Here is a 57671-nt window from a genome sequence, read left to right on the forward strand (position 1 = left end):
GGTTGAGCTTGCGCCTGACAGACAGGTTGGAGAAGTACGGGTTCCAGCGGCGGAATAGAGTCATGGGCAGGGCATCTGAGCGGGCAAGAGCACGTGGCGATGCCAGGAGCTCGCGGTGGCGATCGCCATCCTGGCTGGCCGCGACGAAGTGTCGGGCAATGCTGTTATCGGCCGGATCGCGCGAGTATTGAGTGCGTCGCCTCTCGGGCATTCAGCCGGGCAACAAAAAGCCCCGGTGCGCAGGCACCGGGGCGTGTGGTTCATCGCAGGCCGCAGGGCGGCTTAGAACTCCTGCCAGTCGCCGTCGGCCAGTTCGGTGGCCACCGGGCGCGAAGCCGGGCGGCGCACCGCAGCCTGCGCCAGCGGCGCGCGCACGGCACGCGGTGGTGCGGCCACGACCGGGGCAGGCGCGATGTCCTGTTCGTCGAGCTTGAAAATCGACACGGCATCGGTCAGATGGCCGGCCTGTTCTTCCATGGCGCGGGCGGCGGCGGTGGCTTCTTCCACCAGCGCGGCGTTCTGCTGGGTGGTCTCGTCCATCTGCACCACGGTCTGGTTGACCTGCTCGATGCCGGCTGACTGTTCCTGCGAGGCGGCGGAGATCTCGGCCATGATGTCGGTCACGCGCTGCACCGAGGCGACGATCTCGCCCATGGTGGCGCCGGCCTTCTGCACCAGCGCGGAGCCATCGTTGACCTTGCCGACGGAGTCGTCGATCAGGCCCTTGATCTCCTTGGCCGCGCCGGCCGAACGCTGGGCCAGGGTGCGTACTTCGGAGGCGACCACCGCGAAACCGCGGCCCTGCTCACCGGCACGGGCGGCTTCCACCGCCGCGTTCAGCGCCAGGATGTTGGTCTGGAAGGCGATGCCGTCGATGACCGAGATGATCTCGGCGATCTTCTTGGACGAGGTCTGGATCGCGCTCATGGTCGTGACGACCTGGCCGACCACGTCACCGCCCTGCGAAGCGACGGTGTGGGCGCCGATGGCGAGCTGGTTGGCCTGGCGCGCGTGCTCGGCGTTCTGGCGCACGGTGGAGGTCAGTTCCTCCATCGAAGCCGCGGTTTCTTCCAGGTTGGCCGCCTGCTGCTCGGTACGGCGCGACAGGTCGCTGTTGCCGGTGGCGATCTCGCTGGCGGCCGAATTGATCTGCTGGCTGGAGTGCTTGATCCGGGTCACGATGCCGCTGAGCTGCTCGGCGGTGGCATTGGCGTCGTCCCGCATCCGGGCGAACACGCCCTGGAAGTCGCCGTGCATGCGCACCGTCAGGTCGCCCTGCGAGAGCGAGGCGAGCAGGTTGGAGACCTGTTCGATGCTGGCCGAGTTGGCGTCCAGCAGGCCGTTGAGCTGCTGGGCCAGCTGCAGGAAGAAGCCTTCCTTGCCGTCGCTGTCGATGCGGCCGGAGAGGTCGCCGGCCGCGGCCTGGGCGATCACGCGGGCCACCTCGGCTTCCACCAGGGCTTCGGGGGTACGGTCGCGCCATTCGATGACGTGGCCGACGGTCTCACCCTGCTCGTTGGCGATCGAGGAGATCACCTGGGCGAACTGGGCTTCGCCGAACTGCATCGGGCGGCGGCTGACGCCGTGCTGCTGCAGCTGGGCCAGGGTCTTGGGGTCGATCTCGCTGCCGTGTTCCAGTGCAGCGGCCGACTTGCCGATCAGCGATGCGGCGGCGTCGAAGTCCGGCAGGTCCTTGCGGATGTCGGCTTCGTACTGGCTCAGGGTCTGCTGCAGGGCGCGGTTGCTGTAAACGATGGTGTGATGCGCATCGGTCAGGTAGACGCCGGTGGAGCTGTAATCCAGGGCAGTGCGGATGCGCAGGTTCTCGCGGGCGATGGCCTGGTCGGTCTCGGTGCGCTCGCGCAGGTCGCGCTGCATGCGCTGCATGGCCTGCAGCAGGTCGCCGACTTCATCCTTGCGGCTGACGTCGATGTGGCCGTCCAGCTTGCCGCTGGCGACATCGTTGGCGACGGAGACGGCGCCGCGCATGCTGCCCACCAGCGAACGGGCGAACAGATACACCAGCACCAGGCCCAGGGCGGCGCCGCCGAGCAGGGTGATCGCAGTCAGCATGGCCGAGGCGGCGTAGGTGGATTCGGCTTCTTCGCGCGAAGCGCGCGAGAGGCGGTTGTCTTCGGCGATCAACGCTTCCAGGGCGGCCGAGGCCTTCAGATGCTTGGCGCGGGTCTCACCGACAAAGGTGTCCACGGCATCGTCGGGCAGGTCCAGCTCGAGCATTTCAGTGACGGCGTCGTAGGACGCCAGCGAATCGGTCCAATCCTTGGCGAAGGTGTCGAACAGCTTCTTCTGCTGGGGATTGTCGATCAGCGCGGGGTATTTCTTGATCGAGGCATCGATCTGGGTGCGAAGCTCCGCGGCGCGGGTCTTGGCTTCGGTCTTGACGTCATCGCTGGCGCGGATGAGGCCCTGGTAGGCGTAGTTGCGGTACTCGCCGACCATGCCACGCAGTTCACCGGCGGTGCGGATGCTGTCCATCCGGGGGCCGGCCAGTTCGGTGGTGACGTTGTTGAGTGAGTGCAGGCCACGGTAGGCCACGATGCCCTGCAGCAGCATTACCAGCAGGAGGACGCCGAAAGTCAGCATCAACTTGGGCATCAGTTTGAGGTTGTTGATCCACGGCATGGCAGGTGCGGTCTCCAGTGGCAAACGCGTCCGGCCGTCGTGGCCGGTTGCAGCGACCACGCCGGCCTGGGCCGGCGTGGCAGGGCGTACGGGGAATTACTTGATGTTGGCCAGCTTCAGGCCGGCCGGCGAGCTGACTTCGATTTCAGCGCGCGAGGCATCGCGGGCGATCTTGCCGATCACGCAGACGGTCTTGCCTTCCAGCGATTCCAGCGGGAAGCTGAACTTGTCGCGGTTGGCGCCGGCGATGCGGGCCGAGAAGGTGTGGCGCGGGAAAGCGCCGCCCATGTACAGGAAGGTCGGCTGGCCTTCAGAGCCTTCGGCATAACGGGCCTTTTCGACCTTGCCGCAGACCATGCCGTCCTTGCCGACCGAGCGCGGGGCCATTTCCGGCGGAATCATTTCACCGGACTGGGCGAATGCCGTGGAGGCGGAAGAGGCGATCACAGCGACCGAGAACAGGGCAAGCAGGGACTTCATCGGGAAGATTCTCCGGGGATATGGGCAGTTGGCCCGGCCATGGGCGATCCAGTGCAGCCGGGTTCTGAAACCAGCTATCGGCCGGTCCGGGCGGAACTGAAGCAAGTTTTTTCTTCAGTGGCCGTCACGGTATGCACCGGGCACAGTCCGCTGTTTGTTCTGTGACGGATGTCTCAGGCTGCGACGTCGTCAATGACCGGGGTCTGGCCCATGTCGGCGCTGTCGAGCAGGGTTTCGATATCCAGCAGGATGAGCATGCGATCGTCCTGGGTGCCGATGCCGGAGATGAAGCGGGTATCGACGGCGGCGCCGAATTCGGGGGTCGGGCGGATCTGATCGGCGGCCAGCGGGATGACGTCGGAGACGCTGTCGACAACGATGCCGACAACACGGTCTTCCACGTTGAGGACGATCATGACGGTGAAGGCGTCGTAGGTGGCATTTTCCAAGCGCAGTTTCAGGCGCAGGTCGATGACCGGGACGATGGTGCCGCGCAAGTTGATGACGCCTTTGATGTAATCCGGGGCATCGGGCACGCGGGTGACGGAGTCATAGCCGCGGATTTCCTGGACTTTGAGGATGTCCACGCCGTAGTGCTCGGCGCCGAGGGTGAAGCTGAGGTATTCGCCGCCGTCGCTGGCGGCGTTGCTGTTCTTGTCGTTCATCGAGGGGTCCTGGGTCGGGCGTGGCGGTCGGAAAACCGGGGGTCACGCTGGATATCGGCCTGCCCGCGGGCGACTTTAGCTCCCACCCACCCCCAACGCTGCCTTCAGCTCGGGCCCGGCCTACCCGTGCCGACCAAACCACGCATCAACCGCGCCATGCAGTTGAAGCCGCGGTCAGCTCTCCCCGTTCTTCCTTGCACTCCGCTGCCGGTCGATACGGAAGATGTAGCGCTGGATCGCGCTGTCGCCACCGCGCGGGAGGTCGTCGAACCGCATGCCGATGCGCTTCATCTCCACCCCGTTGGGCAGCTTGACCGCCAGCTGGTTGCAGACGATCAGCGAGACGTGCAGGGGGCTGCCGTCGGGCAGGTCGAGCTGGGCGGCGTAGCGTTTCTGCAGGGAGAACACGTTGCAGTCCACCGGTACCGTGACAGCCAGGCCGCCGCCGCTGATGTCCACCACGCGCAGCTGCAGGATCTCGCTGCGGTCTTCGTTGATCGGGAACTGCAGGTGGGGGGAGTCGGTGATCGGTGTTTCCAGCCGGTACAGTTCGCGGCGCTGCAGGTGCACCAGTTCCTCGGGGAACGGGACGCGGAAGGCGACATGGCCTTCGTTGCGCACGCGTTCCAGACCGTCCAGCCGGAAGCGCACCATCACCCGGTCCAGCTGGGCGAAACACAGCAGGTGGCCGGCTTCTTCAGCGGCGCGGTTGGAGGGCTCGGACGGGCTGCCATCGAGCAGCAGCCAATCGTCGTCTTCGTCCAGTTCCAGGACGGCCGTGGGGAAGGACTGGTCGCGGCCACCCAGATGGGCGTTGATCAACGAACGCTGGTCAATCAGCGCCTGCAGCAACTGCCGGATCTGGCGGGGGTTGCGGACCAGGTACCTGTCATCCGTGCCATCGTCGTGCGTGGCATGGGATCGGTCGTGTGCGTCGAGGCTGCCTTCGGACATGGAATCTGCTGGGTTGGGCGGGTGCCGGCATGCGCACATGCCTGGGCTCTGTCCGTTTATCGGCAGTAGTTCACATTTATGTAGGGGGAATTGTGTCGGCGTGGCGTGCCATGGCGCCGGCAGAACGACGACACCCCGCCGGAGCGGGGTGTCGAAGGTCGATCGATCACGTGCCGGACGCGATCAGAACTCCTGCCACTCGGTGTCATTGGCCAGTGCCGGTTCACGGCTCATGACACGGCGCGGTGCGGCGGCGACGCTGCGCGGCTGGGGGGTGGCAACGGCGCGCGGCGCCGCCGGTGCACGGATCACGGCCGGTGCCGCGTGCGTGTGGCTGTCCAGCTTGAACAGCGCCACCGCATCGGTCAGGTGACCGGCCTGTTCTTCCATGGCACGGGCGGCGGCGGTGGCTTCCTCCACCAGCGCAGCGTTCTGCTGGGTGGTCTCGTCCATCTGCACCACGGTCTGGTTGACCTGCTCGATGCCGGCCGACTGTTCCTGCGAGGCGGCGGAGATCTCGGCCATGATGTCGGTCACGCGCTGCACCGAGGCGACGATCTCACCCATGGTGGCGCCGGCCTGGTTGACCAGCTGCGAGCCTTCGGCGACCTTGCCGACCGATTCGTCGATCAGGCCCTTGATCTCCTTGGCCGCGCCGGCCGAGCGCTGTGCCAGGGTACGCACTTCGGAGGCGACCACCGCGAAACCGCGGCCCTGCTCACCGGCACGAGCGGCTTCGACCGCCGCGTTCAGCGCCAGGATGTTGGTCTGGAAGGCGATGCCGTCGATCACGGTGATGATGTCGGCGATGCGGCGCGAGGAGGCGTCGATCTCGTGCATGGTGCTGACCACGCGGCCCACCACGTCACCGCCCTGCGAGGCGACCGAGTGCGCGCCGATGGCAAGCTGGTTGGCCTGACGGGCGTGTTCGGCGTTCTGGCGCACGGTGGAGGTCAGTTCCTCCATCGAAGCCGCGGTTTCTTCCAGATTGGCGGCCTGCTGCTCGGTACGGCGGGACAGGTCGTTGTTGCCCGAGGCGATCTCGCCGGCCGCGGTGCTGATGCTGGAGGAGGCCTGCTGGATGCGACCCACAATCTGGGTCAGCTGGGCGACGGTGGTGTTGGCATCGTCACGCATCGAGGCGAACACGCCGTGGAACTCGCCCTGCATGCGGGCGGTCAGGTCGCCGTTGGCGATGGACTGCAGCAGGTGCGAGAGCTGGGACAGGTTGCCATCGGCGACCTGCATCATCGTGTTGAGGTGCTCGATCATCACCCGGAAGTCGTGGTCGAAACGCATCGCGTCGCCGCGCTGGCTGAAATCACCGGCCGCAGCGGCCTGGGCCAGCGACTGGATCTGGGTATTGATCGCCAGCAGGCTGGCCTTGGCCGCGTCCATCGATTCGTGCAGGATCGCGCGGGTACCGGGCAGGCGGCGGGCGTTCGGCGAGAGGTCGCCGGCGGCGTACTGGTTCAGGACGTTGATCGCGTCCTTGATCGAATCCAGGTGCTCGAAAATAACCGTATTGATGCCGACGGCCAACTGGCCGTACACCCCCGGGAAATCTTCCGGGATGCGGTGGCTGATGTCCGGGCCGGCGTGCATCTCGACCATCTGCTGGGTCTGCTCGGAGAAGCGGCGCAGCATCACGGTCATGTCGCGGGTGGCGGTCAGCATCTTGCCCGCTTCATCCTTGCTCGTGGCCTGGATGTTGACCGAGAGATCGCCACGGGCGACCGACTGGATGGCATGCACGGCCTGGCCGAGCGGGCGGGTGATGGCGCGCGAGATGACCACGCCCATGACCGCGGCCAGCAGCGACAGCAGCACGATGCAGCCGATGATCGCGTAGACGCTGTTCTGGTGGGTGGCGTTGGCCGTCTCGATGCGGCTGGCCATCACCCCGTTGCTGAACTCACCCAGCTCCTTGAGGGCGGCGAACAGGGCGCGGCGTGCCGGGCGCGACTGCTCATCGGAAATCTGCTGGGCGGTGACGCCGTCGCCGGCCGCGATCGCTTCCTTGATCAGGCCATTGGCCTTGAAGTAATCCGCGGTGCGGGCAGCGACCACTTCGTACAGCTGATGCTCCTTGTCGCCGGCCGGCAGCGCGGCATAGGCGGCCAGCTCGGCGTTGACGACCTTGGCGGTATCGGCCATGCGCTTGTCGTAGTCGGCGACCGACTCCGGCTTGTCGAGCACGGTCAGCTGCGCCATTTCGTAGGTGCGGAATTCGCCGAGCTGCGCACGCACTTCGCCCAGGTGCTGGACGGAGGGGATGTCGTTGGTGCTCATCGCGCGCAGCTGGGCATTGGCCTGGCCCAGGCGGACCAGGGCGAAGCTGCCCAGGGCCAGCGTCATCAACGTGGTGAGGGTGAAGCCTACCGCCAGCTTGCGGGCGATGGGCAGGTCGTGGAACCACTTCATGATTGAAACTCCGGGCAGGGCAGTGACGCACAGCCGTGGGGTGCTGGGCGGAATCAGCGGGGTGGGAGAGAGTGGAGCGGAGGCGCGCGACGGTTGCCGTGGTCGCTACTTCGGATAGCGGCGTTGATCGACCGCAACTTGATAGTGCTGCGTCACATTTTTTTCACGTTCGCCATCACGGTTCATCGGCCGGCGATGGTTGCTGCTGCAAGGGTTTGGGCCGTTTCATCCGTACGCATGCGGACGGAATGAGGCGAGCCTGCGTGCCGCCACTGCCGATGGAGTTCACAGTTCGCCGCACGTTGATGACACGCAGCCACCCACGAACGAACGCCGCCGCTCCCGGGGGAGCGGCGGCGTCGGGCACAGCGCTATGGCAGCGGCGTTACGCGGCCTGCGGCACCTTGAGCGAACGCACCAGCCCGCCGATGTCGACGATCAGGGCGACCCGGCCATCGCCGAGGATGGTCGCGCCGGAGACTCCGCTGATACGGCGGTAGTTGTTCTCGATGTTCTTGACCACGACCTGCTGCTGGCCGACCAGTTCGTCCACTTCCAGCGCGATCTTCTGGCCGTCACCTTCGACGACGACCACCAACGGATCATCCAGGGCACGCCCGCCGTAGCCGTAGTACTCGCTGAGCGAGAGGATCGGCAGGTACTCGCCACGAACCCGCAGCACGCGGCCTTCGCCGGCCATGGTGCGTACATCGTCGGCCTGCGGCTGCAGCGCCTCGAGTACGTAGGCCAGCGGCAGGATCAGGGTTTCGCCGGCCACCGAGACGGTCATGCCGTCCAGGATCGCCAGCGTCAGCGGCAGGCGGATCAGCACGCGGGTGCCGTTGCCGGCCTGGCTTTCCAGCTGCACTTCGCCGCCCAGTGCCTGGATGTTGCGACGGACCACATCCATGCCGACGCCGCGACCGGACAGATCCGTGACGGCATCGGCGGTGGAGAAGCCCGGCTGGAAGATGAGGTCCCAGACCTGCGCGTCGGTGGGGTTGTCCGGCACGCTCAGGCCACGCTCGAGTGCCTTGGACAGGATCTTGTCGCGGTTCAAACCGCGGCCGTCATCGCTGACTTCGATCACGATGTGGCCGCCCTGGTGCGAGGCCGCCAGCGTGATCGTGCCGGTCTCGTCCTTGCCCGCCTCGCGACGCACGTCCGGCATTTCCAGGCCGTGGTCGATCGAGTTGCGGACCAGGTGCACCAGCGGATCGGCTATCTTCTCGATCAGGCCCTTGTCCAGCTCGGTGCCTTCGCCGATGGTGCGCAGGCGCACGTGCTTGCCCAGGCGCGAGGACAGGTCGCGGACCAGGCGCGGGAAGCGACGGAATACGGCGTCCACCGGCAGCATGCGCACGCCGATGACCGCTTCCTGCAGATCGCGGGTGTTGCGTTCCAGCAGGTCCAGTCCGGTCAGCAGCTGCTCGGCCTGCGCCGGGTCCAGCGCGTGCGAAACCTGCTTGAGCATGGCCTGGGTGATGACCAGTTCGCCGACCAGATTGATCAATGCGTCGACCTTGTCCACGCTGACGCGGATCGAGGTTTCGGCTTCATGTGCGGCGGCCGCCGGTGCTGCCGCGGCCGGTGCAGTCGGTGCAGCGGCGGCGGCGGGCTTGGCTTCGACCGGCGCGCTGGTGGCCAGGCTCGGCGGCGCGGCCGGACGGATGTCCAGTTCGCAGTCGTCCACGACCCAGGCGAAGGTGTCTTCGATCTTGCTGCGCGGTACCTTGCCAACCAGGCCGAGATCCCACGCCAGGTGCGCTTCGAGCGGATCCAGCTGGTCGAAGCCGGGCAGGCGGTCCAGGCGCGCGGCGACCTGCAGCGAGCCCAGGTGCTCAAGCTCGCGGATGATGCGCAGCGGGTCGTTGCCGCTCATGAACAGCGACGGTGCCGGCACAAAGCCGATCTGCCACGCCTCGGGGGTGTCATCGACCTTGGCGGCGGCGACCGGCGCCGCCGCAGTGGCCTGACCGGACAGCACCGCTTCCAGGCGCGCCTTGACCTCGGCGACCGCCTGCGGATCCGCCGCCTGGCCGTGTTCGGCTTCACGCAGCAGGGCGCGCAGCACGTCCACCGAGGCCAGCATCGCGTCGACCGCGGCCGCTTCCAGTGCCCGCTTGCCGGCGCGCAGTTCGTCCAGCAACGTTTCCAGCACGTGGGTCAGCGCGGCGATCGCATCGAAGCCGAAGGTGCCGGCGCCGCCCTTGATCGAGTGCGCGGCGCGGAACACCGAGTTGATGATCTCCGGGTCCTGCTGGCCCGATTCGAGCGCCAGCAGGCCAGCTTCCATCGCATCCAGCCCCTCGCGGCTTTCTTCGAAGAAGGTGGCGTGGAAACGTTGCAGATCCATGCTCATGGTGCGGGGTGTCCAGTTGCGAGGGGAGGGAAGGGTGAAGCGGGATCAGCCCAGGACTTTCTGGACGGTGGCGACCAGCTGTTCCGGGTTGAACGGCTTGACCAGCCAGCCGGTCGCACCGGCGGCCTTGCCTTCGGACTTCTTGTCCGCAGCCGATTCGGTGGTCAGCATCAGCATCGGCGTGAACTTGTAGTCGGGCAGCTGGCGCAGCTCACGGATCAGCGCGATGCCGTCCATGTTGGGCATGTTGACGTCGGTGACCACCGCGTTGAAGCGTTGGCCCTTGGCACGACCGAGGGCGACCGCGCCGTCTTCGGCTTCCTCGACGGAAAAGCCGGCCGAGGTGAGGGCGAAAGAGACCATCTGGCGCATCGACGCCGAATCGTCCACCACCAAGATACGTGCGCTCATGCAGCGTTCTCCACAGATTTCAGGTTGTCATGGGGTGCATCCAGGCCGAGGGCCTGGGTGACGCCGAGCAGGCGCGCGGCATCACGGAAGGTTGCGGTGCAACCGTGGAATCCGGTGGGATGCCCGGCCTTGCGGCGGGCCTCGACGAATGCGCACAGCACCTGCACCGAGGCGGTATGGATACGGCCGATCTGGCTGGCATCCAGCGTCAGATCGCCGGCCTGATCCACCAGGGGGGCCAAACGTGTTTTCAGCTCGGTGCTGGTCTCGATACCGAGATCATCACCCAGGGCCACAGTGCTCATCATTGCTCCGGACAAACGGTTCCGAGGTCTATAACGGCAATAACCCGGGAAGCTTTAGCCGTTCCGGCGGTCAGTTCAGCAGCTGGGTCGCATCCAGCAGGATCATCGGCTGCGCGCCGCCACGGGCGACGCCACGGAACAGGTCGTTGGAGATCTGGCAGATGCGGGCGGTATCCGGGGGCTCGATCTGGGAATCGGTGAGGTTGGCGACATCCTCCACGGCCGAGACGCGCAGGCCCATGGTTTCGCCATTCTCTTCCAGCACCACGATGCGGGTATTGGCGTCGTTGCCGGCCGCGCTGCTGCCCAGGTGGATGCCCAGGTCCATCACCGGCACCACCTGGCCGCGCAGATTCATGATGCCCAGCATCGCCGGGGAGGTGCCCCGCAGCGGCAGCAAGGGCACCGGCAGAACCACTTCCTGGACCTTGAGCAGCTCCAGTGCGTAGGCCTGGGCGCCGCAGCGCAGGCGCAGCCAGCGCGAGGTGCGCTCGCTGGCACGGCGGTTTTCGCGCGGGCTGGAGGCCGGGTCGCGGGCCTGGCGTTGCAGTTCCTCCCAGCTGCCGGGACGGCTCTGCGCCAACGAGGGCGTGCCGGCGCGGGCGCTGGTCGCCGCAGGCATCGGCGGCATGGCAGGCATCGGCCGGGCAACCGGTGCGCGTGCTGCTGGCGCGGCAGCGGCGGCTGCAGGGGTGGTCGACGGGACCGGCGCAGGGGCGGGCGCCACGACAGGGGTGGGTGCTGCTGCAGGCGCGCTGGCGCCGACGGCGACAGGATCGGTTTCGTAGACGACCTCGGGCGGCAGGTCGTCCCAGCTTGGGCGCGCTTCGTCCGTGGGCGCGGGCATCGCGCCGCTCAGAAGAGGATCGTTGCGGAGCTCATCGAGCAGGTCATCGAAGCCGGGTGCCGGCGCGGCCGCCTCGGCCACAGCGCCTGGTGCCTCCGCCTCGGCGGTGATGCCCGCCTCGGGAAGCGTCACGGCGCCACTCAGCAGCGGGTCGTTGCGCAGCTCATCGAGCAGGTCACTGAAGCCTGGCGGGACCGCCACTTCTTCAACCCCGGGCGCTGTCTCAGCCGCGGTCTGTTCCGCCGTCGGCGGTGCTTCGTCGTGGCTGGCTGCTTCGACCGTCGCAGCAGCGACGCTGAGCTCGTCCATCGCTTGGGCTGCGTCCGCCGTCGCGACCGCCACCGGTGTTTCCACCGGCGCAGGCATCGCGTCGCCGAGCAGCTGCTCCAGGTAATCGTCGAGGACGCCGGCGGTGTTCATGCCGCGCGCTCCATCTGCTGCGCATCGTCGGCCAGGATCCATTCCAGCGCGCGGCGGTAGGCGGCCAGGCCGCGGCCGGGGTAATCCTCCGATTGCGGCGGCACGGTCAGGCTGGCGGCATTGCAGATGCGCGTATCGACCGGAATCGCGTCTTCCCAGACGCGATGGCCGTGCTTGTCCTGCATCAGTTTGACCGTCTCGTTGCCGGCGCGGGTGCGGCGGTCGAACAGGGTCGGCAGGATCGACATCGGCAGCGGGCGGCGACGCGAGCGCTCGACCATTTCACCGGTGCGGACCATGCCATCCAGACCATGCAGGGCGAGCGGCTCGGCCTGGGTGGGGATGATCAGGCGGTCGGCAGCGGCCAGCGCGTTGATCATCAGCAGGCCCAGGGTCGGTGCGCAGTCCAGCAGGATGTAGTCGTGCTGGCCCTGGTGGCGACCGAGCGCATTCTGCAGGGCCAGGCCGAGGCCGGGTTGGTTGGCGCTGCGGCGTTCCAGCGTGGCCAGGGCGGCCTGCGCGCAGACGTAATCTAGGCCCGGGATGTCGCTGTGGTGGGCGAGGGTGGACAGCTCGGCCGGCGGTGCGGCGAACAGTTCCAGCACCCCCTGCGGCGGCGGGTCCAGCGGTACGCCGAAGGCGCGGGTCAGCGAGGAATGCGGATCCAGATCGATCAGCAGCACGCGGTGGCCCTGCGTGGCCAGGCCGCGGCCGAGCGCGAGCGTCGTGGTGGTCTTGCCCACGCCGCCTTTCTGATTGGCAACAGCCCAGATACGCATGCGGTTCACTCCTTCATTGCGGGCGGAACGGCGGCGCCAACACGGCTGCCGGCCGGCACCGGTGGCAACTGCACCGGTGCGATGGGGGTAACGGGGGTGCCGGAGGCGGGTGCCTTGGCCGCATCGGCGGCCTCGGCGTCGGCGCTGAGCCGGTCGGTGATTGGATCGATGCTCTGCGCGGTATCGGCCAGGATGATCACCATCACCCGCCGGTTGCGGTTGCGGCCTTCGGCGCTGGCATTGTCTTCGCGCGGGCGGAACTGCCCGTAGCCCACCATCGCCAGCCGTGCCGGTTGCAGGCCCTGGTCGGCGAACAGGTGCACCACGCTGGCCGCACGCCCGGCCGACAGCTCCCAGTTGGAGGGGAACAGCGAGGTGGCGATCGGGATGTTGTCGGTATGGCCTTCCACGCGCACGCCGTTGGGCGCATCACGCAGCACTTCGGCCAGCTTGGAAAGGGTGTCGCGCGCGTGCACATCCAGCGTGGCCGAGCCGGTCGGGAACAGGATGTCGCTGTTGATCTCCACTTCGATCCACAGCTCGGTGCGGCGCACGGTGATCATGCCGCGTTCGATCAGCGGCGCCAGCGTGGCGGTGAGCTTGTCGGCGATGCCGTTGAGCTGGCGCTCGGCGCGCTGGAGCTGTTCCTGGTTGCGGATCGAAACCGGCATGCGCATCTGCGAAGCCATCGCCGGCAGCAGGGTCGGGTCGTTGCTCGGTGCAGGGGCGGAGGGGCCGATCTTGGTGCCGGCCTTGATCACCGAAGGGCTGTCCCAACCACCGCCCTGGACCTGCTGGTTGCCGACCTGCACCGGGTTGATGGTGCGGGGCGCGCCACCGAAGGCGGTGGTCAGTGCGTCGGCCATGATCCGGTACTTGCCCTCGTTGAGGGAGGAGATGGCATACATCACCACGAAGAAGGCGAGCAGCAGCGTCATGAGGTCGGCGTAGGGAATCGCCCAGGCCTCATGGTTGGCATGTTCTTCGTGGTGCTTGCGGCGGGCCATGTCAGTGCAGGAACCCGGACAGGTTGGTTTCGATATTGCGCGGGTTCTCACCCTGGGCGATCGAGATCAGACCCTCGATGATCATCTCGCGGTCGCGGCTGTTGTGGTGGATCACGCTCTTGAGCTTGGCCGAGACCGGCAGGAACAGCAGGTTGGCCGAGGCGATGCCGTAGATGGTGGCGGTGAACGCCGCGGCGATGCCGTGACCGAGCTTGCTCGGGTCGGCGAGGTTCTTCATCACCGCGATCAGGCCCAGCACGGCGCCGATGATGCCCAGGGTCGGGGCGTAGATGCCCATGCCTTCGAAGACCTTGGAAGCGGCCAGGTCTTGGCTCTCCTGGCTGCTCAGCTCGATCTCCATCATGTGCCGGATGGTTTCCGGCTCCACGCCATCCACCAGCAGCTGCAGCCCCTTGCGCAGGAACGGATCGTCCTGGGCATCGACCTGGGCTTCCAGGCCCAGCAGGCCCTGGCGGCGGGCGATGTTGCTCCACTCCACGATCTGCTGGATCAGGTGGCGACGGTCGCTGCTCGGCGGCAGGATCACCCAGCGCACGATCTTGAAGGCGTGCTTGAACACGGCCGGCGAGGTGTGCAGCAGGATCGAGGCGATGGTGCCGACGATCACGATCACGAAGGCAGCCGGCGACCACAGCGACGCCAGACCGGCCCCCTTGAGGATGCTGCCGCCGACCAGTGAGGCCAACGCGAGGAATAGTCCAATGAGGCTGAGTCTGTCCATGGGTCCGTTATCGGCTTGTGTGAATGGGACTTGAGACGCCGAAGGAATCCAGTGATGCGGCGGTCACACTTTCACGCGGTCAATCGTGGTGGGTGCGCAGTCCATCCACGTCCAGGATCAATGCCATGCGGCCGTCACCGATCAGGGTCGCGCCGGCATAGCTGCGCAGGCCACGCAGGGCTTTCGGGAGCGGCTTGATCACCACTTCCTCGCGGCCGCGCACCTGGTCCACCACCAGGCCGAAGCGGGCCTCACCGGCCTGCAGCACCACGATGGTCAGCAGCGAGGACGGCATCGGCTCCACATCCAGCCAGTGGCGCAGATCGACCAAGGCCAGCGCGTGCGATTTGCGGTCCAGCACGGCGCGGCCATCGAACCAGCCCAGCGAGGTGTTGGGGGCATGCAGCACCTCCATCACGCGGGCCAGGGGCAGGGCGTAGACGTCTTCGCCGGCCTGCACCAGCAGGGTCGGCAGGATCGCCAAGGTCAGCGGCACGCGGATCATGAAGCGGCTGCCACGGCCGAGCTCGGACTGGATCTGGATCTGGCCGCTGAGCTCGCGGATGCGCGACTGGACCACGTCCATGCCCACGCCACGGCCGGAAATGTCGGTGACCTGCTGCTTGGTCGAGAAGCCGGGCAGGAACACCAGGTGCAGGCATTCCTCGCTGCTCAGGCGGGCGGCGGCCTCCGGATCGATCAACCCCTTTTCGCGCGCCTTCTGGCGCAGGCGTTCCGGGTCGATGCCGGCGCCGTCGTCCTGCACTTCAATGCTGACGTAGTCGCCTTCCTGCTGGGCCGACAGGCGTACGTGGCCGCTGCGCGGCTTGCCCTGGGCCTCGCGCAGATCCGGCATTTCCACGCCGTGATCGATGGCGTTGCGGACCAGGTGGACCAGCGGATCGGCCAGTGCTTCGACCAGGTTGCGGTCCAGCTCGGTTTCCGCGCCGATCAGTTCCAGTTCGACTTCCTTCTTCAGCGACCGCGCAACATCGCGGGCCACCTTGGGGAAGCGCGAGAACACCTTGCCGACTGGCTGCATGCGGGTACGCATCACCGCCGACTGCAGCCGTGCGGTGGCGATGTCCAGCGTGGACACGGCGCGGTCGAGTTCTTCATCGTGCAGGCGCGCACGCAGGGTCTTGAGCCGGTTGCGCGAGAGCACCAGCTCGCCGATCAGGTTGACGATCGCATCCAGGCGCTTGGTATCCACGCGCACGGTGTGTTCGGCTTCGGCGACGGGTTTGGCCGGGGCCGGCTTGGCGCTTGGCGCCGCCGGGGCGGCCACGGCGCGCGGGGCCGCAGCGGGCACGGATGCAGCGGCAATGGCCTTGGCACCGGGAACGGCGCCGCCGTGCAGCTGGTCCAGCAGCGCTTCGAACTCGTCCTCGCCGATCAGGCCATCGTCCTTTTTCGGCGCGGCAACGGCGGTCGGCGCGGCGCCGCCATGCAGCTGGTCGAGCAGCGCTTCGAACTCATCATCGGTGATCATCTCGCCGCCGCTGCCGGGGGAGGTGGCCGCCGCGGGTGCCGGCGTGGCCGGGCCGTTGACGTCGAACTGGGCGATCAGTTCCGGCGGGGCATACCCCGGCTCGGTCCCGGCCGAGACCGAATCCAGCATCGACTGCAGATAGTCCAGCGACTGCTGGGCCGCGTCGAAATGGTGGGCCTGCAGCGTGGCCTGGCCGGAGCGCGCCATGCCGAGGGTTTCCTCGGCGGCGTGGCACAGCTCGACCATCGCCTGGATGCCGAGGAAGCCGGCACCGCCCTTGAGCGTGTGGAAGCCACGGAACACGGCGTTGAGCTGGTCGGCATCCTGGGGCGCCTGCTCCAGCGACACCAGCTGTTCGCCAAGGCGGTCCAGGATTTCCTGGGCCTCGAGGATGAAGTCGGCGGCGATATCGTCTGGAACAGCACTCATGATCGTTACAGTCCCAGGTCCGAGAGCAGGTCGTCGGCGTCGTTCTGTGACACCGCATGGCGATCCAGACCGTTCACGGCCGGGCCGGCCAGGCCGTTGGTGTCGCGCTTCTTGTCGTCTTCCTGCGGCGGCAGGCCGAGCGCGCCGAAGCCCTCGTGCACGCGCCGCACGATCCCGACCACGCGGCGTATGATCTGCCCGGTCAGGTCCTGGTAGCTCTGCGTCAGCGCGATTTCCGTCAGGTTGTGGCGGATGCGGTCGAGCTGCTGGCCCTGGTCGGGCGTCAACCCGTTGGCGCGCAGCTGTTCGGTCAGCGAGCGACATTCCTCGGCCAGGTCCAGCGTGCGGTGGGTGGCCTGTTCGGTCATCGCCACCACGTGGTCCAGGCGCGCGCAGGCGTCATCCAGTTCGCCGGCTTCGCTGGGCAGGCTGGGCAGTTCACCCAGGGCCTGGCCGAGTTCGCGGGCGAGGCGGTTCAGGCCGGCCATCATCGGCTGCGTGCGCAACGCGGCGAGGGCGTCGATCTCCCGGCGCCAACCGGCTTCGTCGCCACTTTCCAGTGCGGCCAAGGCGTCCTGCAGGCGCTGCACCAGCGCGGATTTGTCGCTCAGGGTGTCCATCAGGCGCTCGCTGCCAGGCGTTCGAAGATTTTGCCGAGCTTTTCTTCCAGGGTCTGCGCGGTGAACGGTTTGATGATGTAGCCGTTCACGCCGGCCTGGGCGGCTTCGATGATCTGCTCGCGCTTGGCTTCAGCGGTCACCATCAGCACGGGCAGGGTCTTGAGCTTGGCATCGGCACGCACGGCCTTGAGCAGGTCGATGCCGGTCATGACCGGCATGTTCCAGTCGGTGACCACGAAATCGAACGGCTGGCTCTGCAACATCGCCAGCGCGGCATGCCCGTCCTCGGCTTCGGCCGTATTGGTGAAGCCCAGATCGCCCAGCAGGTTCTTGACGATACGACGCATGGTCGAAAAATCGTCGACGATCAGGATACGCATGTTCTTGTTCAAAGCACTTTCCTCGATTTCAATGGTTCTCGAGGCCGGCGTCTGCCGCCTCGAAGATCTTCAGCCGGCCCCGCAGACGCAGCACGGCCTGGCCATGGATCTGGCACACGCGCGATTCGCTGACACCCAGTACGGCGCCGATCTCTTTCAGGTTCAGTTCCTGCTCGTAGTACAGCGACAGGACCAGCTGTTCGCGCTCGGGCAGCAGGCCGATCGCGTTGCCCAGCTCGCGCCCGAACTCGCCGCGCTCCAGTACCTGCTGCGGGGTCGGGCCACCCTGGGCGACGGTATCCAGCTCGCCCTGGTCTTCGATCCGTGATTCCAGGCTCAGCACCTGGCCGCGCGAGGCGTCTTCCATCAGGCGCAGGTAGTCCGGCAGCGGCATGTCCATCGCGGCGGCCACTTCGGTGGCGCTGGCGGCACGGCCGGTGCTCTGCTCGAGGCGACGGATGGTCGCGGCGGCATCGCGTGCACGGCGGTGCACCGAGCGCGGCACCCAGTCGCCACGGCGGATCTCGTCGATCATCGAGCCGCGGATGCGGATCGAGGCATAGGTTTCAAACGAGGCGCCCTGGTCGGCGTCGTAGCTGCGCGAGGCCTCGATCAGGCCCATCATGCCGGCCTGGATCAGATCGTCCACCTCCACGCTCGCCGGCAGGCGCGCGGCCAGATGGTGGGCGATGCGCCGGACCAGGTCGGAGTGCTGGGCAATGCACTCGTTGGCTGCGGTCCGCTGGACCTCTTTGTATTGTGCTGCGCCCTTCATACCGTCACCCCGCGTTGCTTGAGGATGCGTTCCAGGAAGAATTCGACCCCGCCACGCGGCTCGGTCGGGGCCTGCCAGCGGGCGGTGCGGCGCGCGATCTCGGTCAGCGCCAGCGCGGCCGGGCTGGACGGGTAGGCCTTCACCACCGGCTGCTGGCGCTGCACCGACAGGCGCAGCCAGTCATCCTGCGGCACGCAGCCCAGGTAGTTCAGCGAGACATCGGCGAGGAACTTCTCGCAGACACGGGTCAGCTTTTCGTACAGCACGCGGCCTTCGTTCGGGTCGCGGACCATGTTGGCCACCACCTGGATGCGGTCCACCCCGCGCTCGCGCGAGAGCACCTTGATCAGTGCGTAGGCGTCGGTGATCGAGGCCGGCTCATCGCAGACCACCACCACCGTGTCCTGCGCGGCCTGGCAGAAGGTGAGCACGCCATCGGTGATGCCGGCGGCGGTATCCACGATCATGATGTCCAGCTCGCGCTCGAGCTCGGAGAACACGTTGACCAGGCCGACGTGCTCGGCCGGCTGCAGCTCGGCCATGTGGCGGCGGCCGGAGGCGGCCGGCACCACCAGCACGCCGCCGGGGCCTTCCATGATCACTTCTTCCAGCGTGCAGCGCCCGGCGACCAGGTCGGCCAGGGTCACCTTCGGCTGCAGGCCGAGGATCACGTCGATGTTGGCCAGGCCGAGATCGGCGTCCAGCAGCAGCGTGCGTTTGCCCATGTCCGCCAGCGCCACGGCCAGATTGGCCGAAACGTTCGTTTTGCCCACGCCGCCCTTGCCGCCGGTGACGGCGATGGTGCGGACCGGGCCCAGCGGCTGGCTTCGGGTAGCCGACAACGGGAAGGTCTTGGTCAGCTTGGCGTACTCACGCGACGGCATGGTTCAACTCCGGGTTGCAGGGCATATCGGCCGCGCGGCGCAAATCTTCAAGGCGAAGTACAAGATTGGCCGCACTGGCACGGTGCAGGTCTTCAGGAACGTCCTGGCCATCGGTGACCCAGGTGATCGGCAGGCGGTGGTCCACGGCCACCGACAGGGCGGTACCGAAGCGGCCGGTTTCGTCCAGCTTGCTCAGCACCACGCCCTGCGGGTTGGCGGCGCTGAAGCGGCGGACCACCTCGTCCATGTCGCCGAAACTGGTGTTGGCCGGCAGCACCAGCAGGGTGCGGATCTGCTCGGCGGCGCGCAGCCACTGCAGCTGGGCGGCCAGTGCACGGTCACGCGGGCCCAGGCCGGCGGTGTCGATCAGGACCAGCTTGTAGTCCTTCAGGCGCTCCAGCAGCTGGTTCAGATCGGTGCCGCTGCTGGCCTCATGGACCGCGATGCCGAGCTGGCGGCCGAAGCCGTACAGCTGCTCGCGGGCGCCGATGCGGCCGGTATCGGTGGTGACCAGGGCGACATCGCGGGCGGCATGCGCCTCGGCGAAACGCGAGGCCAGCTTGGCGATGGTGGTGGTCTTGCCGGCACCGGTAGGGCCGACCAGGGCGATCACGCCGCCGGCTTCGAGCGGGTCGACCGGGGCGATCGGCAGCTTCTTGGAGAGCAGGCCGAGCATCAGGCCGCGGCCACGGTGGGCTTCGGTATCCAGCGGAATCTGCATGGCCACGTCGCGGCTGATGCCGGCGTCGAAGCCGTACTCGTCCATCAGGTCCAGCGCCGCGGCGCGGACCGGCGAGCCACGCAGGCGCTCATCGGTGAAGCGGTGCATCTCGCGCTCGATGACATGGCGCATACCGGCCACTTCATGGCGCAACTGGCGGATCTCTTCGTCGTCGCGCTGGATGATCGTCAGTTCGGGCACGCTGGCCACGGCCGCTGCCGGTTCATTGGCGGCGGTGGTGACGGTCTCGGCGATCGGCAGCGGCAGGGCCGGCGGCAGGGCAGGGGCCACCACCGGGAGCGGCGCGAGCGCGGCAGCGACCGGCATCGCCGCCTCGTCCATCTCGTCCAGCGGCGGATCGATCACGAAGCGGGCGCGGTTGATCGGGGCGGGCGCGGCCACTGCTTCGACCGGGGCGGCCGGGGACGCGGCGGCGGCCTGCTCGACATTGAACGGCGCGAAGATCTGCTCCGGCAGCGACGGTTCGTTGACGGCGGGGCCGACGCTGGCGCGGGCGAGGGTGGCGGCGAAGCCGTCGCTGCCCGGCGGCGGCACGATTTCATTGGCGGTATCCAGGGTGCGACCGGTCGCGCCGACGGCGGCGCGGGCCAGCGCGGCGACCGCCGAAGTGGTCGCGGCCACCGGTTCAGGCGTGGCGACCGGCGCCTTGCGGCGGGTCACTGCGGCGATCACCGCATCGGCGGCGCTGCGCGGGCGCGGTGCCGGCGCTGGCGCGACGTCCTTGCGGGCCGCCTCCAGTGCACGCTGCACGGCGCTCTCGTCGTAGTTGGCCGCCGCCACGATTTCGACACCTTCCTCGATCCGGCGATTGGACAGGATCACTGCGTCCGGACCGTGTTCCTTGCGCACCAGGTTCATGGCCGAGCGCATATCGGAGGCGACGAAGCGTTTGATTTTCATGCTGTGGTACCGGGACTGGGGCGGCGGAGTGGTGGAAGGGAAACGCTGGTTGTCGGTGGTCTGCACGGTCAGGGAGTCCCTTTATTTCCTGCTGCGGTGAAATCGAATGAGGTGTCTGTTTTCTGTCGCGGTGCCGTCGGGTGTCCGGCTCAACTGATCGTGCCGACCAGCTTCAACCGTTTGTCCTCGGGCACCTCGCTGTAGGCGAGTACGGACAGCGAGGGGACGCTGTGGCGTACCAGCCGTGCCAGCGCGGCACGTACCGGGCCGGGCACCAGCACGACCGCCGGCTCGTTCTTCGCTTCCTGCTTGCCGACACATTCGGCCAGGCTTTGATGCAGTCGCTCGGCGAGTCCGGGTTCCAGCGCGGCGCCGTTGCCCTGAGTGGACTCCTGCAAGACGCGTTCCAGTTGCGGGTTGAGGGTGAACACCGGCAGCTCCGGCGACATCCCGGCGATCTCCTGCACGATGAAACGGCCCAGCGCATTGCGCACGGCAGCCGTCAGCACGGCCGGGTCCTGGCTGGTCGGCGCGCTTTCCACCAGCGATTCGACGATCTTGCGTAGCTGGCGGATCGGAATCCGCTCGATCAGCAGGTTCTGCAGCACCCGCACCACCGCCGAGAGCGGCAGCGACTTGGGCGTCAGATCTTCGACCAGCTTGGGCGCGCTCTTGGCCAGGTTGGCCAGCAGCTGCTGCACTTCCTCATGGCCGAGCAGTTCCGGGGCGTGCTCGCGGATCAGGTGGGACAGATGGGTGGCGACCACAGTGGCCGGGTCGACTACGGTGTAGCCCATCGATTCGGCATTGGCGCGCTGGTGCGGCTGGATCCAGGTAGCATCCAGGCCGAAGGCGGGGTCCTTGCCGGCGATGCCTTCCAGCGTGCCCAGGGCACTGCCCGGGTCCAGCGCGAGTTCGCGGTCGGGGTGGATCTCGGCGGTAGCCACCGGCACACCGTGGATCAGCAGGCGATACGCGGTCGCGGGCAGTTCCAGGTTGTCGCGGATGTGGACGGAGGGAATCAGGAAACCGATGTCGTGGGTGAGCTTGCGGCGCACGCCCTTGATGCGCGCCATCAGCTCGCCGCCCTGGTTCTTGTCCACCAGTGGAATCAACCGGTAGCCGACTTCCAGGCCAAGCGGATCGACCGGGCGCAGCTCATCCCAGGTCAGCTCGGCGGTGGGCGAGGGGGCGGCACCGGGCAGGCCGAGGGCATCGGGGCGGTGGGTGGCCGGAGCTTCGGCGGCGCGGGCCTGCGCGGTGCTCTTCTTCCAGGCCTTCCACGCGATGAAGCCGAGGATCGCGGCCAGCGTCAAGAAGGCGACGTTGGGCATGCCCGGCACCAGGCCCACCACCGCCAGAATCGCGGCGGCGATGGTCAGGGCGCGGTACTGGCCGAATACCTGGCCCATCATGGCTTGGGCCATGTCCTGCGAACGCGAGGCACGGGTGACCAGCATGGCCACTGCCGAGGACACCAGCAGTGCCGGCAGCTGGGCGACCAGGCCGTCACCGATGGAGAGCAGGGTGTAGGTCGCGGCGGCATCACCGAACGGCATGCCGTGCTGGAGTACGCCGACCGCCAGGCCGCCGACCAGGTTGATGAACAGGATCAGGATGCCGGCGATCGCATCGCCTCGGATGAACTTGCTGGCGCCGTCCATCGCACCGTAGAAGTCGGCTTCCTCGCGGACCTCCTCGCGCCGGGCCTTGGCCTCCTCACGCGTCAGCAAACCGGCGTTGAGATCGGCGTCGATCGCCATCTGCTTGCCGGGCATGGCATCGAGGATGAAGCGGGCGGTCACTTCGGAGACGCGCCCGGCGCCTTTGGTGATCACCACGAAGTTGATGATGGTCAGGATCGCGAACACCACGATGCCGACCGCGTAGTTGCCGCCGATCACGAACTCGCCGAACGAGGCGATCACCTTGCCGGCCGCCTCGTGGCCGTTCTGGCCGTTGAGCAGGATCACGCGGGTGGACGCCACGTTCAGCGCCAGCCGCAGCATGGTGGTGACCAGCAGCACGATCGGGAAAATGGTGAAGTCCAGCGGGCGCTTCACGTAGACCACCGCCAGCAGCACCATCAGCGAGATGGCGATGTTGAAGGTGAACAACGCATCGAGCACCGGCGGCGCCAACGGCACTACCACCATCGCCAGCAGGGCCAGCACGATCAGCGGGGCACCCAGCCCGTGGCGGATCATGTCCAGGGCGCGGCGCACGTTCATCCCGGCAGGCTGGGCGCTCATGGGCGGCCTCCCTTGCCGAACTCATCGATATCGATGTCCGGCGCCGCCGGCATCGGGCCGGTCCCCCAGCTGCGCAGCTGGTAGACATAGGAGAGCACCTGGGCCACGGCCGAATACAGTCTCACGGGAATTTCCTTTCCAAGTTGACCTTCCCGATACAAGGCGCGTGCCAAAGGCGGGGCGGAGACGATGGCGACCTTGTTGCCGTCGGCCACTTCGCGGATGCGCAGGGCGGTTTCATCCACGCCCAGGGCGACCACGGTGGGGGCGCCCATCTTTCCGCCCTCGTACTTCAGGGCGACCGCGTAATGGGTGGGGTTGACCACCACGACGTCGGCGGTGGGGACCGCCTCCATCATCCGGCGGTTGGACATCTGCTGCTGCAGCTGGCGGATGCGGCCCTTGACCTCCGGGCTGCCCTCGCTTTCCTTCATTTCCCGGCGCAGTTCCTCCCGGGTCATCTTCAGCTTGCGCATCCAGTTCCAGCGCTGGTACGGCGCATCGATGGCGGCCAGCAGCATCATCGCGCCGCCGGTGGCCAGCATCAGCTTCAGGGTGAAGCCCAGGCCGTGGACCATCGCCGCCTCCAGTGGCTGGTTGAGCAGGTCGCGCAGCGAGCGGATGCCATGCCAGACCACCAGCCCGGCAGCGGTGCCGACAAAGGCGATACGCAGCAGGGATTTGGTGAACTCGGCGATCGCCTCGGGTCCGTACAGGCGCTTCATGCCGGCCATCGGGCTGAGCCGCTTGAAATCGGGCATCAGCGACTTGTTCGACCAGCGCAGCCCGCCCATCACAACCGGTGACAGGAAACTGGCCAGCAGGCAGATCACCACCAGCGGCCACATGCCCAGCAGCAGGCGCAGCAGCAGTTCGCCGAAATGCCCGAACAGCGCCTGGGGATGCAGGCGCAGGCCCGGCTCGGGGCTGAGCGCGACCTGCATCCAGGTCTTGGCGTTGCGGCCGATGGTGCCGGAGAACGCCATCAGCGCCAGCACACCGGCACCGAACACGGCCGCCGTCGCCAGCTCACGCGAGCGCGGGATGTTGCCCTGTTCCCGGGCGTCGCGCAGGCGTTTTTCGGTGGGTAATTCGGTTTTTTCGCCGGCTTGTTCGTTCTCGGACATCAGGGCACGACACGGGAGGAGATACCCCGGTCCGTGCAAGAACCATTCCGTGAGCTGGAAGAGGTGTCAGGCCCGCCGCGAGGAACCGGGGGGTGCCGGGCATCCGTCGGGAGCCGATATCACCCCGCCGATGCGCCCGGACGTGCCTGGGGCGTCCAGCCCGCCGCCACTTCCACCCGCGGCCGGGGCAGGTCATGCAGTTGCATGAAGCGCTGTGCATCCACCGGGCGGCCCAGCAGATACCCCTGCAGGTAGTCGCAGCCCAGCCGCTCCAGATACGCCCGCTGGCCGGTGGTCTCCACGCCCTCGGCCACGATGTCCATGTCCAGCGCGTGTCCCAGCGCCACGATCGCCGAGACGATCACCACGTCTTCGGAGCTGTTCTCCAGGTCGCGTACGAAGGCGTGGTCGATCTTGATCTCGGTGGCCGGCAGGCGCTTGAGGTAGAGCAGGCTGGAGTAGCCGGTGCCGAAGTCGTCGATGGAGATGCCCACGCCCAGCGCCGCCATGGCCTGCAGCAGGGTCAGGCTGGCCTCGGTATCGCGCATCACCGTGTTTTCCGTGATCTCCAGGATCAGCCGGCGCGGCTCGATGCGGTGAGTCTGCAGCGCCTCGCGCACTTCCTGCAGCAGCTTGGGCGAGGCGAACTGGATCGGCGAGAGGTTCACCGAGACCGTCCAGCCGTCATGCCCGGCCTCGTGCCATACCCGCAGCTGGCGGCAGGCCTCATCCAATGCCCAGCGCCCGATCTCGTTGATCACGCCACTGCGTTCGGCCAGGCGGATGAAGCGGTCCGGCGGAATCAGGCCCTGCTGCGGGTGCCGCCAGCGGATCAAGGCTTCGGCGCCGCTGATCGATTGCCCGGCGACGCGGGTCTTGGGCTGGTAGTGCAGGAACAGCTGCTCGCTGCCGATGGCCCGGCGCAGGTCGGCCAGCAGCTGGAACTGCTGCTCGGCGCTGTCGTTCATCCAGTCGGCAAACAGCACGTAGGCGTTGCGGCCGGCCTCCTTGGCCTGGTACATCGCCGCGTCGGCGAAGGCCATCAGCTGGCGTTCGCTGGCGGCGTGGTCCGGACAGATCGCGATGCCGATACTGGCGGTCACCTGCAGGTCGTGGCGCGGCAGCAGCGGCTCGCGGCCGACGGTCTGGATGATGCGGCTGGCCAGCGTCGCCACGTCTTCGTCGTTCTCGATCGGTACCGCCAGCACGAACTCATCGCCGCCCAGGCGGGCGAGCATGTCCGCCGGCCGCAGCAGCTTGCGGGTGCGGTCGGCGACGGCGACCAGCAGGGCATCGCCGGTCTGATGGCCGTACGCATCATTGACCTGTTTGAAGCCGTCCAGGTCCATGAACATCACCGCGAAGCGGCTGCCGCGCTGCTCGGCTTCGGCCAGCGATTGCTCGATGCGCTGCTGCAGCAGGCGACGGTTCGGCAGGCGGGTCAGCGGATCGTGCAGGGCCGCCTGGGTCAATTCGGCGTGGGCATCGTCCAGCGAGGTACTCAGGTCGGTATTGCGCAGCCGCAACAGCTGCGCCTCCATGCGCTGGTCCAGCCAGGACACGATCAGCACCACCGCCAGGATCGCAAGGGTCAGGGCCAGGACCACCAGCGCCAGCCACTGCGCCTGCAGGCCGTCACCGGCGGCGGCCCCGCAGATGCTGCCGGCGGGGAAGCGGGCGGCGGCCATGCCGGTGTAATGCATGCCGACGATGGCGGTGCCCAGCACCAGCGCCGGTGCGACGCGGTCGCGCAGGCGCCGATGCGTGCTGCGCAGCCGGAAGGCGATGAACAGCGCCGTCCACGAGGCAGCCACCGCGATCAGCAGCGACAGCGCCACCCAGCCGGCGTGGTAGTCGATCCCCGGCTGCATGTGCAGCGCGGCCATGCCCAGGTAATGCATGGCGGCGATGCCGCTGCCCATCAGCACGGCACCCAATGCGAGCCGTCCGTGCGGCAGGGTGGGCTGTGAGACCAGCCACAGCGCGAAGATGGAGGAGGCCATGGCGGCCAGCAGCGAAACGGTGGTCAGGCCGAGCGCATAGCCCAGCGGGATCGGCAGCTGGAAGGCGAGCATGCCGATGAAGTGCATCGACCAGATGCCCAGCCCCATCGCGCAGCCGCCGCCCACCAGCCACAACCAGGTCGTGCGCGGCGTAGCTGCGGTGGTGACCCGGCTGGCCATATCCAGCGCGGTGAACGAGGCCAGCACGGCGACCAGAAACGAAATCACCACCAACCACGGGGTATAGCTGCCGATCAGCATGGAAGACACTCTCCCTGGTCAACATCTGAGCGATACGACAGGACACCGCGTCATCACCGCAAAGACCGGGTGAAGATTCTGTCATTGCGGTGCATGGGCATTGGCGGGCGGCGCGGGATGTCCTGCAGGCTGTCCCGGGTCAGCGACTGACGCTGTCGGCAGCATCGAACGCCGCATCGAACAGGCGCTGCACCGGCGGGCCCATTTCGCCGGCCAGCACGGTCAACAGAAACAGCCCCAGTAGCAACGCGACCGGCAGGCCGAGCTGGATCGGGTTCAGTGCGGGCGCGGCACGGGCCAGCACGCCGAAGGCCAGGTTGATGGCCAGCATCGCCACGGTCAGCGGCAGCGCCAGTGAAAGCGCGCCGCGGAACACCTGCAGCAGGAAGGTCGGGGCGATGCTCAGGAATGCCTGGGGATCCGGCAGCGAGGTGCCGATCGGCAAGGCCTTGTAGCTGTCCATCAGCAGCGAGATCAGCGCCAGATGGCCGTTGACCGTGAAGAACAGCAGGCCGAACAGCAGATAGAACCACTGCCCGATCACGCCGGAACTTCCGCCGCGCAGAGGATCGCTCATCTGCGCGAAGGCCAGGCCGGTGCCTTGGGCGACCAGCTCGCCGGCCATCGCGCCGGCCTCGAACACCAGGCGCAGCACGAAGCCGATCGACACGCCGATCGCCAGTTCGCGGGCGATGGTCAGCACCGTGGCGGCATCGAAGCCGGTCCACTCCGGTACCGGTGGCAACATCGGCGACAGCGCGATCGCCAGCGCACCGGCGAGCAGCACGCGGATCCGTGACGGCACCGCACGCGTACCGATCAGCGGCATGGCCATCAGCATCGCGCCGATGCGCAGCATGGTCCACAGGATCGTGCCGATCATGCCGAAGGCCTGCAGGCCATCGGCGGCCATCTGGGTGGCGGAATCCACGGTGGCGGGCCTCAGCCGATCAGATGTGGAATGCGCTGGAACAGCAGCGTGGTGTATTCGACCAGATGGCCGATCAGCAGGCTGCCGAGCGCGAACAGCACCACGGTCAACGCCGCGGCCTTGGCGACGAAGGCGATGGTCGGTTCGTTGAGCTGGGTCGCGGCCTGGACCACGCCGACCACCACGCCGACGATCAGCACGGTGAGCAGCAGCGGGCCGGCGACCCACAGCACGGTGATCAGGCCACCACGCAGTTCGGTCAGGGCAAGTTCGGGCGTCATGTCGGTCTCGGGTCCGTATCGATCAACAGGGCGGGGCGGTCAGACCGCATTGAAGCTGGCGGCCAACGTGCCGACCACCAAGACCCAGCCATCCACCAGCACGAACAGCAGGATCTTGAACGGGGCGGAGACCAGCATCGGCGAGAGCATCATCATGCCCATCGACATCAGCACGCTGGCCACGACCAGGTCGATGATCACGAACGGGATGAAGATCAGGAACCCGATCTCGAAGGCGGTCTTCAGTTCGCTGGTGACGAACGAGGCGACCAGGATCGGGAACGGAATCGCATCCGGGCTGGAGTAGGTGCCGTGTCCGGCCATGCCGGCGAAGGTCATCAGATCCGTTTCGCGGATCTGCGCCAGCATGAAGGCACGTAACGGCTGGGTGGTCAGGGTCCAGGCGGTCTGGAAATCGATCTCGCCGTTGAGGTACGGCGCCATGCCGCTGCCCCATGCCTTCTGCCACACCGGCAGCATCACCATCGCGGTGAGGAACAGGGCCAGGCCGAGCAGCACCTGGTTGGACGGCGTCTGGCCGGTGCCCAGCGCCTGGCGCAGCAGACCGAGCACGATGATGATGCGGGTGAAGGCCGTCAGCACCAGCAGCATCGACGGGATCAGGGTGATCGCCGTCATCAGCAGCAACGTCTGCAGCGGCAGGCTGACCGGCTGGCCGCCGATCTTGCCGACATTCACGTCCGGCAATGCAGGCACACCCGGCACGCCGGGCGCGGCCCAGGCCAGGGCCGGCAGCGCGCACAGCAGGAAAGTCAGCAACAGGGGCAGGTAACGGGTCCAGGAAGTACGGGGGCCACGCATGCTCAGGGTTCCTTGCGCAGCCGCTGTTGCAGCAGCTGGGCGAAATTCGGGAGGTGTTTGAAATCGGGAAGGCGCGCCGGGGTCGGGGCGGGCAGGGGTTCGGGCAGCTGATGCAGCGTGTTGATGCCGCCGGCGGTGACGCCCAGCAGCAGCTGGGTGCCATTCACCTCGACCACCACCACGCGCTCTTTCGCACCGACGTTGAGGCTGGCGACCACCCGCATCCCTTCGGCCGGGCGGAAGCCGCTGCCGGGCATGCGCTTGAGCAGCCAGCCCAGGCCGACGATCAACGCCAGCACGCCCAGCAGGGCCAGCACCGCACCGAACATGCCCGGTGCGGCGGCGGCATGCTGGCCGACCTTGACGGTCGAGGCGCCGGCCGCGATCAGCAGCCCGGCACTCAACGCAGTCTCCGGATCCGTTCGCTCGGGCTGACCACGTCGGTCAGGCGCACGCCGAAGCGGTCGTTGATCACCACCACCTCGCCATGGGCGATCAGGGTGCCATTGACGAACACGTCCAGCGATTCGCCGGCACCGCGCTCCAGTTCCACCACCGAGCCCTGGTTGAGCTGCAGCAGGTTGCGGATCGGCAGGCGGGCGCGGCCCACTTCCAGCGACAGTGTCACCGGCACATCCAGGATCACATCCAGGTTGAGCTCGTCGCCGACCGTGGTGTCATCGGACTGCAGCTGGGTGAACTGTGCCGGCGCCGGCTCGTTGGATTCGATATCGTTCATTGCGGGTCTTCCTGCAGTACGGGAACGCGTGGGCGGATGCCCGGGGGATGGGTGGCGGTGATCTTCACCGCGTTGAAACCGTTGGCGACGCCGAACTCGCCGGTGAACACCGGTACGTTCTCCACGCACACCGGCACCTGCTTGGGCAGCTCGATCGGCAGCACATCGCCGATCTTCAGCTTGGTCAGGTCGCGCAGGCTCATGCGCTTGGTGGCCAGCACGCTGGACAGGGTGACTTCGGCGATGTTGAGCTGTTCGCGCAGCATCACGCCCCAGCTGGCATCGCGGTCGTTGCGGTCGCTCTGGATGCCGGCGTCGAGCAGCTCGCGGATCGGCTCGAGCATCGAGTAGGGCAGGGTGACGTGGATGTCGCCGCCGCCCCCATCGAGCTCGACATGCAGGCGGCAGACCACCACGTACTCGCGCGGCGTCACGATGTTGGCGAAGTGCGGGTTGATCTCGGAGTTGATGTACTCCAGTTCCACGTCCATCACCGGCGCCCAGGCTTCCTGCAGGTCGGCGAAGGTCTGCTTGAGCAGCAGGTGGATCACGCGCATTTCGGTGGCGGTGAACTCGCGGCCCTCGATGCGGGTCGGGTAGCGGCCGTCACCGCCGAAGAAGTTGTCCACGATCGCGAACACCAGCGTCGGCTCGAACACGATCAGCCCGGTGCCACGCAGCGGCTTGAAGCGGATCAGGTTGAGGTTGGTCGGCACGTACAGCGAATGCATGTAGTCGTTGAACTTGATCAGCTCGATGCCGCGCACGGACAGCTCGGCCGAGCGCCGGATCAGGTTGAACAGGCCGATGCGCCACAGGCGCGCGAAGCGCTCGTTGACCATTTCCAGGGTCGGCATGCGGCCGCGGATGATGCGGTCCTGGCTGGCGAAATCGTACGAGCGCGCCTCGCCGGGCGTGGGCGCATCGATGTCGGTCTCCACCGCACCGGAGTCCACGCCATGCAGCAGGGCATCGATCTCGTCCTGGGAAAGCAGGTCATTCATGGTCGCCCTTACTGGGTCACGAAACTGGTGAACAGCAATTCGTCGGCACCGGGCTTGCCGGTCTCGGCCTTGAGCAGCTTCTGCACTTCTGCCAGCGAACTGGCCTGCAGGCGCTCTTTGCCGGCGCGGTCGGCGATGTCGCTCGGCTCGACCTGCGAGAACAGCATCAGCAGCTTGGCGCGGATGGCCGGCGCATGCAGCTTGATCGCCTCCATCGCGGCCGGGTCGCGGCTCATCAGCTGCACTTCGACCTGCAGGTAGCGCGGGCCGTCGAAGCTGCTGTTGAGGTTGACCACGAACGGCGGCTCCAGGCCGAAGTACTGGGCCGGGGCAGGCACGGCGGATTTGCTGGCGGCGGGCTTGGCGGCCTTGTCATCGTGCTGGGACTGGGTGAAGTACCAGACCCCGCCACCGGCGGCGCCAGCGGCGAGCACCGCGACCAGGGCGGTGACCAGGAGCGGACTGCGCGGCTTGGCGGTCTTGTCCTTGTCGGCGGATTTCTTGGTTTTATCGGCGGCTGCGGCCACGAGGGGAAGCTCCAGAGGATTGCTTCCTGCCTACATGCAAAGGCCGTGCCTGAATGCTGAAGAGAGTGTGTGTCGGGTTTCTGGCGGCGCGGCTGAGCCTGCGCCGCCGCGTGCGATCACGCGTAGGCGTCAACCAGGCCGCGCTGGCGGATCAGCTGCGAGGGCGACAGGGTGGCATCGGCCAGCGCCGGTTCTCCGTCGTCGCCGCCCATCCCGCTGCGACCCTCGCCACGCCCGCCGTCGTGCGCGGTCTGCTGCTGGCCGACATCGGCGTTGCCAAGCTGGAAGCCCTGTTCGCCGAGCAGGTCGCGCAGGCGCGGCAGGCTGCTTTCCAGTGCATGGCGCACGTCGGCGTGCGCGCTGGTGAAGGTGGCATGGACCTTGTCGCCGTCCAGCTGCAGGCGCACCTCGATCGGGCCGAGGTCGTTCGGGGTGATCTTGATATGGGCGTGGCCGATCTTCTGGTCCGCCAGCCAACCGACGCGGGCCCCGACGGCATCGTCGAAGTCATCCCCGCCAAGGTGCGGCGTCGCTGTCGGAGAGCCGGTGAACAGGCTGGCAACCACCGGCTTGGCCTCGGTCATGCCGTGCAGCGCGTGCAGCAACGGGGTTGCCGGCGCATCGGGGCCATCGGTGGTGGCCGCGCTCAAGGCGTCGGTGAAGGTCTTGAGCAGCGCCGCATCGTCCGCAGGCGCTGCCTCGGTGGGCAGGGCGGGCAGCGCGATGCTGCCGTCGGTGGCTGGGGCCGTGGTTGCCAGCGTGGGGGCGGCGCCATCAGCGGCCGGGGCCGTCGTCGCCAGGGCGGGGAGTGAGCCATTGGCGGCCGGTGCCGTGCCGGCCATGGGCGGCGCGACCGGCGCAGGCGCTGGTGCTGGCAGCCCGTTCAATGCCAGCCCGGCCAGGCCCAGCGGCGGCCACGCGGCGTCGGTGTCGTCGGTGGTTTCGGCAGCAGGTTTTTCCGCCGCGGACGCGGCCTGGGCGGTGGCATCGGCCGGCGCGGGGGTGTCCTCGGCGTTCTTGACGCCGGGTTTGGCGGGGCGCGTTGCCGCCTCCTTGTCCGGGTTTGCCGTGTTCGTTGTGGCGCTCTTGCCCGCGTCGCGGCCGCTGCCGGGTTTGCGCGGCGCGTCGGTGCGCGGTGCTTCGCTGCCGGGCTTGAGCAGTGCGTCAAAGTCCCGACGGTCACTGCCGCCGGTGCTGTCCGCGCGCGGCGTGGACGCAGTGCCACCTGCATTCTGGGCGGGTGCGGCGCCGCCGAGCAGGGCGGGGGGCATCACGGGGTGCCTCCGTTCTCGCCATCTTCGCGCTGCGCCTGACGCGAGCGGCGCGCACCAAGGTCATCCATTTCGCGCTGGTCGCGGCGGTCGGTGACCACCTTCTCCTGCGCGCGGTAACTGGCGGCGAGCTTCTCCAGCACCTGCTTGTCACGGCTGGCCAGCAGCAGGCGGGCGCGCTCGGCGTCGACCTTCTCGCGGTTGTTGTCCACGGTCTGCCGTTGCTGGGCGACCGCGCTGTCCAGGCGATCCAGGAACGCGCGGCGGTTCATCAGCTGGGCCGGGCTGGTGGCCGACATCTGCGCGCCGGCATATTCCTCGGCGTAGCGGCGCAGCTCATCCAGGCGCGATACATGCGTGTCGAGCGCACGCTGGCGCTCGGCCAGGTCGCGGGCGACCTCGTCTTCGTGGTCCTGGGCTCGTTTCAGCAAGGGGTCGAAGCGCTTGGATTGGATCATGGCTTAACTCTCTGGTTCCACCAGCCGCTTGAGGGCGGCCTGACTGTGCGGCAGGTCGGCGGCTTTGCCGACGTCCTGGCCGAGGAATTCAACAATGTCCGACCAACGCTCCAATGCCTCGTCGGTCGCCGGGTCGTTGCCGCGCTGGTAAGCGCCGATCGCGATCAGGTCGCGGTTGGACGAATACGCCGAGATCAGCCGCTTGAGCTTGCGGATGCGCAGGCGCCACGGTTCGTCGGCGATTTCCGTGACCACGCGGCTGACCGAGGATTCCACGTCGATGGCCGGGTACAGCCCGCTGTCGGCGACGCGGCGCGAGAGCAGGATGTGGCCGTCGAGAATGGCGCGTGCGGCGTCGGCGATCGGATCCTGCGGATCGTCGCCTTCGGTCAGCACGGTGTAGAACGCGGTGATCGAGCCGCGGCCCTTGGCGCCGTTGCCGGCGCGCTCCACCAGGGCAGGCAGTTTGGCGAACACCGAGGGCGGATAGCCGCGGGTGGTCGGCGGTTCACCGACGGACAGGCCGATCTCGCGCTGCGCCTGGGCGAAGCGGGTCAGCGAGTCCATCAGCAACAGGACATTCAAGCCCTGATCGCGGAACCACTCGGCGATGGCGGTCGCGCGGTAGGCACCGTGCAGGCGCGCCAGCGGCGGGCGGTCGGCCGGGCTGGCCACGACCACGGCACGGCGCAGGCCTTCTTCGCCCAGCGTGCTTTCCACGAAATCGCGGACTTCGCGACCACGTTCACCGATCAGGCCGACCACGATGACGTCGGCGGCGGTGTAGCGGGTCATCATGCCCAGCAGGGTCGATTTACCGACACCGGAGCCGGCGAACAGGCCGACACGCTGGCCGCGGCCGATCGGCAGCAGCGCGTTGATCGCGCGCACGCCGACATCCAGCGGCTGGGTGATCGGTTCGCGTGCAAGCGGGTTGATCGAGACGCCGGCCATGCCGACGGTGCCTTCGGCGCGGATCGGGCCCTTGCCATCCAGTGGCACGCCGTCGCTGTCGATCACGCGGCCGAGCAGGCCTTCGCCCACTTCCACACCGCCACGGCCGAGCGAGGGCACCACCCGTGCGTTGGGCAGCAGGCCGTGCAGTTCGGCGCTGGGCATCAGGTAGGTACGTTCACCGGCGAAGCCGACCACTTCGGCATCGACCCAGCCACCGTCGGCCACTTCAACCTTGCAGCTGGCGCCCATCGGCGCCTCGCAGCCCACTGCTTCCAGGGTCAGGCCGACCGCGCGGCGCAGCACGCCTTCGCGGATCAGGCCGCGGCCATGCGCGGTGTCCGGGCGGATGTTGTCCAGCCGCGAAGCCAGCCGCAGGTTGCGTGCGGCGGTCCAGTCGGCGGGCGGGGGCAGGGTCTCGGTGGTCATGGGGTGGTTCCGGCTTTGCGGATGACCGCATCCAGGGCGCCGCGCAGACGCGCATCGAGCGTGCCGTCGATACGCACGGCCTCGGCATGCACGCGCAGGTCGCCGCGGCTCAGGCTCAGGTCCGGGGTCAGGCGCTGGTTCGGAGCCAGGTTGAGCACCGGGGCGAGCGCGGCAATGTCGTCCGGGTGCAGGCGCACTTCCACATCGCGGCTTGCACCGCCAACGGCATCCACGGCCTCGTTGACCAGCTGCGCCAGCAGTTCCGGTTCGGCTTCATACGCGCGCCCGACCAGGTTGCCGGCCACGCGCACCGCCAGCTCGCCGAGCGCGGCGACCACTTCATTCTCCAACCGCACCAGCGGCCGGCTGAAGTTGTCCAGGATGCCTTCGATCTGCGCGATCAGGCGGCGGACTTCGGCCTGGCCCTGGGCCAGACCCTCGGCGTGGCCCTGATCGAAGCCGTCTTTCTCGGCGCTGTCGTGGATCGCCTGGATTTCTTCCAGGGTCGGCAGCTGCAGAAGCGGTTCCGGCTCGTGCTCCGGATCCGGCTCGGTGAGCTCGAACTGTTCTTCCGGCGGCGGCTCGGGCACCGCCAGCAGGTCCGGGGCAAGCCAGCGCACGGCATTGTTCACAGCATGGCCTCCGCGTTGCCGCCGATGGTGACGGTGCCTTCGTCGGCCATGCGCTTGACGATGGCCAGGATTTCGCGCTGCGCCACTTCCACATCGGACAGGCGCACCGGGCCACGGGCTTCCATGTCTTCCAGCAGGATTTCAGCGGCACGCTGGGACATGTTGCGGGTGATCTTGTCGCGCACCTTGATGTCGGCGCCGCGCAGGGCCAGACCAAGACGCTCGCCACTGACTTCGCGCAGCACCAGCTGCAGTTCGCGGTCGTCCAGATCGACCAGATCGTCGAACACGAACATCAGGTCCTGGATGCGGCCGCTCAGCGGTGCATCGATGCGCGCGATCTCGCCCAGGATCGCCTGGTCCTGGCCGCTGTCCATGAAGTTCAGGATGTTGGCTGCGCACTGCACGCCGCCGATGTTGGAAGACTTCAGGTTCTGGTTGCCGGCGAACTGGCGCTCCATGATCTCGTTGAGTTCATTGAGGGCGTTCGGCGGAATGCCATCCAGCGTGGCGATACGCAGCAGCACGTCCACGCGGGTGCGCTCGGGCAGCAGCTTGAGTGCGTCGGCGGCCTGGTCGGTTTCCAGGTGCGCCATCACGATGGCGATGATCTGCGGGTGTTCGTTGCGGACCAGATCGGCCACGGCACGCGGATCCATCCACTTCAGCGCGTCCAGGCCGGTGGTGTTGCGGCCCAGCAGGATGCGGTCGATCAGGTTGCCGGCCTTCTCGCTGCCCAGCGCCTGCACCAGCATGTTGCGGATGTAGTCGTCCGAGCCCACGCCCAGCGAGGTCTTGGAACCGAGTTCGCTGCCGAACTGGTCCATGACCCGCTCGACCTGCTCGCGGGTGATGTCGGTCATGGTCGCCATGGCGATGCCGATCTTCTGGACTTCCTTGGGCTCCATGTGGCGCAGCACTTCGGCGGCGTCCAGTTCGCCCAGCGAGAGCAGCAGCACGGCGGCGCGCTGCACGCCGGTCAGCGGGGGAGGTGCATCAATCATTGGCCACCCAGCCCTTGACCACCTGGGCCACGCGCTTGGAATCGGTCTTTACAGCTTCACGCGCCATGCGCAGTCGTTCCTCGTAAGAGTCCACCGGCAGGGCCAGGGGTTCGTGTCCGGCCGCGTGCAGGCGTTCGCTGCCGATCGCGGGCAGACCCTCGCCATCGTCGACCAGCTGCACATCGGCACTGTGGGGTTCCAGTTCGTCATCTTTCGGCTTGGTCTGGCCGGTGATCGAGCGCAGCGCCGGGCGCAGCACACCGAACACCAGGGCCAGCACCACGATCGCACCGAGCAGCAGACGCAGTGCGTCCTGCACCTGCGGCAGCTCCCACCACTTCGGCCCTTCGACCGGAGTGACCTCGCGGACGAACGGGGCATTCATCACCGAGACCGTGTCGCCACGCTCGGCATCGAAGCCGACCGCTTGCTTGACCAGTGCTTCGACGCGGGTCAGTTCGGCCGCGGAGAGGGCCTGGTCGGCCATCTTGCCGTTGGCCCCGGCGCGCGGCACGTTGTCCACCAGCACCGCCACCGAGACGCGCTTGATGCGGCCGGCCGGCTGGCGGGTGTGCTGCAGGGTGCGGTCCAGCTCGTAATTGCGGGTCGCGTTCTTGGAGGTTTCGGTCGGTGCCTGCGCGGTGGCGGGCGCGGCCGCCGGGCCGGGCGGGGTATTGCTGGCAGCCCCGGGCACGCCCTGCGGGCCGGGCACGTTGCTGCTGTTTTCGCTCATCTGCTCGCTGCGCAGCTTCTGCGGCTCGCCGTTGTAGAGCTCGCGGGCTTCCTCGATCACCGAGAAGTCCATGTCCACGCTGACTTCCGGGTTGACGCGGCCGGGGCCGGTCATCGGCTCGAGCAGCTCGCGGATGCGCTGGTTGAACGAGGTTTCCTGGCGGCGCACCTGTTCGAACTGGGCCGCATTCATGGCCGCTTCGCTGTTCGGATCGGAGACGCTGAGCATGCGCCCGCTCTGGTCGACCACGGTGACGCGCTCGGGCGCCAGGTCGGGAATGCTGGCGGCAACCATGTGCACGATCGCATCGATCTGGCCGCGTTCGAGCTGCTGGCCACCGCGCAGTTCCAGCACCACCGAGGCACTGGCCACGTCACGCTGGCGGGTGAAGGCGCTGGGCTTGGGAATGGCCAGGTGAACGCGCGAATCGCGGACGGGGCGCAGCGTATTGATGGTGCGCGAGAGCTCGGTTTCCAGCGAGTGCTGGTAGCGCGCATTCTCCATGAACTGGCTGACGCCAAAGCCCGGGTCACGCTCCATCAGCTCGAAGCCCAGACGACCGCTGTCGGTCAGGCCGGAGCCGGCCAGCTTCAGGCGGGCATCGTGCAGGTTCTTTTCCGGCACGGTGATGCCGCCGGTGGCGGGGTCCAGCTGGAAGGGAATCTGCGCCGCGCGCAGCAGGTCGGTGGCCTCGGCCGTGGCCTTCTGGTCCAGCCCGGTGTACAGCGGCACCATGCCCGGCTTCTGCGACCAGAAGAACACGAACAGGCCTGCCGCCACGGCCACGGCGATCATCGCCATCAGGCCAAGCCGACGGGTGATCTGCAGGCTTTGCAGCCGGTCGAACCACTGCCCAGCCTTTTCGGTGTTCAGCGATTCTTTGGAGAGCGACAGGGCCATGCGTTTCTATCCTTACAGCGGCATGTTCATCACGTCCTGGTAAGCCTGGACGAGACGGTTACGGACTTCCACGGTGGCGCGGAAGGCGATCTGGGACTGCTGCGAGGCGACCATGACCTTGGCCAGGTCCGCACCGGGTTCACCCAGTTCGAAGGACTTGGCCAGGGCGCCGGATTTCTGCTGTGCATCGTTGACGCCGGCGATGGCGCCCCGCAGGGTTTCGGTGAAGCTGGGGCCCTGGATCTCCTGGGGGGACACCAGGCCCTGGATGGCATTGCTGCGCGGCGCCTCCGTCAGCGGGCTGACGGCGGACTGCCCCATCTGGGTCTGGAAGGTGCGGATCTGAGAAAGGATCGAGGTGACGGAGTGCGACATCTGGAACGTTCCGAAGCAGGGGTGGGTTACACCGGGAGACGTTGCAAGTGCCGTGCCGAAACGGATGAGTGGTTCAGTTTTGTAGCGGTGGCGAGGGTTTGCGTATTCAGCCGACGTGGGCGCGTGGCCGCCGCAGGCGGGCGGTGCGGCTACGTGATCCCCGCGGCGGTCTGTTGCAGTGGCGTGCCGGAGAGTCGACGCCGGAAAACCGGCGGAGGGCGCGTGGCGATGCGTGGAGCAGAACCACAAAAAAAGCCCGGGACATGCCCGGGCTTCTGGTTTCCATGTGGTGCTCCGCTCAGCCAGCCAGTTCGGTCTGGTCGCGCTCGATGCCGTACTTGCGCAGCTTCTCCACCAGGGTGGTGCGGCGCAGGCCGAGCAGCTGGGCGGCATGGGCGACGACGCCCTGGGTGCGTTCCAGCGCTTCGTTGATCAGGTTCAACTCGATGTTGGCCATGTGGTTGCGCAGGTCCAGGCCGTCGTCGGGTAGGGCCGGGGCGCGGGCCACCGGGCCGATGCCGTTGTCCAGGGCTGGGCTGCCCTGCGCACCCGGCGTGTGGAAGGAGAAGCTGCGCAGGTCCAGGCGTTCGTCAGCCACGGCGGCCGGCACTGCAGCGGCTACCGGCGCGGCGGCAGCGAAGTCACCGCGGTAACGGGCCGGCAGGTCCTGCACGCGGACGTTGCCACTGGGGTGCAGCACCGCCAGGCGCTCGACCAGGTTGGTCAGCTCGCGCACGTTGCCCGGCCACTCGTAGGCGGCCAGGGCCTGCAGCGCTTCGCCGGTGAAACGCACTTCGCCACGCCCGGTGCGGGCCAGCTGGCCGGCGATGGTGGTGACCAGTGCGGGCAGGTCTTCACTGCGCTCGCGCAGGGCCGGCACGTCGATCGGGAACACATTGAGACGGTAGAACAGATCCTCGCGGAACTTGCCGTCGGCGATGCGCGATTCCAGGTCGCGGTGGGTCGCGGCGATCACGCGCACGTTGCAGCGGATGGTCTGGTTGCCACCGACGCGCTCGAAGCTGCGTTCCTGCAGCACGCGCAGCAGCTTGACCTGCATCGGCAGGCTCATGTCGCCGATTTCATCCAGCAGCAGGGTGCCGCCTTCGGCCATTTCGAAACGGCCCTTGCGGGCGCTCAGCGCGCCGGTGAAGGCGCCTTTTTCGTGGCCGAACAGTTCGCTTTCCAGCAGATCCGGCGGAATGGCGCCGCAGTTGATCGCCACGAACGGGCCATCGCGGCGCGGCGAGCGCTGGTGGATCGAGCGCGACACCACTTCCTTGCCGGTGCCCGATTCGCCCAGCACCAGCACGGTGGTGTCGAATGCGGCAACCTGCTCGATCATCCGGCGCAGCTGGGTGACGGCCGCGCCTTCGCCGGTCGGGCCCTGATCCTGCACGGCACCGGCCTGGTGCTCGGCATCCAGGCGCTTGAGGCTGGCGCGGCGCAGCAGGCCTTCCATCTGTGCATGGCGCAGCGGGGCCTCCAGCGGCCACACATTGGCCTCGTGCAGCCCGTACTGCTGGGCGAAGGCGGTGGTGTCGCCATCGATCAACATCACCGGCGGCGGCAGTGCGCCTTTACCGAGCCAGGCAAACAGCGCATCACTGCGCTCGGCGCTGTCCAGGCCGCCGATGATCGCGGCCATCCAGTCGTTCGGGCGGTGGCGGCTGATGTCGAAATCGCTGGCGTCGGCCACCCAGCGCGGGTTGAAGTCCATGAACTCCAGCAGGGCGACGGTGCGCTCGGCGCGGACGGCGTCGTTGTCCAGTACCAGGATGCGGGATTCGCTCATGATCCGTTCCCCTTCAGGCCTTCCAGGATCGGCATCACTTCCTGGATGTAGGACAGCTTGCTGACGAAGTTGTCGGCACCGGCGCGCAGGGCATGCTCGCGGTGTTCGGCGTCGTCGAAGTGGCTGGCGATGACGATGTAGGGCGCGTCATCCTGCGATTTGATCAGGCGGGTGGCCTGCAGGCCGCCCATTTCAGGCATGGCCAGATCCATCAGCACCACCTTCGGGCGCAGCGACTCGGAGCGTTCGATCGCTTCCAGGCCATTGGCGGCGCTGCCGATCACATCGAGCCAGTCGACCTTGCGGAAGTGGCGCATGGCGGCATTGATGAAACCTTCGTGGTCGTCGACCAGCAGGACGGTGAGCTTGTTCATGTCTTCCATTTCCTTCAGCCCACCCGGGCCAGGAGGTGCGGGGTGCTGGCATGGCTGCGGCGGCGTTCGCGCGCCGGGGCGATGTCCAGTTGTTCGCGGTATTTTGCAACGGTACGGCGGGCGATGTTCACCCCTTGGCGCGAGAGCAGGCCGGCGATGGCTTCATCGGCCAGCGGGCGTGCGGCCGGTTCGGACTCGATCAGGCGGCGCACCATGGCCTTGACGGCTTGGCCAGAGACGCTGGCACCTTCCAGGCGGACCGCGAAGAAGTGCTTCAGTTCCAGCGTGCCGCGCGGGGTCTGCAGGTACTTGCCGGTGGTGATGCGCGAGACGGTGGACTCGTGCATGGCGATCTCGTCGGCCACTTCCTTCAGGGTGAGCGGCGCCATGGCCTCTTCGCCACGGGTCAGGAAGCCCGCCTGACGTTCGATGATCACCCGCGCGGTGCGCAGCAGGGTGTCGTAGCGCATCGACAGGCCGCGGGTCAGCCAGCGCGCTTCCTGCAGCATGTCGCGCAGCGGCTGGGCGGCTTCGCTGGTCTCGGCCAGGGCCTGTTCGTACTGCGGGTTGATGCTGAGGCGGCGGCTGGTGGCCGGGTTGAGCGCGACGCGCCACTGCCCATCGGCGTGCCAGGCGACCACGTCCGGAATCACCACGCCGTTGCTGTCCGGCAGCAGGCTCTCGCCCGGGCGCGGCTGCAGCGACAGAATCAGCCGGACGGCCTCATGGATGTCGGCGACTTCGGCATCGAGCTGCCTGGCCAGGGCCGGGTAATCGTGTGCGGCCAGCGCGGTCAGGCCGTCGTCGAGCACGCGCTGGGCGAGGTGGCGGGCCGGCACGCGGCCAGGCAGGGTGCGCAGCTGCACGCTCAGGCATTCGTGCAGGTCCTGCGCGGCCAGGCCAACCGGATCGCCGTGCAGGATCTGCTGACGGACCGCTTCCACACCGGCAGCGTCCACATCGCAGCGCGCACTGGCCAGCAGGGTCAGCTGGGCAAGCGGGGCATCCAGATAGCCGGCGTCGTCGCAGTGCTCCAGCCAGAAACCGGCCACGGCCAGTTCGCGGGCGTCCAGCTCCATCGCCAGGCGCTGCAGGGCACGCAGCTGCGGATCGGAGGATTCCCCGGCTGCCACGCGCTGCATGCGGTCATCGTCACCGTCCTGCCAACCGGCACCGGCCACATCCCACATGGTGCTCTCGGGCAGTTCGTCGAAGGCGGCCACGTCCTGGGTGGTAGTGGCTTCGGCAGTCTCGACGGCCGCCGGCTCCGGGGCTTCTTCGATCTCGAGCAGCGGATTGGTCTCCAGCGCCCGGCGGATTTCCAGCTCCAGCTGCATGCCGTCGAGCTGGAGCAGCCGGATCGACTGCAGCAGTTGCGGGGTGAGGTGAAGCTGCTGACCCATCTGGGTCGACATGGAGGCTTTCAAGGTGATGTCCCGTTCGCACCGACTCCCCGGTGCGTTATGGAACACATCTTGCTTCTCTTCCCGTACGCCGGGAATCAGGGGGTTCCTGAGTCGGGTCGTCAAATCCCCGACAGCGTGTAGGGGTCTCCCCTACATCGACGCGGTATTTTGACGGGTGCGTGGCGCCGACGCCTTGTCTTTCCGTGTCCGCCCGACGCATCGGACTTCAAAAATCTGTCGCCCTCCGCGGCGGGCACGCCCTGTGTGCCGGAGAACCGGCGCGGATCACTCCAGCTCGTGCTGGTGGCGGGCGGCGAGCAGCACCAGATCATTGGCGCGGCGGCAGCCCAGCGACTCCATCATGCGGGCGCGGTGGGTCTCCACCGTCTTGACGCTGATGCCGAGGTCCGCGGCGATTTCCTTGTTGCTCTCACCCTTGCCGATCTGGCGCAGGATTTCGCGCTGGCGCGGCGAGAGGGCTGCCACGCCGACCGGCTTTTCCTTGCCCAGCATCGGGGCGAGCATCTTGGCCGAGATCTGCGGGCTCAGGAACACCTGGCCGGCATGCGCGGCGCGCAGCGCCAGTTCCAGCTCCTGCGGGGCGGCATCCTTGACCACGAAACCGACCGCGCCACGATCCAGCGCATCGCGCACGTGCACGGCATCGTCGTGCATGGTCATCATCACCACGCGCGAGCCGGGCGTACGCAGCAGGATGTCGCTCAGGGCTTCCAGGCCGGTGCGGCCGGGCAGGGACAGGTCCATCAGGACGACGTCCGGGGAATGCTGCACGCTCAATTGCAGCGCCTGCTCGGCATTGCTGGCCTCGGCGATGACCTCGACGTCGGCAAAGCCCTGCAGCAGGCGGCTGAGGCCGGCACGGACCAGGGTGTGATCATCGACGATGAGAACGCGCACAGGCTGCTAGGGGAGCGGGGAGGCCGTCACCTTAACGGAGTGAAGGCCTACCGCCAAGCCGAATGGGTCACAGTCGGGAGCGTACGGTCACCGCAAGCGTCGTGCTTCGGCGATCTGGCGGCGGTGCAGGCGGAACAGATGCCGCTCCAGGGCCATCTCCAGCGCATCGCTGAGCCCTTCAAAGCGCAGCCACAGGTAATGCGCGCCCGAGCCATTGGCGGCTTCGGCCACGATCACCACGGGCAGGTCGATGTGGTCGGGCAGCCAGTCGCAGGGCTGCAGGCGGATCACGCCCATGCTGCCCGGTGCGGCGCCACTGCGCGCGCCCTGTTCCAGGCGGATGCCGCGGCGCGACCAGCGCAGGGGGCGCAGGGGCAGGTCCTGGCTGCTCTGCCGTACCAGCCGGCCCAGCAGCACCATGACCAGGTCCAGTTTGGCCTCCAGGCGCTGCACTTGCAGCGTGGCGTCGCTGCGGTCGTCATGGCCGTCGTCGCCGCGGGCGTCTTCAACCAGCGCCACACTGCGCAGCAGGGTCTCGGCGGTGCCGGGGCGGATCACCGCGCTGCCAATCCGGAACTCCGCCGGCAGCGCCAGTTCGCAGCTCAGCGTCTCATCGAACAGCTCGCTTTCGGCCGGGTGATGGATGGCGCTGGTGCGAAGGTCGGTCATGACAGGGATTCTGCGGTCAGGTACGCCTGCGCGGCGCGAAGGGACTGGTGGCCGTTGTGGATGTGGCGGCTGGCTTCTTCGCGCTGCCGCATCATGAACAGCATGATGCGCTGCTGGCGTGCCTGCAGCGAGGACAGGCCGGGAACATCGAAGCTGGCCGACGGACCGGCCAGGTAGTCACGCTGGGCCGCGTCGAGCGCATCCAGCTGCAGCCCGGCCTCGTCGAAGTTCTCATCGTGCAGCGCATTTTCCAGCGCATCCAGACGGGCGTTGAGCGCACCCAGCGAGGTCACGGGGCGACCTGCGCGGTCTGGCGCTGCTGCTGCGGGATGGCATTCCAGGCCGAATCGATCTCGCCGAGCAGCTCGAGCGCTTCGGTCAGCGCGGCTGGATCGTTGTGCAGATTGGCCTCGGTCAACCGATGCATCACGTAGTCGTACAGCGAAGACAGGTTGCCGGCGATCTCGCCGCCGGCCTCATGGTCCAGCGAGCCGTTGAGGTGGCCGACGATGGCGCAGACCTCGCCGATCGCCTTGCCCTTGCGCGCCTGGTCGCCACGTTCCAGACAGGCCAGGGCGAGTCGAAGGCGTTCGCAGGCACCGGCCAGCAGCAGCGCCACCAGCTTGTGCGGGTCGGCATCGGTAACCGAACTCTGCACGCCGACCTTGCGGTACTGCTCGGTGAATTGACGGTTGGAACCGTACATCAATCATGTCTCCTTCATGCGGGGCCGCGAGGTTCGCGACATCGTCGGCACCGGGTGGAGCCTGCGGGGTGTCCTGCCAGTGATATCGGCCGCGGACCGGTTCAACTTGAGTCGACGGCCTTGATCGATCAGCCGCTGAGCTGGGACAGCTGCGAGGTGAGGCTGCTCATGGTCTGGCTCATCTTGCTCATCAGGGCATCGAGCGCGAGGAACTGCTTTTTGTAACGTTCGGACACGCCTTCCATGCGGACATCCAGCGCCTTGCGGCGCTTGTCGATGTCGGTCAGCGTGTTGTTGATGCTCTTGGTGCGCGAAACGAATGCGCCCTCCTTGCCGACGGTGGTGCTGACGTAGCCGTCCACCATCGCAAACAGCTTCGCCGCTGCACCGTCATCCCCGGTGAACGCCTCACGCACGGCGCCGCCCTGATTGACCAAGGCCGCGTCGAACTTGGCGGTATCCAGCACCAGGCTGCCGTCAGCGTTGGGATAGGCACGGGTCTGCAGGCCGATCTTCTTGGGATCCAGGCCGGCGGCCGAGAGGTCCTTGAGAATGCCGCCCATCATGCTGCGCAGCTGGCTGGAGGCGCCGCGCATCTGCGCATCGCCGGTCAGCGAGGAGGGCTCCTTGTTCTCGATGTCGTACTTGGTCGCGGTGTTGATCGCCGCGATGGCGCCGTTGTACGCCGTGATGAAGTCCTGCATCACCTTGCGCGCCGCGGCGACGTCGGTGGTGATGGTGACGGTGCTCTCGCCTTCCTTCTTCAGGTTCAGGGTGAGGCCGGGCACCACGTCGGTGACGGTGTTTTCGCTGCTGGTGATCGCCACGCCGTCGATGGTCAGCTTGGCGTCTGCCGCAGGTGTGCGCTCCTTCAGACTGGCGGCGAGGTCGGCCAGCTTGCTGTTGCCTGGCGCGGCAGTCAGGGTGATGGCGTTGGCTGCCCCTGACTTCTCCTGCGAGAGGGACAGAATCTGGTTATCGCCCGACGCGATGAGCGTGGCCTGGACGCCCGAGGCGCGGCCGGCTTTCTCGATCTTCGTGCGGATCGAGCTGAGCGTGTCATCGGCTTCGACGTTGATGTTCAGCGTCTTCTGCTTGTCGCCGACGCCTACGGTGAGCGTCAGGGTTCCGGCGCCGAACGTGTCTGTCTTCGGTATCGGGCTCTCCGAGATCAGCTTGTGCGCGGTGGCGAGCTTCTCTACGTTGACAAGGTGCGTGCCAGCCGCCGCGGAGTTGGTACCAGATACCGTCAAGATCTCGTCGGTACCGGATTTGCTGGCCGTGAACGTGCGTGCGTCGAACGCCGTATTGGCCTTCAGTGCTTTCAGCGCCGTGTTCAGCGTGTCGAACGCGGATTTGACCGTGCCGATCGCCGAGAGCTGCATCTTGGCCTTGGACTGCTGCAGGTTCAGTGCGTTGTCCGCCGGCTTGCGATCGGCTGCCACCAGGCTGCTGACCATGCCGGAAATATCCAGTCCTGAACCGATGCCGCCGTAACCGAAGTCCGCCACGTTGTATCTCCTGTTTGTAGCCGCTGCCGTGAAGTCGCAGGGCGATGCCATCAACGAAAGTAGCGGCCGTAGCCGCCGGGTCTTTAGAACCACGTTGATGCAGGAGTTGTGCCAGCCAAGGCAAGGGCGGGATTGGCACGCCGGTTGCAGGAGCCCTGGGGCAGGGGCGGCGGTTCGCGCCTCTGATAGGTGGTCTGTAAAAAACCCTCCTCCAATGCAGAGGAGGGGTCAGGCTACTGAAAAGCGGGGGGAGACGAAGCCACCCGGGGTGTTCAGTCAAACAAACAGCGCTGATAACAGTTCTGCCGCAGGGGCGGGCCATGGCCACGATGATGTGGCGACCGGGAGAGAGTCCGGTCCCATGGCCATGGCCCGTTCCTGCGCGTGCTTTGCGATGCCTCGGGTTGCCCGCGCCGCCGGCCGAAGCCGGCGGCGGGGACGATGCAGGCGTGGATCAGCGCAGCAGGCTGAGCACGTTCTGCGGCACCTGGTTGGCCTGGGCCAGCATGGCCGTACCGGCCTGCTGCAGGATCTGGGTGCGGGTCAGTTCTGCGGTTTCCTTGGCGAAATCCGTGTCCTTGATGCGGCTGCGCGACGCGGACAGGTTTTCGGTCGAGGTCTGCAGGTTGGCCACCACCGAGGTGAAGCGGTTCTGGATGGCGCCGAGGTCTGCGCGGGTGCTGTTGATGGACTCCAGCGCCTTGTCGACGATTTCCAGTGCCTGTTGTGCGCCTGCAACCGTCTCAATTTTCAACGTGGCGAGCGTGCTGGTGCTACTCGTGGTTGGTGCAGCCGGAAGGGTGACGCCACCGGCGGCGTCAGAGGTGACGGTAACATCTGCAGCCTTCGCGTCAGCCTTTACCGATGTCAGCGTAATCGAGCCAGGCGTCACGGTGCCATCGGCTGCAGTGGTCGGCGCTGCATGGAGGCCGGTCTCCCCGATCTTGCTATTTATCGCTGCAGTGATAGCAGCAACCGCGTTAGCAGCATTCTGCGCCTGAACAGGGGCATCGTCTGGGGCGGCCGGAGGAGTCTTGAAGTCGAACTCGACGGTGCCGATCGAGATACTACCTACCTTCAGGTTCTCAATCTTCCCACTAGCCAAGGCTGCGCCAGCGACCGTGATACTGCCTGCGTTCAAGAACGATGCGGTACCCAACGAATCAGACTTTGCGTTCACCACCTTGTCGATGGCAATGGCCTGCCCCGAATTCGCGCCTACCTGGAATAGCTGGCTGGAGAACGAGCCATCCAACAGTTTGGTGCCGTTGAACTCAGACTGCTTGGCAACGCGGTCAATCTCACTGACCAACTGCGTTACCTCTGCCTGCAGGGCCTTGCGGTCGCTGGCAGAATTGGTTGCGTTGGATGCCTGCACAGCCAGCTCGCGGACACGCTGCAGGTTGTTGCCGATTTCGCTCAGCGAACCTTCGGCGACCTGGGCGAGCGAGATGCCATCGTTGGCGTTGCGGATGGCCACATCGGTGCCGCGAATCTGGGTGCCGAAACGCTCGGAGATCGCCAGACCGGCGGCGTCGTCCTTGGCGCTGTTGATGCGCGAGCCCGACGACAGGCGCTGGATGGTGGTGGCCAGAGAGCTGCCGCTGGTGCTCAGGTTACGCTGAGCATTCAACGACATCGTATTGGTGTTGATGACTTGTGCCATGGTTATTTCCTTTGGCGATGTATCTTTGATTGGCAGAAATGCATGCGCCGAGTTACTCGGCGCACGCACCTAATACATGCATCAGCGCAGCAGGCTGAGCACGTTCTGCGGCACCTGGTTGGCCTGCGCCAGCATTGCCGTACCGGCCTGCTGGAGGATTTGGGTGCGGGTAAGTTCTGCGGTTTCCTTGGCGAAATCCGTGTCCTTGATGCGGCTACGTGACGCGGACAGGTTTTCGGTCGAGGTCTGCAGGTTGGCCACCACCGAGGTGAAACGGTTCTGGATTGCGCCGAGATCGGCACGGGTGTTGTTGATGGAGTCCAGGGCCTTATCAACCATGGACATGGCCTTCTGAGCGCCCGTGACAGTCGAGATATCAAGGTCCTGCAGGTGCTCGGCAGCCGGCGCCGGGTCCGTGGCTGTAAGCTCGAATGCATCATCGGCGCCCAGCTTCATTGCAATATCGCCGTCTGCCAGAGCAATGCCCTCTTTGATCTGCGTGACATTGATCTTGCCGTCCTTGTCGATTTCGGCAAGAACGCCGGTCTCGCCTAGCTTCGAATTGATTGCGGTTACTGCCGCCTTGTTGCGCTCAGCTTCAGTTGCGCCTGCCTTGACCTCTACGGCGTCCAGTTTGATGGTCGTATCGCCAACCTTGATCGTGCCGGAGATGGTGGTGTCTGCATCGATCGCGTCCGTACCGCCGCTGGCAATGGCGCCAGTCGCGAAAGTGGAGGAGCCGAGCTTGGCCGTCGTGGCATCGACCACCTTGTCGATGGCAATGGCCTGACCCGCGTTTGCGCCGACCTGGAACAGCTGGCTGGAGAACGAGCCGTCCAGCAGCTTGGTGCCGTTGAACTCGGACTGCTTGGCTACACGGTCGATTTCACTGACCAGCTGGGTCACTTCAGCCTGCAGCGCCTTGCGGTCGCTCGCCGAGTTGGTCGCGTTGGACGCTTGGACAGCGAGCTCGCGGACACGCTGCAGGTTGTTGCCGATTTCGGTCAGCGAACCTTCGGCGACCTGAGCAAGCGAAATGCCGTCGTTGGCATTACGGATGGCTACGTCGGTACCACGGATCTGTGTACCAAAACGCTCGGAGATCGCCAGACCGGCGGCGTCATCCTTGGCGCTGTTGATGCGCGAACCCGACGACAGGCGCTGGATGGTGGTGGCCAGGGAGCTGCCGCTGGTGCTCAGGTTACGCTGAGCATTCAACGACATCGTGTTGGTGTTGATGACTTGTGCCATGAGGAAGGGTCCTTGAGCAGTTGCACGTGAGTTGGGTTAGCCGCCCCTGACGTGCTTCAGGAGCGTCTCATGTCAGCGCTGCAGCAGGCTGAGCACGTTCTGGGGAACCTGGTTGGCCTGGGCCAGCATGGCGGTGCCGGCCTGCTGCAGGATCTGGGTGCGGGTCAGTTCCGCGGTTTCCTTGGCGAAATCGGTGTCGCGGATGCGGCTGCGCGAGGCCGACAGGTTCTCCGAGGAGGTCTGCAGGTTGGCCACCACCGAGGTGAAGCGGTTCTGGATCGCGCCGAGGTCGGCGCGGACGCTGTTGACCGATTCTAGGGCCTTGTCGACGATCTCCAGTGCCTGCTGGGCACCTGCGGCGGTATCGATCCTGATATCGGCCACATGCGAGGGCGCGGCACCATCGATTGCGTTGTTCATCGCAGTGCCGTCGCTGGCGACCGTTACGTCGGCGACCTTGTTGTCCGCTTTGACGGAGGTCAGGGTGATCTTGCCCGGTTCCACAGCACCGGCCGGAGTCGTGGCCTGCGCTGCGTGGAGACCGGTTTCGCCGAGCTTACCGTTGATCGCCGCCATCATCGCCTTCACGGCGTTGTCCTGATTCGTCTTGGCGACAGCTGCCTCCTCCTCTGGAGTTGCGCCGGCCGGTGCAGCGGTGTAGTCAAATTTCACGTCACCAATGGTGATGTCGCCAATCGTCACTTTCTCGATGGTGCCGGCCGCGGCATCCACAGCCGCATCATCGAGCGTGATGCTGGCTGCATCGACAAACGTCGTAGCGCCCAGTGAGGTCGCCTTCGCATCCACCACGCTGTTGATCGCAATCGCCTGACCCGCGTTCGCACCCACCTGGAACAGCTGGCTGGTGAAGCTGCCGTCCAGCAGCTTGGTGCCGTTGAAGTCGGACTGCTTGGCGACGCGGTCGATTTCGCTGACCAGCTGGGTCACTTCGGCCTGCAGTGCCTTGCGGTCGCTGGCCGAGTTGGTGGCGTTGGAGGCCTGCACGGCCAGCTCGCGGATGCGCTGCAGGTTGTTGCCGACTTCGCTCAGCGAACCTTCGGCGACCTGCGCCAGCGATATGCCGTCATTGGCGTTGCGGATCGCGACATCGGTGCCGCGGATCTGGGTGCCGAAGCGCTCGGAGATCGCCAGGCCGGCCGCGTCGTCTTTCGCGCTGTTGATGCGCAGGCCCGACGACAGGCGCTGGATGGTGGTAGCGAGCGAGTTGCCGCTGGTGCTCAGGTTGCGCTGAGCGTTGAGCGACATCGTATTGGTGTTGATTACCTGTGCCATGGGTCGTCTCCCTTATTGGAATCCCGGTGGTGAATGGAACGAAGCGCCGCCGTTTTTTTGTTTTTGGCTGTGTGCTTCGCTGTTGCCAAATCAATAACGGCGCTTTGTCAACAACCTTTAGGCGGAGATTCACCCGGATTTGCAGGGGAGGCGGAGGCGGGCCGATTTCACGCCCCAGAACGCAAAAAGGCCGCGATGCTCGAAGCATCGCGGCCTTCAGGCCACCCGGGTTGTAGGGGGGGTCAGCGGATCATGTTGAACAGCGACATCGACTGCATCTGCGAGAACAGGGTCTGGGCCGCCTGCAGGGCGGTCTTCTCGAGCTGGTACTGGCTCAGGGCATCGGCGTAGTCCAGGTCGCGCATCTGCGAGAGGGTGGTCTTGAGCGTGACGACGTTCGATTCCCGCATGTCCGAGGCGTTGTCCAGCGCTTTGAGCTGGGCACCACCGGCGGCGCGGGAGTCGATCATCCGCTCCGAGGCGCGGGCCACGTCGCGCAGGCCACTCTGCAGCAGGTTCTGCTGGGCCGCCTGCTGGGCGGGGGTGCCGGTATCCATCTTGAGTGCGCCGATCAGCGAATCCAGGGTGCTGAAGATGTCGCGGCTGGCGGAGGGGCTGACCTCGAAGGAATCGCCCGCAGCGGGGGTGCCTTCGAGATGCAGGCGCACCCCGTTGACCACCAGGTCGTCGCCGGTCTTGAGCGTGCCGCTGGAGACCACGGCGCCGCTGGCATCGACGAGGTCATAGCTGTCGGCGCCAGTGAAGCGCACGCTGAAGCCTTCGCCATTCCAGCTGCCGTCGCTGTCGCGGGTGATGTTGGTCAGCACGCCGCTGCCGGTGTTGCCGGCGCTGGCCCTGCCGTCCACATGCCCGTCGCCGGTGACGATGCGCATGAAGATCTCGCTGCCGGGCAGGGCATCGAGCACATAGGTGTCCGGGCCGACCTCCACCTGGCGCTGGTTCTGGTCGCCGTTGTAGACGATGCGGCCATCGACCTGGCTGAAGGGCGGGCTGCCGTCATCCGTACCACCGAACAGATAGCGGCCGGTACCGTCGGTACTGTTGGCCACCGCGAGCAGATTGCCGCGGATCGCTTCGATTTCCGTGACCATGGATTGCTTGTCGGCCGCGGCCAGGCCCGGGTTGTTGGCGTAGATGGTGAGTTCGGTGATGCGGCCCATCATGTCGCCCACCTGGGCCAGCGCGTTTTCCTGCAGGCCCAAGCGGTTCTGCACGTTGCCGGCGTTGAGCTGCATGCGGTCCAGCGAGGCCAGGGTGCGGTCCAGGCCGACCGCGCTGCCGGCCGAGACCGGATCGTCCTTGGCCGTGACGATCTTGCTGCCGGTGGCGATCTGGCGCTCCAGGTGGCTCATCTTCGCCTGCGAGGCGAGCATCAGGGACACCGACTGATTGAACATCATCCCGGTGGAAATGCGGTTGTTCATCGCGAGACGGCTCCCAGGATGGTCTGGAACATGTTGTCGGCGGTGGAGATCAGCTGCGAGGCGGCCTGGTAGGCCTGCTGCAGGCGGAGCATGTCCGAGGCTTCTTCATCCAGGTTGACGCCGGAGATCGAGTCGCGTGCTGCCTGGGCCTGGTCGGTGATCACCTGCTGGGCCTGCAGCGAGTACTCGGCCGAGCGGGCGGCCGCGCCGACCTGGGTGGTCAGGCCGCCGACCGCGCCGCTGAGCGTGACCGTGCCGTCATTGAAGGTCTTGGCCTGCTCGACCTTGGCCAGCAGCAGGGCATTGCTGTTGTCCGAGGAACCGGCCGGGGTCGGCCCGATGTTGAAGGTGTCGCCGGTCTTGGGCGCGCCGTCGAGGACGAAGCTCCAACCGTTGGCGCTGATGGTCTGGCCGGCGGTGTAGGTGTTGGGGGGGCCGCCATCGATGGTGTATTCGGTGGCACTGATGAACACGATCGCGGCCGGATTGCGCAGCGCGGCGTTGTCCGGGTCGGTCACCTTGACCCCGGTCAGCTTGCCGGCGCCGGTATTGGCCATCGCGGCAGTGCCCTTGATCGGAGCGGCGGCGGCAATACGCGAGGTGTCGGTGATCGCCACTTCCATGCTGCCGGCCACGCCTGCGGTCGGCTGCAGCAGGAAGCGGTCATCCTTGGCCGGCGTGCCGCTCATGACCAGCGTGACGCCATTGAGCACCAGCGGGTCGGCCGCGGTGCCGGTGCCGGTCATCGGGATGGCGGCGCCGGTGTCGGCGCGGGTGGCCTGCCACTGGGTGCCATCGAACTTCATCACGATGTTCTGGCCGTCCAGCTTGGACAGGTCGCCGAAGCTGGCGCTCATGCTCGCCGTGCCGGCATTGGCGCTGTTGGCGGTGACGCGCGGGTTGCCGATGGTGAAGAAGTCACCGCCCATGTTGCCGTACAGGTCCGCGCCCTGGCGGTGCACGTCGTTGAAGCTGCTGGCCATGCCGATCGCCAGCTTGCCCAGCTCGGCCTGGGCCGGGGTCAGCACGGTGTCGCGGAACTCCAGCAGCCCACCGATCTGGCCACCGAGGGTTTTGCTCTCGATGGTGATCTTCTGGCCCTGGCTTTCCAGCGCCAGCTGCAGCCGCTCCGGCTGATAGGGATCGGTGACGGTGGTGACCTTGGACGCCGTGGTGCCGACCACCAGGGCCTGGCCGCCAGCGGTGTAGACGTTCATCAGCCCGCCGTCCTGCATCACCGCCGTGCCGCCGGTATAGCCGACCAGGTTGGCGATCAGCTGGTCGCGGCGATCCAGCAGGTCCGGCGCGGCGGTGGCGGCATTGCCGCCGATCGCGCCGTTGAGCTGGGCGATTTCCTTGGCCAGCCGGTTGATCTCGGTGGCGCCGGCGATCAGGCCGTTGTTGACCTCGCCATTGAGGTTGTTGAGCTGGGTGTTGAGCTGCTGGAAGCGGTTGGCCAGGGTCTTGCCGCTGTCGAGCATGTTCTGCCGGTCGGCGCTGCCGGAGGCATTGGAGGACAACCCGCTGACCGAATCGAAGAAGTTGGACCACACCCCGGCAACGTTGGTCGCGGTGTCGGAGAACATCGCATCCACCCGGTCGGCCATGGTCGAGAGCTGCTTCAGGCGCGCCAGTTCGCCGCTGCCATCGAGCAGGCGCGAGATCGCCAGCTGGTCCGCCACCCGGCGGACATCGGTGATGCGGGTGCCGTTGCCCACGTCGCCGTACCCGTAGTTCTGCGGGTCGGCCGTGGCGAAATCCACCTTCTGCCGGCTGTAGCCCGGGGTCTTGATGTTGGCGACGTTATGGCTGGTGGTCGCCAGGGCCCGCTGGAAGGCGAGCAGGGCGCTGGTGCCGGTGGAGAGTACGCTGGACATGGATTACCTCAACGACGGATGACACCCAGCCCGGTCGGGCTGGCGGTGCTGGCAAAGGTGCGGCCCAGGCGCTCGCCGGCATCGCTCACCGCGGCGACGGCGCGCTCGATGGTCGGGCCGCCGGCGATCGCGGCGATCTTGGCCGCGTAGGTTGGGTCGGTGGCGTAGCCGGCGCGCTGCAGCCCCTGCGCGAAGCTGCGCACGTTGCTGCCGGCCTGCAGGGCGTTCTGGTAGCGCGGGCTGGTCTTCAGCAGGCGCACGTAGTCGGCGAAGCTCTCCCCGACCGAGTTGTAGGCGCGGAAGCTCGCCGTTTCGTTACGGCGCACGCCATTGACGTATTCATGGGTGCCGCTGGTGGCGCGTTCGCCCTGCCAGCCGTTGGCCTTGATCCCGAACAGGTTGTGCGAGCTGTCGCCGCCACTGCGGCGGACCAGCTTGCGGCCCCAGCCGGTTTCCAGCGCGGCCTGGGCGACCAGTGCCTTGGCATCCACACCGAGCTCGCGCGCGGCCTGCTGGGCATGGCCCCAGATGCTGGCCACGAAGCCTTCGGGCGTGTGTGGGCCGAGTTCGGCGGCGGCCGTCGTGGCGGCCAGGGTGTCGACCGCATTGGGGCCGGTGGCCGCGGTGCGGTTGACGCCTGTCCAGCGGTCATCGGCCAGGGCCCAGTTGGTGCTGGCCGGATCGGAATCGGCGACTGCTGCGTAGGGATCGCTGCGGCCGATCGCCTCATGCATCTGGCTGCTTTCACGGCCGGCGATCAGGTCCAGGGCGCGTTCCATCGGCTGCAGCACGGCGGAAGGCTCACTGCCGCCCAGCTGCTGCAGCAGATCGACCTCGCGCGGCGCCGACGGTGCGGTGCCGGCCGGCAGCGGCAGGGCGGCCGCCGGTGCGTTGAGTTGATAGGCACGCAGGGCGGCGGCCGGGTTGAGCGCGGTGTCGACCGGCTTGGCCGTTTCACCCTCGGCGCCGCCCAGCTGGCGCGCGATCATGCTCGACAGCCCCAGGCCGCGGCCACGGGTCATCGCATCGGCGATCTTCTGGTCATACATCTCACGGAACATGGTGTTTTCGCCGGGGAACAGCGAATCGCCGAAACTCGCGTCACGCATGCTCTTGATCAGCATCTGCGCGAACTGGCCTTCCAGCTGCCGGGCGACCTTGTCGACCTTGGCCGGGCTGTTGGGCTGGGCGGGATTGAGTTCCAGAGCCGGTTGAATGCGCATGTCAGATCACCTCGAGTTCGGCGCTGAGCGCACCGGCCTGCTTGAGGGCTTCCAGAATGGCGATCAGATCGCCCGGGGCCGCGCCCACGGCGTTCACCGCGTGCACGATTTCATCCAGGGTGGTGCCGCCGCTGAACTTGAACATGCGGCTGCCATCGTTGGTTGCGGTGATGGTGGACTGCGGGGTTACCACGGTCTGGCCGCCACTGAACGCACCCGGCTGGCTGACGTTGGCGTTTTCGTTGATGGTCACCGTCAGCGAGCCGTGCGAGATCGCTGCGGCACCGACGCGGACCTGTGCGCCGATCACCACGGTGCCGGTGCGCGAGTTGACCACCACCTTGGCCGGCGCACTGCCCGGGGTGAGCTCCAGGTTTTCAATGCGGGCCAGCAGGCCGATGCGCGCGCCCGGATCAGACGGCGCGTTGACCGCGACGGTGACGCCATCGATCGCGCGGGCGGCGCCTTCACCGAACGCATTGTTCAATGCCGAGACCATCCGCGAGACGGTGGTGAAGTCGTTCTTGTGCAGGTTCAGGGTGATGTCGCCACCGCCGCTGAACACGTCCGGCAGTGCGCGTTCGACGGTCGCACCGTTCGGAATGCGGCCGACGCTGGGCACGTTGACCGAGACCCGCGAGCCATCCTTGCCCTGTGCACCGAAGCCGCCCACGATCAGGTTGCCCTGCGCGATCGCATAGACCTGACCATCGGCACCGCGCAGCGGCGCCATCAACAGCGAGCCGCCGCGCAGCGAGACCGCGTTGCCTACGGAGGAGACGGTGATGTCGATCGGCTGGCCGGGCTTGGCGAACGGCGGCAGCTCGGCGTGGATGGCCACGGCCGCCACGTTCTTCAGCTGCGGATTGACGTTGGCGGGTACGTTGACGCCCAGTTCGCCAAGCAGGTTCTTCAGGCTCTGCACGGTGAACGGCGCCTGGCTGGTGCGGTCGCCGCTGCCATCCAGGCCGACCACCAGGCCGTAGCCGACCAGCGCGTTGCCGCGCACGCCGCCGACCTGGGCCAGGTCCTTGATGCGCTCGGCGGAGGCGGGCGCGACCAGCGCGAACACGGCCAGCAGTGCCAGCAGCGTGCGCAGCATGTGGTGCGAGGCCGCGCGTCGCTGCGCCGTCGGGTGGAACGACACCACGCGACGATGCCGGAACAGGGAGAGGGAGAAAGTCATGTCAGGCTCAGTACGGCGCCAGCGCCGAGTTGAAGAAGCGGCTCAGCCAGCCCATCGCGTTGGACTGGGCGATCGCGCCGCGGCCGCCGTAGACGATGCGGGCATCGGCAACACGGCTGGAGGGAATGGTGTTGTCCGGGAAGATGTCGGCGGCGCGCACGATGCCCTGCACCTGCACCAGCTCATCGCCACGGTTCAGGCGCAGGTTCTTCGCACCCTGCACGACCAGGTTGCCGTTGGGCAGGCGCTGGATCACCGTGACGGTCACGCTGCCCTGCAGGCGGTTGCTCTGCGCGCTGGTGCCCTTGCCGGTGAAATCGCGCGAGCCGGCGGCGCTGGCACTGAGGATGTCCTTCCCGCCCAGCGTGACCGGCGCGCCGAAGATCGTCGGCGTGCCGATGCTCAGCTCCGACTCTTTCGAGGTGGAGGTGTTGGCGGTGGTCTGCGCGGTGGTGTTCTCGGTCAGGGTGATCGTGAGCAGGTCACCGACATCGCGGGCGCGACGGTCCGAGTACAGCTGCAGGCCCGGGCCGGCGGCGTAGATCGCGCCGGCGGTGGCCTGGGCCGACGGCGGCATGATCGGTTCGACCGGGGCCATGGCCGGGTAGGGCCGGACATCGCCGGCGATCACGCAGCCACTCAGGGTGGCGACGATGACGGCGGCGGCGAGCAGGCGGAGGGTAGGGGCAAGACGCGACATGGCAGGTTCCCGGGTCGACCGATCAGACGTTCTGGTTGAGGTAGCCGAGCATCGCGTCGGTGGTGGAGATCGCCTTGGCGTTCATTTCGTAGGCGCGCTGGGTTTCGATCATCGAGACCAGCTCTTCCACCACGTTGACGTTGCTGCCTTCCAGCGCTCCCTGCACCACGGTGCCCAGGCCGTTGAGGCCGGGATTGCCGTTCTGCGCCGGGCCGGAGGCGGTGGTTTCCAGGAACAGGTTTTCACCGCGGGCCTGCAGGCCGGCCGGATTGACGAAGTCGGTCAGGGTCAGCGCGCCGATTTCCACCGAGGCGGCGTCGTCGGCCATCTTCACGCTGATGGTGCCGTCGGTGCCGATGGTCAGCGATTGCGCGCCTTCCGGAATCTGGATGCCCGGCTGCACCGGGTAGCCGCTGTTGGTGACCAGCTCGCCATCCTGGTTGCGCTGGAACGAGCCATCGCGGGTGTAGGCCGAGGAGCCGTCCGGCATCTGCACTTCAAAGAAGCCGCGGCCATTGACCATCACATCCAGCGCGCGGCCGGTCTGCTGCTGGCTGCCCTGCTCGAAGTTCTTGGAGGTGGCGACCACGCGCACGCCGGTGCCGAGCTGCAGGCCCGAGGGCAGCTGCGTCTGCGCCGAAGAGGAACCGCCCGGCTGACGGACCTGCTGGTACAGCAGGTCTTCGAAGCTGGCACGGTCCTGCTTGAAACCGGTGGTGTTGGTGTTGGCGAGGTTGTTGGAAACCACCGACATGCGCGTCTGCTGCGCATCCAGTCCGGTCTTGGCGATCCACAATGCCTGGTTCATGGCGTCATTCCTGTGTTGTAGCGGATGGCCGCGTGGTGCGGCCCTTGCGAAGGGCAATGCATGGCGCGTGCCAGAACCGCGCCGGGATTACGTCACTGGCGGCGGTCAGCCGCCCAGGCGCAGCAGGCTGTTGGCGCTGCGGGCGTTGTCGTCGCCGTGCTTGATCACCTTCACCTGCATTTCGTACTGGCGCTGCAGCTGGATCATCTGCACCAGCGCACCGGCGGCATCGACGTTGCTGCCTTCCAGCTGGCCGCTTTCCAGCGATTTGCCCTGGGCCTGCACGAACGGCTGCTGCGGGTCGTTGTTGCGCATCAGGCCGTCCAGGCCGCGTTCCAGCCGCGCGTCGTCGGCCTGCACCACGCGGATGCGGCCAACGTTGGCCATCGTCTGCGGGCCTTCGCCCAGCGGAATGATCGAGATCGTGCCGTCGTTGCCGATGTCCATCGCCTGGTGCGGCGGGATCGCGATCGGATTGCTGTTCTCATCCAGCACGGGATGGCCGCCGGCGGTCACCAGCTGGCCATTGGGCGTGATCGAGAGTGCCGCGCCACGCGTATACGCTTCGCCACCATTGGCGCCGGGCGCCTGCACGGCCAGCCAGTTGCCGGCCTGCAGGGACAGATCCAGCGGGTTGCCGGTGATCTGCTGGGCGCCCATGCGCCGGTTGAAGCCGGCGTCCACGTGCAGGGCATCCACGCGCGAGGCGTAGCCGGTCCCCTTGATCGGGAAGGCCTCGGTATTGGCGAGTGCCTCCTTGAAGCCGGGGGTATCGGTGTTGGCCAGATTGTGCGACAGCGTGCCCTGCGCCTGCAGGGAAGCGCGTGCACCGGTCATCGCGACGTAGAGTGCCTTGTCCATCGGTGTGTTCCCGTGTTGCGGTCAGTGGCTCATCAACGCAGGTTGATGATGGTCTGGGTGATCTGGTCCTGGGTGGAGACCATCTGCGAGTTGGCCTGGAAGTTGCGCTGGGCAGTGATCATGTTGACCAGCTGCTCGGTCAGGTCGACCGTGGAGGCTTCCAGCGAACCGGCCTGGATCTTGCCCAGGTTGGAGCTGTCCGGCGAACCGGTACGCGGGGTGCCGGAGGCGAAACTCTCCACCCACAGGTTGTTGCCCTTGGCTTCCAGGCCCTGTGCGTTGTTGAAGGTGGTCAGCGCGACCTGGCCCAGCGGCTTGTCGTCGCCGTTGGAGTAACGCGCGTAGACGATGCCTTCCTCGGAGACGGTGATCTCGTTGAGCTTGCCGGCTGCGTAACCGTCCTGCTGGGTGTTGCGCAGCGCGAACTTCTCGCCGTACTGGGTCGAGCCGCTCAGGTTCAGCGACATCGACAGCACGCCGGCGCCGGTGGTCGGGGTGAACGGATCCATGACGATCTGGCCGTTGGCCGGCTCGGTCAGCGCGCCGCTGTCGGAGAACTTCAGCAGCGTCGGCGTACCGGCGGCCTTGCCGTCCACGTAGTTGTAGACCTGCCACTCGTTGGGGTTTTCGGTCTTCACGAAGTAGGACGTCTGGGTGTGGCTCACGCCCAGCGAGTCGTACACGGTGATGCCACCGGTGGAGTGGTTGTAGCTGTTGGAATCGGTCGGGTCGAAGGCCTGGACCGTCGGTTGCTTGGCGTTGGCCGGCAGGGTGAAGCTGACGTCGACCTTGCCGGTCTGCTTGGGCGGGCTGTCGGTGGTCAGCAGCTGCAGATCGGTCAGGCGGCCGGCGTCGAAGTTGGTGCCGTCGGCATTCGGGGCGAACACCTGCAGGCGCGCGCCCTGCGGGTTGGTCACGTAACCGGCCTGGTCGGTCTGGAAGTTGCCGGCGCGCGAGTAGACGCGGGCACCGTTCATGGTCAGGGTGAAGAAGCCCTCACCGGAAATGGCCATGTCCA

At 67.0% G+C, this 57671-nt stretch carries 55 protein-coding genes (2 of these 55 only partly in view); all 55 read right to left on the reverse strand.

The window, feature by feature from the left end; all coding sequences use genetic code 11:
* Positions 1-64 carry the start of a methyl-accepting chemotaxis protein gene (locus ACTT2I_RS07490; protein WP_421100353.1) on the reverse strand. 2210 nt of this gene lie to the left of the window's left edge, so 64 of the gene's 2274 nt are visible here — the first part of the coding sequence; its start codon is at positions 62-64; its stop codon lies off the left edge, out of view.
* Between the two features lie 218 nt (positions 65-282).
* Positions 283-2643, reverse strand: coding sequence for a methyl-accepting chemotaxis protein (locus ACTT2I_RS07495; RefSeq protein WP_088435033.1), 2361 nt, complete (start codon positions 2641-2643; stop codon positions 283-285).
* Between the two features lie 96 nt (positions 2644-2739).
* Entirely contained in the window at positions 2740-3123 is a 384-nt protein-coding gene (locus ACTT2I_RS07500) for a hypothetical protein (protein WP_088435034.1), read from the reverse strand.
* Between the two features lie 173 nt (positions 3124-3296).
* Positions 3297-3788 carry a chemotaxis protein CheW gene (locus ACTT2I_RS07505; RefSeq protein ID WP_088435035.1) on the reverse strand — a complete coding sequence of 164 codons (492 nt, stop codon included), beginning with the start codon at positions 3786-3788 and terminating at the stop codon, positions 3297-3299.
* Between the two features lie 174 nt (positions 3789-3962).
* Positions 3963-4742, reverse strand: coding sequence for a flagellar brake protein (locus tag ACTT2I_RS07510; RefSeq protein WP_421100352.1), 780 nt, complete (start codon positions 4740-4742; stop codon positions 3963-3965).
* Between the two features lie 183 nt (positions 4743-4925).
* Complete coding sequence (locus ACTT2I_RS07515) at positions 4926-7166, reverse strand: methyl-accepting chemotaxis protein (RefSeq protein ID WP_088435037.1); 2241 nt, start codon at positions 7164-7166, stop codon at positions 4926-4928.
* A 385-nt stretch (positions 7167-7551) separates the two neighbouring features.
* Complete coding sequence (locus tag ACTT2I_RS07520) at positions 7552-9528, reverse strand: chemotaxis protein CheA (RefSeq protein ID WP_421100351.1); 1977 nt, start codon at positions 9526-9528, stop codon at positions 7552-7554.
* A gap of 45 nt (positions 9529-9573) precedes the next feature.
* The gene (locus ACTT2I_RS07525; protein WP_088435039.1) at positions 9574-9939 is read right to left on the reverse strand and encodes a response regulator; all 366 of its coding nucleotides are present in this window, start codon (positions 9937-9939) and stop codon (positions 9574-9576) included.
* Positions 9936-10244 (reverse strand): STAS domain-containing protein, encoded by a 309-nt coding sequence (locus ACTT2I_RS07530; RefSeq protein ID WP_019182915.1) that lies wholly within the window; start codon positions 10242-10244, stop codon positions 9936-9938. Before ACTT2I_RS07530 ends, ACTT2I_RS07525 begins: the two co-directional genes overlap by 4 nt.
* Positions 10245-10314: 70 nt before the next feature.
* Complete coding sequence (locus ACTT2I_RS07535; RefSeq protein WP_421100350.1) at positions 10315-11511, reverse strand: chemotaxis protein CheW; 1197 nt, start codon at positions 11509-11511, stop codon at positions 10315-10317.
* The gene (locus ACTT2I_RS07540) at positions 11508-12290 is read right to left on the reverse strand and encodes a ParA family protein (RefSeq protein WP_088435041.1); all 783 of its coding nucleotides are present in this window, start codon (positions 12288-12290) and stop codon (positions 11508-11510) included. Before ACTT2I_RS07540 ends, ACTT2I_RS07535 begins: the two co-directional genes overlap by 4 nt.
* Positions 12291-12295: 5 nt before the next feature.
* On the reverse strand, positions 12296-13297 hold the full coding sequence (gene motD / locus ACTT2I_RS07545; RefSeq protein ID WP_293978633.1) for a flagellar motor protein MotD: 1002 nt from the start codon (positions 13295-13297) through the stop codon (positions 12296-12298).
* A gap of 1 nt (position 13298) precedes the next feature.
* Positions 13299-14039 (reverse strand): flagellar motor protein, encoded by a 741-nt coding sequence (locus tag ACTT2I_RS07550; RefSeq protein ID WP_088435043.1) that lies wholly within the window; start codon positions 14037-14039, stop codon positions 13299-13301.
* Positions 14040-14118: 79 nt separating this feature from the next.
* Positions 14119-15960 (reverse strand): chemotaxis protein CheA, encoded by a 1842-nt coding sequence (locus tag ACTT2I_RS07555; RefSeq protein WP_443096823.1) that lies wholly within the window; start codon positions 15958-15960, stop codon positions 14119-14121.
* 5 nt (positions 15961-15965) lie between these two features.
* A complete protein-coding gene (locus ACTT2I_RS07560) occupies positions 15966-16580 on the reverse strand; it encodes a protein phosphatase CheZ (RefSeq protein WP_088435045.1) in 615 nt (204 codons plus the stop codon).
* Positions 16580-16972, reverse strand: a complete 393-nt coding sequence (cheY, locus tag ACTT2I_RS07565) for a chemotaxis response regulator CheY (protein ID WP_019182908.1) — start codon at positions 16970-16972, stop codon at positions 16580-16582. The genes ACTT2I_RS07560 and cheY overlap by 1 nt, the downstream gene beginning before the upstream one ends.
* 16 nt (positions 16973-16988) lie before the next feature.
* Positions 16989-17735, reverse strand: coding sequence for an RNA polymerase sigma factor FliA (locus ACTT2I_RS07570; protein ID WP_019182907.1), 747 nt, complete (start codon positions 17733-17735; stop codon positions 16989-16991).
* Complete coding sequence (locus ACTT2I_RS07575; RefSeq protein ID WP_088435046.1) at positions 17732-18619, reverse strand: MinD/ParA family ATP-binding protein; 888 nt, start codon at positions 18617-18619, stop codon at positions 17732-17734. The genes ACTT2I_RS07570 and ACTT2I_RS07575 overlap by 4 nt, the downstream gene beginning before the upstream one ends.
* The gene (locus ACTT2I_RS07580) at positions 18606-20261 is read right to left on the reverse strand and encodes an AAA family ATPase (RefSeq protein WP_088435111.1); all 1656 of its coding nucleotides are present in this window, start codon (positions 20259-20261) and stop codon (positions 18606-18608) included. Before ACTT2I_RS07580 ends, ACTT2I_RS07575 begins: the two co-directional genes overlap by 14 nt.
* 149 nt (positions 20262-20410) lie before the next feature.
* On the reverse strand, positions 20411-22513 hold the full coding sequence (flhA, locus tag ACTT2I_RS07585; protein ID WP_088435047.1) for a flagellar biosynthesis protein FlhA: 2103 nt from the start codon (positions 22511-22513) through the stop codon (positions 20411-20413).
* Entirely contained in the window at positions 22510-23640 is a 1131-nt protein-coding gene (flhB, locus tag ACTT2I_RS07590; protein WP_088435048.1) for a flagellar biosynthesis protein FlhB, read from the reverse strand. The genes flhA and flhB overlap by 4 nt, the downstream gene beginning before the upstream one ends.
* Positions 23641-23759: 119 nt before the next feature.
* Positions 23760-25904, reverse strand: coding sequence for a putative bifunctional diguanylate cyclase/phosphodiesterase (locus ACTT2I_RS07595; protein ID WP_421100433.1), 2145 nt, complete (start codon positions 25902-25904; stop codon positions 23760-23762).
* A 139-nt stretch (positions 25905-26043) separates the two neighbouring features.
* Positions 26044-26835 carry a flagellar biosynthetic protein FliR gene (fliR, locus tag ACTT2I_RS07600; RefSeq protein ID WP_088435050.1) on the reverse strand — a complete coding sequence of 264 codons (792 nt, stop codon included), beginning with the start codon at positions 26833-26835 and terminating at the stop codon, positions 26044-26046.
* 11 nt (positions 26836-26846) lie between these two features.
* On the reverse strand, positions 26847-27116 hold the full coding sequence (locus ACTT2I_RS07605) for a flagellar biosynthetic protein FliQ (RefSeq protein ID WP_019184809.1): 270 nt from the start codon (positions 27114-27116) through the stop codon (positions 26847-26849).
* A gap of 39 nt (positions 27117-27155) precedes the next feature.
* Positions 27156-27938: a flagellar type III secretion system pore protein FliP gene (fliP, locus tag ACTT2I_RS07610; RefSeq protein WP_421100348.1), complete on the reverse strand. Its 783-nt coding sequence runs from the start codon at positions 27936-27938 to the stop codon at positions 27156-27158.
* Positions 27939-27940: 2 nt separating this feature from the next.
* The gene (gene fliO / locus ACTT2I_RS07615) at positions 27941-28342 is read right to left on the reverse strand and encodes a flagellar biosynthetic protein FliO (RefSeq protein WP_088435052.1); all 402 of its coding nucleotides are present in this window, start codon (positions 28340-28342) and stop codon (positions 27941-27943) included.
* Positions 28339-28677, reverse strand: a complete 339-nt coding sequence (gene fliN, locus ACTT2I_RS07620) for a flagellar motor switch protein FliN (protein ID WP_088435053.1) — start codon at positions 28675-28677, stop codon at positions 28339-28341. Before fliN ends, fliO begins: the two co-directional genes overlap by 4 nt.
* A complete protein-coding gene (gene fliM, locus ACTT2I_RS07625) occupies positions 28674-29681 on the reverse strand; it encodes a flagellar motor switch protein FliM (protein WP_088435054.1) in 1008 nt (335 codons plus the stop codon). Before fliM ends, fliN begins: the two co-directional genes overlap by 4 nt.
* Before the next feature lie 8 nt (positions 29682-29689).
* Positions 29690-30208 carry a flagellar basal body-associated FliL family protein gene (locus tag ACTT2I_RS07630; RefSeq protein WP_088435055.1) on the reverse strand — a complete coding sequence of 173 codons (519 nt, stop codon included), beginning with the start codon at positions 30206-30208 and terminating at the stop codon, positions 29690-29692.
* 116 nt (positions 30209-30324) lie between these two features.
* The gene (locus ACTT2I_RS07635) at positions 30325-31479 is read right to left on the reverse strand and encodes a flagellar hook-length control protein FliK (RefSeq protein ID WP_421100432.1); all 1155 of its coding nucleotides are present in this window, start codon (positions 31477-31479) and stop codon (positions 30325-30327) included.
* The gene (gene fliJ, locus ACTT2I_RS07640; RefSeq protein ID WP_088435057.1) at positions 31479-31937 is read right to left on the reverse strand and encodes a flagellar export protein FliJ; all 459 of its coding nucleotides are present in this window, start codon (positions 31935-31937) and stop codon (positions 31479-31481) included. Before fliJ ends, ACTT2I_RS07635 begins: the two co-directional genes overlap by 1 nt.
* Before the next feature lie 3 nt (positions 31938-31940).
* Positions 31941-33320, reverse strand: a complete 1380-nt coding sequence (locus ACTT2I_RS07645; RefSeq protein WP_293978655.1) for a FliI/YscN family ATPase — start codon at positions 33318-33320, stop codon at positions 31941-31943.
* Entirely contained in the window at positions 33317-33952 is a 636-nt protein-coding gene (locus tag ACTT2I_RS07650) for a FliH/SctL family protein (RefSeq protein ID WP_421100347.1), read from the reverse strand. Before ACTT2I_RS07650 ends, ACTT2I_RS07645 begins: the two co-directional genes overlap by 4 nt.
* Positions 33949-34935, reverse strand: coding sequence for a flagellar motor switch protein FliG (gene fliG / locus ACTT2I_RS07655; protein WP_088435112.1), 987 nt, complete (start codon positions 34933-34935; stop codon positions 33949-33951). The genes ACTT2I_RS07650 and fliG overlap by 4 nt, the downstream gene beginning before the upstream one ends.
* Positions 34936-34948: 13 nt before the next feature.
* Positions 34949-36589: a flagellar basal-body MS-ring/collar protein FliF gene (gene fliF / locus ACTT2I_RS07660; RefSeq protein WP_088435060.1), complete on the reverse strand. Its 1641-nt coding sequence runs from the start codon at positions 36587-36589 to the stop codon at positions 34949-34951.
* A 12-nt stretch (positions 36590-36601) separates the two neighbouring features.
* Complete coding sequence (fliE, locus tag ACTT2I_RS07665; RefSeq protein ID WP_088435061.1) at positions 36602-36964, reverse strand: flagellar hook-basal body complex protein FliE; 363 nt, start codon at positions 36962-36964, stop codon at positions 36602-36604.
* Positions 36965-37262: 298 nt separating this feature from the next.
* Positions 37263-38759, reverse strand: coding sequence for a sigma-54 dependent transcriptional regulator (locus ACTT2I_RS07670; RefSeq protein ID WP_421100346.1), 1497 nt, complete (start codon positions 38757-38759; stop codon positions 37263-37265).
* Positions 38756-39133 (reverse strand): response regulator, encoded by a 378-nt coding sequence (locus ACTT2I_RS07675; RefSeq protein ID WP_026070040.1) that lies wholly within the window; start codon positions 39131-39133, stop codon positions 38756-38758. The genes ACTT2I_RS07670 and ACTT2I_RS07675 overlap by 4 nt, the downstream gene beginning before the upstream one ends.
* Before the next feature lie 14 nt (positions 39134-39147).
* The gene (gene rpoN / locus ACTT2I_RS07680; protein ID WP_421100345.1) at positions 39148-40560 is read right to left on the reverse strand and encodes an RNA polymerase factor sigma-54; all 1413 of its coding nucleotides are present in this window, start codon (positions 40558-40560) and stop codon (positions 39148-39150) included.
* Between the two features lie 264 nt (positions 40561-40824).
* Positions 40825-41457, reverse strand: a complete 633-nt coding sequence (locus tag ACTT2I_RS07685) for a response regulator (protein ID WP_088435064.1) — start codon at positions 41455-41457, stop codon at positions 40825-40827.
* A gap of 87 nt (positions 41458-41544) precedes the next feature.
* Positions 41545-42126, reverse strand: coding sequence for a PilZ domain-containing protein (locus ACTT2I_RS07690; RefSeq protein ID WP_088435065.1), 582 nt, complete (start codon positions 42124-42126; stop codon positions 41545-41547).
* Positions 42123-42419, reverse strand: coding sequence for a hypothetical protein (locus ACTT2I_RS07695; protein WP_088435066.1), 297 nt, complete (start codon positions 42417-42419; stop codon positions 42123-42125). Before ACTT2I_RS07695 ends, ACTT2I_RS07690 begins: the two co-directional genes overlap by 4 nt.
* A complete protein-coding gene (gene fliS, locus ACTT2I_RS07700; RefSeq protein WP_293978669.1) occupies positions 42416-42832 on the reverse strand; it encodes a flagellar export chaperone FliS in 417 nt (138 codons plus the stop codon). The genes ACTT2I_RS07695 and fliS overlap by 4 nt, the downstream gene beginning before the upstream one ends.
* Before the next feature lie 128 nt (positions 42833-42960).
* Positions 42961-44343 (reverse strand): flagellar filament capping protein FliD, encoded by a 1383-nt coding sequence (gene fliD / locus ACTT2I_RS07705; RefSeq protein ID WP_421100344.1) that lies wholly within the window; start codon positions 44341-44343, stop codon positions 42961-42963.
* A gap of 454 nt (positions 44344-44797) precedes the next feature.
* Positions 44798-46009: a flagellin gene (locus tag ACTT2I_RS07710; RefSeq protein WP_421100343.1), complete on the reverse strand. Its 1212-nt coding sequence runs from the start codon at positions 46007-46009 to the stop codon at positions 44798-44800.
* 81 nt (positions 46010-46090) lie between these two features.
* A complete protein-coding gene (locus tag ACTT2I_RS07715; RefSeq protein WP_421100342.1) occupies positions 46091-47260 on the reverse strand; it encodes a flagellin in 1170 nt (389 codons plus the stop codon).
* Positions 47261-47332: 72 nt separating this feature from the next.
* Positions 47333-48553, reverse strand: a complete 1221-nt coding sequence (locus tag ACTT2I_RS07720; protein WP_421100341.1) for a flagellin — start codon at positions 48551-48553, stop codon at positions 47333-47335.
* Positions 48554-48795: 242 nt separating this feature from the next.
* Positions 48796-49998, reverse strand: a complete 1203-nt coding sequence (gene flgL / locus ACTT2I_RS07725; RefSeq protein ID WP_421100340.1) for a flagellar hook-associated protein FlgL — start codon at positions 49996-49998, stop codon at positions 48796-48798.
* A complete protein-coding gene (gene flgK, locus ACTT2I_RS07730; RefSeq protein WP_421100339.1) occupies positions 49995-51875 on the reverse strand; it encodes a flagellar hook-associated protein FlgK in 1881 nt (626 codons plus the stop codon). The genes flgL and flgK overlap by 4 nt, the downstream gene beginning before the upstream one ends.
* 8 nt (positions 51876-51883) lie before the next feature.
* The gene (flgJ, locus tag ACTT2I_RS07735) at positions 51884-53098 is read right to left on the reverse strand and encodes a flagellar assembly peptidoglycan hydrolase FlgJ (RefSeq protein WP_421100338.1); all 1215 of its coding nucleotides are present in this window, start codon (positions 53096-53098) and stop codon (positions 51884-51886) included.
* A gap of 1 nt (position 53099) precedes the next feature.
* Entirely contained in the window at positions 53100-54200 is a 1101-nt protein-coding gene (locus ACTT2I_RS07740) for a flagellar basal body P-ring protein FlgI (protein ID WP_421100431.1), read from the reverse strand.
* Positions 54201-54291: 91 nt separating this feature from the next.
* Positions 54292-54984, reverse strand: a complete 693-nt coding sequence (gene flgH, locus ACTT2I_RS07745) for a flagellar basal body L-ring protein FlgH (RefSeq protein WP_293981224.1) — start codon at positions 54982-54984, stop codon at positions 54292-54294.
* Between the two features lie 22 nt (positions 54985-55006).
* Positions 55007-55792: a flagellar basal-body rod protein FlgG gene (gene flgG, locus ACTT2I_RS07750; protein WP_088435077.1), complete on the reverse strand. Its 786-nt coding sequence runs from the start codon at positions 55790-55792 to the stop codon at positions 55007-55009.
* A gap of 105 nt (positions 55793-55897) precedes the next feature.
* Positions 55898-56653 carry a flagellar basal body rod protein FlgF gene (locus ACTT2I_RS07755; protein ID WP_088435078.1) on the reverse strand — a complete coding sequence of 252 codons (756 nt, stop codon included), beginning with the start codon at positions 56651-56653 and terminating at the stop codon, positions 55898-55900.
* A gap of 32 nt (positions 56654-56685) precedes the next feature.
* Positions 56686-57671, reverse strand: the 3' portion of a protein-coding gene (gene flgE / locus ACTT2I_RS07760) for a flagellar hook protein FlgE (protein ID WP_088435079.1). The gene runs 238 nt beyond the window's last position; only the last 986 of its 1224 coding nucleotides appear in the window; its start codon lies off the right edge, out of view — the gene reads right to left on this strand; its stop codon occupies positions 56686-56688.

The sequence above is a fragment of the Stenotrophomonas sp. PUT21 genome (assembly GCF_052232875.1).
Taxonomy (GTDB): domain Bacteria; phylum Pseudomonadota; class Gammaproteobacteria; order Xanthomonadales; family Xanthomonadaceae; genus Stenotrophomonas; species Stenotrophomonas maltophilia_N.

Coding starts and splice junctions, on each gene's coding strand:
- ACTT2I_RS07555 (WP_443096823.1), bottom strand. CDS start 15,960: ATGAGTGCTGTTCCAGACGATATCGCCGCCGACTTCATCCTCGAGGCC.
- ACTT2I_RS07580 (WP_088435111.1), bottom strand. CDS start 20,261: ATGAAAATCAAACGCTTCGTCGCCTCCGATATGCGCTCGGCCATGAAC.
- fliP (WP_421100348.1), bottom strand. CDS start 27,938: ATGCGTGGCCCCCGTACTTCCTGGACCCGTTACCTGCCCCTGTTGCTG.
- ACTT2I_RS07495 (WP_088435033.1), bottom strand. CDS start 2,643: ATGCCGTGGATCAACAACCTCAAACTGATGCCCAAGTTGATGCTGACT.
- flgJ (WP_421100338.1), bottom strand. CDS start 53,098: ATGCGCATTCAACCGGCTCTGGAACTCAATCCCGCCCAGCCCAACAGC.
- ACTT2I_RS07645 (WP_293978655.1), bottom strand. CDS start 33,320: ATGACCACCGAGACCCTGCCCCCGCCCGCCGACTGGACCGCCGCACGC.
- ACTT2I_RS07690 (WP_088435065.1), bottom strand. CDS start 42,126: ATGACCGACCTTCGCACCAGCGCCATCCATCACCCGGCCGAAAGCGAG.
- ACTT2I_RS07505 (WP_088435035.1), bottom strand. CDS start 3,788: ATGAACGACAAGAACAGCAACGCCGCCAGCGACGGCGGCGAATACCTC.
- ACTT2I_RS07720 (WP_421100341.1), bottom strand. CDS start 48,553: ATGGCACAGGTAATCAACACCAATACGATGTCGCTCAACGCTCAGCGC.
- ACTT2I_RS07520 (WP_421100351.1), bottom strand. CDS start 9,528: ATGAGCATGGATCTGCAACGTTTCCACGCCACCTTCTTCGAAGAAAGC.
- flgH (WP_293981224.1), bottom strand. CDS start 54,984: ATGTCGCGTCTTGCCCCTACCCTCCGCCTGCTCGCCGCCGCCGTCATC.
- fliF (WP_088435060.1), bottom strand. CDS start 36,589: ATGGCCCTGTCGCTCTCCAAAGAATCGCTGAACACCGAAAAGGCTGGG.
- ACTT2I_RS07535 (WP_421100350.1), bottom strand. CDS start 11,511: ATGAACACCGCCGGCGTCCTCGACGATTACCTGGAGCAGCTGCTCGGC.
- ACTT2I_RS07510 (WP_421100352.1), bottom strand. CDS start 4,742: ATGTCCGAAGGCAGCCTCGACGCACACGACCGATCCCATGCCACGCAC.
- fliN (WP_088435053.1), bottom strand. CDS start 28,677: ATGAACGATATCGAATCCAACGAGCCGGCGCCGGCACAGTTCACCCAG.
- ACTT2I_RS07740 (WP_421100431.1), bottom strand. CDS start 54,200: ATGCTGCGCACGCTGCTGGCACTGCTGGCCGTGTTCGCGCTGGTCGCG.
- ACTT2I_RS07515 (WP_088435037.1), bottom strand. CDS start 7,166: ATGAAGTGGTTCCACGACCTGCCCATCGCCCGCAAGCTGGCGGTAGGC.
- ACTT2I_RS07540 (WP_088435041.1), bottom strand. CDS start 12,290: ATGCGTATCTGGGCTGTTGCCAATCAGAAAGGCGGCGTGGGCAAGACC.
- ACTT2I_RS07525 (WP_088435039.1), bottom strand. CDS start 9,939: ATGAGCGCACGTATCTTGGTGGTGGACGATTCGGCGTCGATGCGCCAG.
- ACTT2I_RS07570 (WP_019182907.1), bottom strand. CDS start 17,735: ATGAAGGGCGCAGCACAATACAAAGAGGTCCAGCGGACCGCAGCCAAC.
- ACTT2I_RS07500 (WP_088435034.1), bottom strand. CDS start 3,123: ATGAAGTCCCTGCTTGCCCTGTTCTCGGTCGCTGTGATCGCCTCTTCC.
- flhB (WP_088435048.1), bottom strand. CDS start 23,640: ATGTCCGAGAACGAACAAGCCGGCGAAAAAACCGAATTACCCACCGAA.
- fliE (WP_088435061.1), bottom strand. CDS start 36,964: ATGTCGCACTCCGTCACCTCGATCCTTTCTCAGATCCGCACCTTCCAG.
- ACTT2I_RS07670 (WP_421100346.1), bottom strand. CDS start 38,759: ATGAGCGAATCCCGCATCCTGGTACTGGACAACGACGCCGTCCGCGCC.
- ACTT2I_RS07595 (WP_421100433.1), bottom strand. CDS start 25,904: ATGCTGATCGGCAGCTATACCCCGTGGTTGGTGGTGATTTCGTTTCTG.
- fliJ (WP_088435057.1), bottom strand. CDS start 31,937: ATGATCCAATCCAAGCGCTTCGACCCCTTGCTGAAACGAGCCCAGGAC.
- ACTT2I_RS07675 (WP_026070040.1), bottom strand. CDS start 39,133: ATGAACAAGCTCACCGTCCTGCTGGTCGACGACCACGAAGGTTTCATC.
- ACTT2I_RS07715 (WP_421100342.1), bottom strand. CDS start 47,260: ATGGCACAAGTCATCAACACCAACACGATGTCGTTGAATGCTCAGCGT.
- ACTT2I_RS07755 (WP_088435078.1), bottom strand. CDS start 56,653: ATGGACAAGGCACTCTACGTCGCGATGACCGGTGCACGCGCTTCCCTG.
- flgK (WP_421100339.1), bottom strand. CDS start 51,875: ATGTCCAGCGTACTCTCCACCGGCACCAGCGCCCTGCTCGCCTTCCAG.
- motD (WP_293978633.1), bottom strand. CDS start 13,297: ATGGCCCGCCGCAAGCACCACGAAGAACATGCCAACCATGAGGCCTGG.
- ACTT2I_RS07575 (WP_088435046.1), bottom strand. CDS start 18,619: ATGCCGTCGCGTGAGTACGCCAAGCTGACCAAGACCTTCCCGTTGTCG.
- ACTT2I_RS07710 (WP_421100343.1), bottom strand. CDS start 46,009: ATGGCACAAGTCATCAACACCAATACGATGTCGTTGAATGCTCAGCGT.
- fliS (WP_293978669.1), bottom strand. CDS start 42,832: ATGTACGGTTCCAACCGTCAATTCACCGAGCAGTACCGCAAGGTCGGC.
- flhA (WP_088435047.1), bottom strand. CDS start 22,513: ATGAGCGCCCAGCCTGCCGGGATGAACGTGCGCCGCGCCCTGGACATG.
- ACTT2I_RS07560 (WP_088435045.1), bottom strand. CDS start 16,580: ATGGACACCCTGAGCGACAAATCCGCGCTGGTGCAGCGCCTGCAGGAC.
- flgG (WP_088435077.1), bottom strand. CDS start 55,792: ATGAACCAGGCATTGTGGATCGCCAAGACCGGACTGGATGCGCAGCAG.
- flgL (WP_421100340.1), bottom strand. CDS start 49,998: ATGAACAACCGCATTTCCACCGGGATGATGTTCAATCAGTCGGTGTCC.
- ACTT2I_RS07530 (WP_019182915.1), bottom strand. CDS start 10,244: ATGAGCACTGTGGCCCTGGGTGATGATCTCGGTATCGAGACCAGCACC.
- fliM (WP_088435054.1), bottom strand. CDS start 29,681: ATGAATGACCTGCTTTCCCAGGACGAGATCGATGCCCTGCTGCATGGC.
- ACTT2I_RS07635 (WP_421100432.1), bottom strand. CDS start 31,479: ATGCCCCCCGCCCTGCTCGGCGGCGCCGCACCCGCCCAGAATGCAGGT.
- ACTT2I_RS07605 (WP_019184809.1), bottom strand. CDS start 27,116: ATGACGCCCGAACTTGCCCTGACCGAACTGCGTGGTGGCCTGATCACC.
- ACTT2I_RS07550 (WP_088435043.1), bottom strand. CDS start 14,039: ATGGACAGACTCAGCCTCATTGGACTATTCCTCGCGTTGGCCTCACTG.